This is a genomic window from Pseudomonas sp. KUIN-1 (assembly GCF_009176725.1).
Lineage (GTDB): Bacteria > Pseudomonadota > Gammaproteobacteria > Pseudomonadales > Pseudomonadaceae > Aquipseudomonas > Aquipseudomonas fragariae.
Genome location: NZ_AP020337.1, coordinates 3,377,800 through 3,435,470 on the forward strand (window position 1 = coordinate 3,377,800; position 57,671 = coordinate 3,435,470).

The following is a 57,671-nucleotide window of genomic DNA, read 5'->3' on the forward strand; positions in this document are numbered from 1 at the left end:
CGCTGATCGCCCAGGTCGTTGCCGCCACCCGGAAAGAGCCCGGCACCCTGGTTTACGAGTACAGCGTGAATGAAGATCAAAGCGTTGCGCATATCCTTGAGCGCTATAACGTCGAATCCGTTGTCAGCCACGTAGACATCACCTTCGCCCCATTCGGCAAGCGCTTCCTCGAACTGTGCACCATCACCAGTCTGGTTGTGTACGGCACACCAGATGCCGAGATCCGTAAACGCCTGGATCCGTTCGGTGCTGTGTACATGACGCCGTTCGACGGCTTCAGCCGCTAACCGATTTGATCTGCGCAGACTCGACTGCAAAAAACCGGGGCTGCACTTGTTTCCCCCTTACGGCACAGAGAGCACCATGTCTATTATCGCTGACCTCATCAAGTCCCGAATTTCCGCCAACAACTACGACACTGAGCGCAAACTCTCAGATCAAGCGATCACTGATCTGATTGATCTGGCCACCCATGCGCCGTCCGCCTTCAACCTTCAAAACTGGCGTTTCGTAGCCATACGCAGTGAAGAAGCAAAAGCACGTTTGCTGCCCTTGGCCTATGGACAAAAGAAGGTGGTGGATTCAGCCGTGACATTTATTGTGTGTGGCACCCTGAATCCGCATCAAACGATTGCAACGTCGCTGAAGCCTTCGATGGATGCCGGGGTCATCGACAAGGCCATTTATGACATGTGGGTGGGCGCCGTTCAGGGTATGTACGCTGAAAATCCACAACTGCAGCGCGATGAAGCCATCCGTTCAGGCTCGCTGGCCGCCATGACGCTGATGCTTGCAGCTAAAGGCCAAGGCCTTGATTCAACCCCCATGATCGGCTTTGACCCAGCGGCGGTTGCAGAAGCATTCAATCTTTCAGCTACTGAAATCCCCGTGATGCTGGTGACCGTCGGTTATCCAGGCGAGAGCAACTGGCCGCAAAAGCCGCGTAAAGCCGTTCGCGAAGTGCTTGAGTTTATCTAGCACACAAAGTGCGGACGACGCATCGCTTAAACAACCCTGTCAAACCCGACATCACGACGACCAGATCACTCTGAAGGAGCGTCCCATGGCCAACCCGACCGGCCCGCATGACAACATCAGTTCCAAAGTTGAAATCGAGTATCCCGATTTTACAAAACTGCCTGATCAGGTACGGGAAAAATTCGAGAAGCTTCCAACGAAGGTCAACTTCTTTCGAATGCTGGGTTACAGCCCCGGAGCATTTATTCCTGTCATCGACCTGACCAACGCAATATTCAGGGACCTCACCCTCTCCGACTATCATAAGGAGATGATGGTATTGCTGCTGGCTGCGCATGAGAACGTCGCCTATGAGTGGGAGCAGCATGTTTCCATCGCTCAAGTTGCGGGGGTTCGTCCTGATCAGTTCGTCGCCATCGCAGAAGGCTGCCTGGAGGATGCCACAGCGTTCAAAGAGGACGAGCGCGTCCTGCTTCGGTTTGGCCAGGCCATTATCGACAAAGGCAAGGCCCCGGGTGTGCTGTTCAAGCATACCTTGCAGCACTTCTCGCTCCAGGAGCTGAGCGATGCCATTCTCGTCATTGGTTTTTATCGGATGTTGTCAGGCTACATTCAGACCTTCGATATCGCCGTTGATGCCCAGTCGGATGGGAACTGGATCAAAGGCTGATACCGACGTATGCCTGCTTCCTGAAGCATGGATCGATGGCTGTACCGCCATCGACCCACCTCCTCCTTTCAACGGTCGCGGCACGCTGAATGATCGAGCCTGGTCTGCGTGGGCAACGATCAACCCGTACGGCCTGCCAAAGGCCTGGGGCGATGCCAGGACCTGTCCATCACCCTTTTTAATTGCAGGTGTTCCTTCTTGAAATACCCATTAAAAGCCATATCGCTCAACGCATTGCTTGATGAAGATTTCTACTTTCCTCATGAGATCATTGGTCAGCCCTTTCGTACCTCCGACTTTACTGATCTGAAGATAAGCAGCTTCACCACCAGCGACGGCGTTAATCTCGGCTATTGGGAAGCCGGCGCCGGGCAACCGTTGATCTTCATCCCCGGCTGGTCGGCCAACGGCGCAATGTACTTTCACCTGATGCACATCCTGAGCGAGCACTACCATGTGTATGTGCTGGACGTGAGAAATCAGGGCCTTTCCGAGCGGGTCGACTTCGGTAATCGCATTTCACGGTACGCCATGGACGTGAAGGAGTTCGCCGGCCATTTGGGCGTTTCGCAGGCCGACTACTGCGGCTGGTCCATGGGCGCATCGGTGATGTGGGCCTACATCGATCTGTTTGGCACGCAAGGCATTCGCACCCTGAGCATCATTGACCAGGCACCCTCGATTTATTGCCACGCCGACTGGACGGAGCAAGAACGGCTCGAGGCCGGGGCGTTCACCACGTCGCCCGAGCGAATGATCGCATCCTATGCGCAAGGCATCGCCACCAACAGGCTGGTTTCCGCAAGCCGGGTTGTCGAGCGAGCGATGGCGATGGACTCGCCCTACTTCCATAACGTCATCAGCCTCGTGCAAGAGGTGGTTAAAGATGACATGGCATTTACCAGGCAGGTGCTTTTCGATCACACAACCAACGACTGGCGAGACGTCATTCGGTCAAAGATCAATGTGCCGACCGCAATCTTCACCGGTGAGTACAGCGACTGGCTGGAGAGTCAGCACTGGATGAGCTCGGTTATCCGGGACTCGGTACTTCATGTGTACACCAAAGCCGAGCAAGGCGATCACTTCCTGGCGTTCAAGAATCCAGTGAAATTTGCGGCAGACCTGCGCAGCTTTTTGCAGTAACGGCGATTCGGTGGGTGGCCGCACTTCCGGGTTTCTGTGTGTACGGACGTTCCTGATACAGCGCTCCTTTTATCCGGCTGATACCTTCACTGCCCCTTATATCAGCCGGTTTTTTCCAAAGGTCTGTCACTGCTCCCATACTGGATGGGCGAATCGCTCAACCAGAAAGTTGATCAGCGATCTTACCTTCGCGGGTAAATGTTTACGGGTTGGATACACCACGTAGATCCCCAACTCGACCGATTGATACTCGGGAAGTATTTCGACCAGATCGCCTCGGCGTAGATCCTGCGCCACCATAAAACTCGGCTGCAACGAAATGCCACCACCGGCCAATGTGATGGCGCGGCAGGTATCCCCGTTATTACATCGAACCACCGAGCGCGTGTGCACGCTTTCACTGCCTTCGGGCCCCTCGAATTGCCATTCAGTACCGCTGGCAAAGTTGCTGTAGGCCACTACCCCGTGCTCTGCCACATCCGATAGTTTTTCAATGGGTGCGTGGCTGGCCAGATACGCAGGCGACGCACACAGGCACATCCGGGTACTGGCCAGGCGTCTGCCCACCAACGACGAATTATCCATGCGTGCGATACGCACCGCTGCATCAATACCTTCGTCAACCAGATCCACCAGACGATCGCTCAAGCTGATTTCCAGCTCGACCTTGGGGTAGGCGCTCATGAAATCGGCCCAGCTCGGAGCCAGGTGCAGCACGCCAAAACTGACCGGGGCGTTGACTCGAAGCACTCCGCTGGCCTCCGGCGAAGCAGACGATACAGCCTTCTCTGCCTCATCCATCATGGCCAGCACCTCACGGGCCTGGTGATAGAACTGACGCCCCTCATCCGTCAAGGAAAGCCGCCGAGTCGTGCGGTGCAACAACCGCGCGCCGAGACGCTCCTCCAGCGTGCTCACGTAACGCGAGATGGCTGCCTTGGACATGCCGAGTGGCTCGGCTGCCCCGACAAAACTGCCCTTATCAACAACGATGCAGAAGACCTGCATTTCCAGTGCACGATCCATGATTGTCTCACCTAGTGGAACTATTCATCACATTCAGCCCGATTTATCCCTGCCTGGCAATCTATAAACTGGGCCCATCGAAACGCAACTCAACTCAGAGAGAGGCAGTCATGAAAATCACAGTAATCGGTACCGGCAACATGGGCTCAGCCTTTGCGAAACAGCTTTCTGCCGCAGGGCACAGCGTCCGCATCACTGGCCGTGACATCAGCAAGGCGCAGGCCCTGGCCGACCAGCACGCGAATGTCAGCGCTTATGCAGCGTCCGAAGCGTTGGGTGACAGCGAAGTGATCGTGGTGGCCACCGCCTATGCCGATGCGACCGCTGCACTGCAAAGCCTGGGTGACCTGACCGGTAAAGTGGTGATCGATATCACCAACCCGCTGAGCGCCGACTACATGTCATTGACCGTCGGCCACGTCACCAGCGCCTCGGAAGAAATCGCCAGGGCTGTGCCGCAAGCCAACGTTGTGAAAGCGTTCAACACCCTGTTCGCTCAAGTGCTCGCCGATGGTCCGAAGTTCGCCAACGACCAGACCGGCAGCGTATTTGTCGCCAGCGACAGTGAGCGCGCCAAGCAAACCGCTATCGCGCTGGCTCGCAGCCTGGGCTGGAACACCGTGGACGCTGGCGGCCTGGTTAACGCTCGCTATCTGGAGCCACTGGCGGGTTTCAACATCTACCTCGGTTACGGCGCGGGTCTGGGCACTTCGGTCGCTCCGGTCTGGCTGAGCAAGTAAGCAATACATCATCAATCAGGAGCAGTCACCATGAACACTTCATTCCCCCTGCTGTTTGTGTCTCATGGTGCTCCCACGTTCGCCATCGAGCCCGGCCTGGCAGGCCCGAGACTGGCCAGGCTCGGTCGTGAGCTGCCAAAACCTGATGCCATCGTGGTTGTCTCGCCGCACTGGATGACCCGTGGCGAAGTCAGGGTTACGTCAAGCACAGCACCTGAAACCATTCATGACTTTGGCGGTTTTCCGGGCGCTTTGTATACGTTGTCCTACCCGGCTCCGGGCGCACCAGCGTTAGCGAGTCATATTGTTGAGCTGCTGCAGACGGCGGGCTGGCAATCGCGGCTCGATTCCGCCCGCGGCCTGGATCACGGTGCCTGGATACCACTTATGTATCTGGCACCCGACGCAGACATACCGGTCGTTCAGGTGTCCATGCCCGCCACGCTTGATACACGCAGCGCCTGGCAGCTCGGCGCAGCACTCAAGCCACTGCGTGAGATGAACGTATTGATCGTGGCGTCAGGCAGCCTCACCCACAACCTGTACGAGTTCCGCGGCGCAACAAGCCACGGCGCCGACTACGTCAAACAGTTCGCAGCATGGACCGCCCTGACCCTGCAGGCAGGAAACATTGATCAGTTGCTCGACTACAAGCAGTACGCGCCTTCAGCCGAACGTGCACATCCGACCGATGAGCATTTCCTGCCGCTGTTTATTGCGCTCGGGGCAGCTGGTCACGGTTATCAGACACAGGTAATGGACGGCGGTATTACCCACGGCGTTCTGGCGATGGACAGCTACCTGTTTACCTCAATTGATAGCGAACGATTCGAGTCAGCTCAAACCGTTCTAGGTGTGAAATAACCTCATGCAAAACATCAACTTCTCTGAACCCGCACGCGAGTCCGAGTCGGGTATTTTTTTCCGTAAGGCATGTAGCACTGTCAACCCAAAGGCACGGTTGCTACTGCTTCACGGAGTAGGATCGAACGAAGCCAATCTCGCCAGTCTGGCCGCGTCGCTGCCCGAAGAGATCGAAATCCTGTTGCTCCGCGGCCCGCTGCAACTGGGTCCTCAAGGCTTCGCCTGGTACCAGGTCAACTTCACCAGCGATGGGCCTTCTTTTAACCAGGAGCAGGCTGAGTCCAGCCGCCAGTTATTGATCCGGTTTATTCAGGCGCTTCCCCCGCTGCCCACTGTGATCGCCGGGTTCAGCCAGGGCGGCATCATGAGCTCAAGCGTCGGCGTCACACAACCTGAGCTGGTAGCAGGTTTTGCGCTGCTGAGCGGGCGGATGCTGCGAGAAATCGAGCCAAAGATTGCGCCACGTGATCAGTTGCAAGGCGTCTCAGCCTTCATCGCTCACGGCCAGCAGGACAACGTACTGCCGATTGACTGGGCACATGAAGCTGACGCCTGGCTCAGCCGGATCGGTGTGCAGCACCAGACTCATTTTTACGACATGGCCCACGAGATCATTCCGCAGGAACTGGCTGACTTCTCGCAATGGCTGGACCGGAAACTTTCGCTTTCCAACTGAACCCCACTGCTTATTTAACACAAGGAATTTTCCATGATCGATTCACGCACCGCGCCTTACGCTGCTTTTGTACTGCGCCTGGCATTGGGCCTCATGTTCATCGCCCACGGCCTGACCAAAGTATTGGTCTTTACTCCGGCAGGTACTGCTGGCTTTTTCGAATCCATTGGCTTTCCAGGCTTCCTTGCCTATCCGGTTATGGCCTTCGAAGTGATCGGCGGTTTGATGCTGGTACTGGGGGTCTACGCCCGCTGGGTTGCTGCAATCGCTGTTGTTCAACTGTTTGTCGCCGCCACCGTGCATTTCGGCAACGGCTGGAGCTTCACCAACGCTAACGGTGGCTGGGAATATCCGATCTATCTGTCCGTCACAGCGCTGGTCCTCGCTCTGCTGGGTGATGGCGCGTTTGCTGTGAAATCTTCCAGAACGCAGTGACAGGCACCTATCGATGCTCGGCCCAAAGACAACGATCAAAGGCTCGAGCATCATCAATTGGAGAAAATCACATGAAGTCTCGTGCCGCAGTTGCATTTGAACCTGGCAAGCCGCTCCAGATCGTCGAGATCGACGTCGAGCCGCCACGCAAGGGCGAAGTGCTGATCAAGATCACCGATACCGGTGTATGCCATACGGATGCTTTCACACTTTCGGGCGATGATCCGGAAGGCCTGTTCCCGGTAGTACTGGGCCATGAAGGCGCCGGCATCGTCATGGAAGTAGGCGAAGGCGTGACCAGCGTGAAAGTCGGTGACCACGTCATTCCGCTGTACACCGCCGAATGCGGCGAGTGCCTGTTCTGTAAATCGGGCAAAACCAACCTGTGCACCGCTGTGCGCGCCACTCAGGGCAAAGGCGTGATGCCGGACGGCACTTCACGCTTCTCCTACAACGGCCAACCCCTGTACCACTACATGGGTTGCTCGACCTTCAGCGAGTACACTGTTGTCGCTGAAGTTTCTGTCGCGAAGATCAATCCAGACGCCAACCCCGAGCACGTCTGCCTGCTCGGCTGCGGCGTGACTACCGGCATTGGCGCGGTGCACAACACGGCCAAAGTCCAGCCTGGCGACACAGTCGCGGTATTTGGCCTGGGCGGCATCGGTCTGGCGGCGATTCAGGGTGCGCGTCAGGCCAAGGCAGGACGCATCATCGCTATCGACACCAACCCTGCCAAGTTCGAACTGGCCCGTTCGTTTGGCGCTACCGACTGTGTGAATCCAAAAGATCACGAACAGCCGATCCAGCAGGTGATCATTGAGATGACTGGCTGGGGTGTCGACCACTCCTTCGAATGTATCGGTAACGTGCATGTGATGCGCGCTGCGCTCGAATGTGCCCACCGCGGCTGGGGCCAATCGATCGTCATTGGTGTTGCCGGTGCCGGTCAGGAAATCTCGACCCGTCCCTTCCAGCTGGTCACCGGCCGTACCTGGAAAGGCTCGGCGTTTGGCGGCGTAAAAGGCCGTAGCCAACTGCCGAAGATGGTTGAAGACGCGATGAAAGGCGAGATCGAGCTGGCACCTTTTGTCACTCACACCATGGGCCTGGATCGCATCAATGAAGCGTTTGACTTGATGCACGAAGGCAAGTCGATCCGCACCGTCATCAAATACTGATGTCGTCCACTGTTCCGGGGCAGTTGCCATGGAACCTGTTCCAAGTCACCCCTATAGCTGGAGGTACACTGTGAGCGATGTAAAACTTCACCCTGCGCTGGATAACGGCATCAAATCCGCTGCTACCGACTTTGCAGGCGGCACTCTGCAGTGCCTTTGCCCGACCGACAAGGTTGAGGTCAAAGTCGATGCTCAAACACTGCATAACCACGCCTGCGGTTGCAGTAAATGCTGGAAACCAGCGGGCGCCAGGTTTGCCGTCATCGCGGTAGTCAATCGCGACAAAGTCAGCGTTACCGTCAACGCAGCCAAACTGACCATCATTGATGCAAGCGCTACCATCCAGCGTCACGCCTGCAAAGAATGTGGTGCCCACATGTATGGTCGCATCGAAAACCAGAACCACGCGTTCCACGGTCTGGATTTCGTGCACACCGAACTGTCTCCTCAGACAGGCTGGGCTGCGCCCGGTTTTGCCGCGTTCGTCTCGTCGGTCATTGAAACGGGTACGCCGCCAGCTGAAATGGACGGCATTCGCGAACGTTTCAACACGATGGGTTTGCCAACCTACGACTGTCTTTCCCCGGCACTGATGGATGCCTTGGCAGCACACGTAGCGAAGCAAAATGGCGTTCTTCAGGCGAGCTGAGATAATCCCTGGCGGGCATCACCCACCTTACCAAGCGTGGTGATGGCTTATCCGGAACGCATGCACTGAACCATACAGCACTCACAAAGCCCTCCTGACTCGAGGGCTTTGTCGTTTCCGGGGCGCGCTGCAGACCCGTTACAGAAATTGGCCATGCACCATAAAATACCAATAGAGCATAATTACTAACTTTATAAATCATAAAAACCTATATTAGCTTAGAACAAAAAAGACTTTTACAGCGCATAATCATAAGAATACGGTCTTAAGAAATCAGTGCTGAAGCACTGTGCCCGACTTGAAGAGGACCTTCCATGCGCCGTACACCACCTTCGACTTTCTCAAATGGATTCGTGACTCGGAGCACAATGCGATGACCCGGCGCCCGCTCCTCTCGCGCCTGCTGTTTACCGCCGTCACAGCCATAACCCTGCTTGGCTGCTCACCTTCCGGCCAGGACAACCAGGCAGCCACAACCCTCAAGGTGGCGTTCTTCAGAGACAACACCACGCTGGTCAGCCTTGACCCCTTTCAGGTTTACTGGCTGGAGCATCGGGTGGTGCTGCGCAATATTGCCGAGTCCCTGACCGATCAGGACCCGCAGACCGGCAAGATCATTCCCTGGCTGGCGGAGCGCTGGGAAATCAGTGACAACGCGCTGGAGTACACCTTTCACTTGCGCAAGGACGTGACCTTCAGCAACGGCACACGTTTCGACGCTCAAGCGGTGAAGACGGCCTACGACGCGGACAAGTCGTTCGCCGCACAATTGCCAGCCACCTTCGGCGCCACTTACCTCAAAGGTTACGACCATGCCGAGGTGCTGGACGAGTTCACCATCAAACTGGTGCTGGCCCAACCCAATGCGGGCTTTCTGCAAGCCACCTCCACCACCAATCTCGCCATCCTGGCTCCAGAGTCCTACGCGCTCAGCGTCAAGCAGCGCTCGCTGGGTGCAATCATCGGCACCGGGCCATTCGTGCTGGAGCGCTATACCCCGGAAAGCGGTTTGCGCCTGATCAAACGCAAGGGCTATGCCTGGCCATCGGCCAATGCGCAGAACAAGGGCGAAGCGCATCTGGACGCAGTCGAGGTCAGCTACGTGCCGGAAGAAAGCGTACGTAACGGCCAGTTCGTTCAGGGGCAGGTCGATATTCTCTGGCCGCGCAACCCGTTCTCCGAGGTGGATCTCAACCTGTTCAAGTCCAGGGGCGCGACCATTCAAAGCCGGTCGCTGCCAGGACCGGCACTGAACCTGTACCCCAACACACGCGGCAATCGCATTCTTGCCGACCGTAACGTGCGCCAGGCTTTGCAAAAGGCAATCGACCGCAAGACCTATGCAGCGACGGTCTACAACCCGCAGTTCCCGGTGGTCTCCGGTGTCTTCGACATCACTACACCGTTTTACAAAAACCAGGCCGACAAGCTTGCCTATGATCCTCAGGGTGCCGAGCGCTTGCTCGACCAGGCTGGCTGGCAAAAAAATGCCGACGGCTATCGCTACAAGGAGGGCAAACGGCTGAAGCTGGCCTACAACCTGTCACCCGCCGAAACCGCTGGCGATGTACTGATCCAGGATCAACTGCGCAAGGTGGGCATCGAGCTCAAGCTCAACGTGGTGACCACCGCCGAATGGGCCGCTGCCAATGCGGCAGGCAATTATGACCTGACGTACAACTACATGACCCGCGCCGACCCGATCATCCTGCAGACCATCATCGACCCGCGCAGCGCCAACAGCTCGACTCTGGCGACCAACCTTTACGCGCCGGAAACACTGCCCAGAGCCCTTGCGCTGTTCGACGCCGGACTGACCGCCACGCAAAGCGAGCAGCGTGCCCGGGCCTATGGCGAGTTGCAGGACTTGCTGATCGACGAAGGCTCGGCGTTCCCGGTCTACGAGCGGGTCTGGCAAGCCGCCACGGCGAAAAACGTACGCAACTTCCACTGGACGGCGGAAGGCTTTGCGCTGTTCAACGACATCGAGTTGGCAACGCCATGAGCCGCTATATCCTCAGTCGCATCGCGCAAGCGCTGCTGGTACTTTGGGGTGCCTACAGCGTCACCTATTTCATTCTGTACCTGCTGCCCGGCGACACCCTGTCGATCATGCTCAGCGCCTCGGGTGTCGAAATCGACTCACTGTCCGCGCAGGACCTCGCCAAGGCCAAGCTCTATTACGGGCTGGACCGGGGCATCTTCGAGCAATACGTCGATTTGCTGTGGGGAGCCATACACGGTGACTTCGGCAACTCGCTGACGCTCAATCGCCCGGTATCGGAGTTGCTGATCGAACGTCTGCCGCAAACCCTGAGCCTCGCGGGGCTGGCCATTGTTCTGTCACTGATCGGCGGGACAGGTCTGGCGTATCTCACTGCCTACGTACGCTGGCAGCCCTTGAAAGTCGCCTTGTCACGCCTGCCGTCGCTGGGCTTCTCGGTGCCGGTCTTCTGGCTGGGCCTGCTGTTCATTCAACTGTTCGCGTTCACCCTTGGCTGGTTCCCGGCGACCGGCAATCAGGGTTTCTCAAGCCTGATACTGCCCGCCGTCACGCTGGCGATCCCCAGCGCTGCGGTGTATGCCCAGGTCCTGCAACGCGGCTTTCAGGGCGTCTGGAAAGAGCCCTACATCATCACCGCCTACGCCAAGGGCCTTACCCGCGCGCAGGTTCAGGCCCGCCATGCGTTCAAGAACGCTGCCCTGCCGCTGCTGACACTGATCGGCCTGCAGGTGGGTAACACGGTATCCGGCGCGGTGCTGGTGGAAACCATTTTCGCCCGCTCCGGGGTCGGTCGACTTGCCCAGGAAGCCGTGCTGCGCCAGGACATCCCGGTGGTACTTGCCATCGTTGCAGTTTCGGCAGCTGCGTTCGTCGTGGTCAATCTGATCGTTGACCTGCTGTATCCCGCGCTGGATCCGCGCATCGCCCATACGCCAAAGGTCTCCTGAAGCCATGACTATCTTCGACAACCGCCTTGCGCGCCTGGTCGCTTCAAGTGAAACCATTGCGGGTAAAACCGCACCTGCCCTGCAGTGGCGGCGGCGCAGCAGCCTGAGCCGGATCGTGGAAGCGACGCGCCCCCTGTTGCGGCGCCCTGGTTTTCTGCTGGCCGTGGCAATCGTCGCCTTTGCGCTGCTGGCCGCGTTGGCACCCAACCTGCTGAGCAGCTACGCACCTTATGCCACCTCGCCTGCCGACAAGCTCACCGCGCCCAATGCCGCGCACTGGTTCGGCACCGACGAGTTGGGCCGTGATCTTTATACCCGCGTGGTGCATGGCTCCAGCCTCTCGGTACAGGCGGCATTGCTGGCTGTCGGCATCGCCATGGCCGGCGGCCTGAGTCTGGGGGTGATTTCCGGTTTCGCAGGCGGGCGCATCGATGCGGTGATCATGCGCCTGATCGATGTATTGCTGGCTCTGCCCGGTCTGTTACTGGCGCTGGCGATTGTCACTGCTATCGGTTTCGGCACCCTGCCGGTGGCCATTGCGGTCGGTGTGGGAATCATCCCCGGCTTCGCGCGCACCACCCGCGCCGAAGTGCTGCGGGTCAAAACCCTGCCGTACGTCGAAGCCGCGCGTCTGGGCGGTGCAAGCTGGACGCGAACCCTGCTGCGCCACATCCTGCCGAACGCCTGGGGCCCGGTGGCGGTGTTGGCCACGCTGGACTTCGGCGCGGCGATTCTGGCCACTGCCGGGCTGAGTTTTCTGGGTTTCGGCGCCGAACCACCGGCCGCCGAATGGGGCACGCTGATTGCCAACGGTCGTCATTTTCTGATGACTGCACCCTGGGTGTCGCTGTTGCCGGGGCTGTTCGTGGTCGGCGTGGTGTTCAGCTTCAACCACATCGCCCGCACGCTGGAGGAGACTCAACGATGAATGACACCGCTCAACTGATCGACATTCGTCATCTGAGTGTCGCCTACCGCTTCGATGGCCAGATCAACCAGGCCGTGCGCAACGTATCCTTCCAGGTCGCCCGAGGTGAAACCGTGGCGATTGTCGGCGAATCCGGGTCCGGCAAGTCGACGATGGCCAACGCCATACTCGGCCTGCTACCGGACAACGCCGCCATCACCGGCGGTGAGCTACACGTCGATGGACACGATCTTGGCCATGCTGGCGAACGCGAGAAACGGCGAATTCGCGGCGGCACCATTGGTCTGGTGCCGCAGGACCCGATGGTCAGCCTCAACCCGACCCTGCGCATCGGTCGGCAAATCGCCGAAGCACTGCTTCTGGCTCACGGTCGACGTTATCCGGCAGTGGATGCCGATGTGCTGGAATTGCTGCAGCAGGTCGGTCTGGACAAACCGGTATTGCGCGCTCGTCAGTACCCGCACGAGCTGTCCGGCGGCATGCGCCAGCGCGTGTTGATCGCCATCGCCCTGGCCGGCAATCCTCGCCTGATCATCGCCGACGAACCCACCAGCGCTCTGGACGTGACGGTACAGCGCAGGATCCTCGATCATCTGCAACGTCTGGTGGCCGAGCGTGGTATTTCCCTGCTGATCATCACCCACGATCTGGGCGTGGCGGCCGACCGGGCCGATCGAGTGCTGGTGATGAACAAGGGCGAGCTGGTCGAACAAGGCCCTCCGCAACAGATACTCATCGCGCCTCGCCATGCCTACACACGTGCGCTGATCGCAGCAGCACCCGCGTTCGGGCAACGCAAGAGCCCGGCAACACCGCGCCCGGTAGCGAGCAGCGCCAGGCCACTGCTGACCTTGAACAACATCGGCAAGACCTATCGCCTGCCCTACGTAAAAGGCGAAGACACAGACTTCCAGGCGCTGCAGGACGTCAACTTCAAGGTGTATGCCGGCCAGACCCTGGCCATCGTCGGCGAGTCCGGCTCGGGTAAAAGTACTGCGCTGCGCATTGCGCTGGGCCTGGAAAAGCCCACTCACGGACGAGTTTTACTGGACGACCAGGATGTCACCGACCTGGGCTGGCGCGAATTCAGGCCGCTGCGACGGCGTATTCAGCTGGTGCAGCAAAACCCGTTCGCAGCCCTTGACCCACGCTTCACGTTATTCGAAAGCATCGTCGAGCCACTGGTTTCGTTCGGTCTGCTCAAAGGCCGCGAACTGGAGCAGGCGGCACGCCGATTGATAGAGCGAGTGCAGTTGCCCGTGGCCTATCTGGACCGCCTGCCGCGCGAGCTTTCCGGTGGACAGCGTCAGCGGGTTGCCATTGCCAGAGCACTGGCCCTGCAGCCCGATCTGCTGCTGCTCGATGAGCCGGTCTCGGCACTGGACGTGTCAGTGCAGGCGCAGATTCTCGACCTGCTGGTCGAACTGCAAGCCGAATCGGGCATTGCCTACGTGCTGGTGTCCCACGACCTTGCAGTGGTCGCCAGCGTTGCCCACCAGGTACTGGTGCTCAAGCATGGCAAGACTGTCGAGCAGGGTCTGGCCGAGGATGTTTTTGCCAGACCTGAAGCGTCCTACACCCAGGAGTTGATTGCCGCGATACCTGGTCGGCGTCTGGAGTTACAAACAGGGACGTACTGACAAATACCGGGTCTTGTAGAAATTGGCCGCCCGACGTTTGGAGTCCATAACGTCGGCGACTGTATATATGCATATTCTTTATTGATATTTAAATTATTTTTTTAATAGCTATAGAGTTGCACCTTATGCACCAAACGTTGCCGAAGCAGGATGCAGGCAAGACCAGGCTACCTTGCGCACCTGACCCGCATGCTCAGGCCGTATCAGCAAGAAGCCCTATCCCTCCCTACGTCGAGCACCTGCAATGAAAGGCATAAAAACCCTGTCGTTCCCAGCCCTGATTGGTTCAGCGCTGCTGTTGAATGCCGTCATCTCATTCCCTGCCCTGGCCGGACTGCTGGAAAAAGGTCGCACTGACGGCCTGACCGCTGGCATCGCCAATGAACAGCCCTATGCCTACATCGGCACCGATGGCAAAGCCACCGGGGCCAACGTCGAGATACTGCGGGCGATTCTCGAACCGCTGGGCATCAAGCAGATCGAGACGCCTATCACTGACTTCGGTTCGCTGGTGCCGGGTCTGGCGGCAGGTCGTTTCGACTTGATTGGTGCGGGGCTGTTCATCAATCCGAATCGTTGCAAGGTCATCGCGTTCTCCAACCCGGTTACACGATCCGGTGGTGCGTTCATTGTCAAAACCGGCAACCCGCTGAACCTGCACAGCCTCAAGGACGTCGCCAGCAACGCCAAGGTGCGCCTGGCCACTCAACCTGGCAGCAATCAGGTCCAGGAGGCCAAAGACAGCGGTATCGCCAACGGCAACGTGGTGTTGTTCGACAAGGACACCGAGGCACTGGCCGCCTTGCAGGCGGGTCGCGTGGACGTGGTGTATTTTCCCGACGCCGAAGTCATCAGTCTGATCAAGAAAGCCAACAGTCCGGACATCGAGCGCGCCTTGCCTTTCGAGCAGATTCCGGACGCCAGTGGCAAACCGGGCTGGAATTACCACGCCTACGGCCTGCCGAAAAACGACCCGGCTTTTGAACAGGCTTTCAACGAACAACTGGCGAAACTTCGGGCGTCGGGCGAGCTGCTGAACATCCTGCAGAAGTACGGCTACACCGAAAACGAACTGGCTGACCCGGCCATCACCGCAGCCCAACGCTGCAACCCATGACCTGCCTCGCCCCGCGAGGGCGCGCAGTAAACGGCCCTGACCCACACGAGTACGGCCATGCCTGTTGATGCCGCAACACTGGAAACCGCAGGCTTCATTGCCAGACAACTGGCCCACGGCGCCTGGATCACCCTGCAGATCACCGTGCTTGCCGAACTGCTGGTGCTGGTGCTCTCGTTTGTAATCGCCCTGATGCGCCTGTCGCCGTTCAGGGCGCTACGCTGGTTCGCTACTGTGTATGTCGAGGTGCTGCGCGGCATCTCGGCATTGGTGCTGCTGTTTTACCTGTTCTTCATCCTGCCGCTGTTCGGCATTCGCCTGTCCCCCATGACCACCGGCGTGCTGGGGCTGGGCCTGACGTTTTCGGCGTATGGCGCGGAGATCATTCGCTCGGCGCTGATCAACGTCAGCCAGGGCCAACGCGATGCGTTGCGTGCGCTGGACTTCGGGCCGATAAGCGCGTTTCGGCGAATCATTCTGCCGCAGGCCCTGCCGTTCATGATCCCGCCGATGGGCAATCAATTGGTCGAGCTGCTGAAAACCACATCACTGGTTTCGCTCATCACCCTCACCGACCTGACCTTCACCGGCAGTCAATTGATAACCACGCTGGGCCAGCAGACGCTGATCTGGAGCATCGTGCTGGTGTGCTACTTCGTGATGGCCTGGCCACTGAGCTGGCTGGTCCGACGCTATGAGCAGCACGCCACCGCGTGGCGCAAGGCCAGGGGATGAACGATGGAATTTGATATCGCATTCGCCTGGTCGATTCTGCCGGAGCTGTTTCAGGGTTTGCTGGTAACTGTGCAGGTCGTGGTGCTGGGGTTCCTGCTCGCGGTGTTGCTCGGTCTGGTCCTGGCCCTGACACTACGCTCGCAGATAACCATCGTGCATCGCCTGAGCAAAGGCTACCTGAGCTTTTTCCGCAATACGCCGCTGATGGTCCAGTTGTATGTACTGTTCTTCGCCCTGCCGCTGGCGGGCATTACCTTTCCGGCGGTCACCACCGGTGTGATCGGCCTTGGCTGCTATTACGCGGCTTACATTGCCGAAGCGTATCGCGGAGCCATTGACGACATCCCGGCCGGACAATGGGAAGCCGCACGCGCCCTGGACTTCAATCGTAGCGACACCTGGCGGCGCATCATCCTGCCGCAGGCGTTGAAACCCATGCTGCCGGTGCTCGGCAATTACCTGATCGGCATGTTCAAGGAAACCCCGCTTCTGGCGGTGATTACCATCCCTGAACTGTTTCAGGCCGCCAAGCAGATCGCCGGCATGACCTATCGTTACAACGAACCGTACACGGTGATGGCGCTGATGTTTCTGGCAATCAGCGTACCGACTTCGTTGCTGTTCAAATACCTGGAAAGGCGCAGCCATGTCTGATCTCGCACACACCGCAATCCCGCCCGTCACCACCGCGCAGATACAGCTGAAACACGTGGTCAAGGACTTCGGCCACAACCGGATTATCGACCACTTGGACCTGAGCATTCCTCAAGGTCAGAAAGTGGCCTTGATCGGCCCCAGTGGCTCGGGCAAATCAACGGTATTGCGCCTTATCAAGGGGCTGGAAAACTACCAGCAAGGCAGCATAGAAGTCGCAGGCCGAGCAGTGCCCGCGCGCACATCCGGATGGCGCTGGCCTGGCGCGCGCAAGGCTCCGGTAGAACATCGGGTAGGCATGGTGTTCCAGCAATTCAACCTGTTCCCGCACCTCACCGTGCAGGAAAATGTCACCGAAGCGCCGTTACGGGTACTCAGACTGCCTCGCGAAGAGGCCCTTGAGCGCGCGCACCAATACCTCGGGCTGGTCGGGCTTGCGCACAAGGCCGATGCCTATCCGAGCCAGCTTTCCGGTGGTCAGCAACAACGTGTAGCGATTGCCAGAGCGCTGGCCATGCGTCCGCAGGTCATGTTGTTCGATGAGGTCACGTCAGCGCTCGACCCCGAGCTGGTCGGCGAGGTCCTGGCGGTGATTCGCTCGATTGCCCACGAGTTTCAGATGACCATGCTACTGGTGACCCACGAGATGAAATTCGCTCAGGACATCGCTGACCGGGTGCTGTTCATGGAGGGCGGCCGCATCGTGGCGGACGGCACCCCGAGCGAAATTCTGCTGAATCCGCAAAACGAGCGGACCCGAAGGTTTCTGCAGCGGGTGGAGCAGCGCTGATTGCCAGCGCCGCTCTTTTTGCAGGGTGAGACGTTTGAACTTCGCAACGATTTGAAAGTGGCGACCATCAGATCCGGAAGCGCGCAACCATGTCCTGCAGGTTGCTGCCCAGGCGCGCCAGTTCCACGGTAGACGCCGCGCTCTGCTCAGTGGCCGTGGCCGACTGATCGGCAATATCGCGTACGCTGATGACACTGCGATTGATTTCGTCGGTCACGGCGCTCTGCTCTTCAGCGGCGGCAGAAATCTGTTGACTCATCTGTTCGATGGTCACGATCGAATGAGTGATTTCAAGCAGCGAGTCTTCGGCCTGTCGCGCCAGCGCCACGGTGCCTTCAGTGCGTTGACGGCTGGCGTTCATCAGCTCCGACGCTGCGCCGGTGCCATCCTGCAAGGACTTTATCAGCGCCTCGATTTCAGTCGTGGATGACTGTGTACGCTGAGCCAGCGAGCGCACCTCATCGGCCACCACGGCAAAGCCACGGCCCTGCTCACCTGCACGTGCAGCTTCGATCGCCGCATTGAGGGCCAGCAGGTTGGTTTGTTCTGCCACCGCCTTGATCACATCGATGACGCCGCCGATCTTGTCACTGTCCTGAATCAGGCGCTGCATGGCCTCGCCCAGTTGTCCCACTTCACCGGCGAGCTGGCTGATTTCACGCGTGGCGTGTTGCACCACGCTGCTGCCATGGGCGGCACGATCACTGGCCTGTCTGGCGGCCTGCGATGCATCTTCAGTGTTCTGCGCCACTTCCTGGACGGTGGACGCCATCTGGTTCATGGCGGTCGCCACCTGATCGACTTCCAGTTTCTGCTGAGTGACACCCGCGCTGGTCTGCTCACTGACGGCTGAAAGCTCCTCGGCTGCCGTGGCAATCTGTGTCACACCATTGCTGATACCGCCAATCAGGGTCCGCAGCGATACGGTCATGTGTTGCATGGTGTTTTGCAGCAGGCCCAGCTCATCCTGGCGAGTGGTGCTGAGGTCGTTGGTCAGATCGCCGTCGGCAATCCGACGCGCCGCGATCACAGTCGAATCGAGCGGACGGGTGATCTGACGGGTAATCAGGATCGCCGCGAAGATACCCAGCAGCAATACGATCACCGCCACCGTGAGCAACTGGGTTACCGCGCTGTCTTTTTCTTTATTGGCACTGACCACCTGACCCGCCATCAGTTTTTCCGCACTGGTGACGATGTCCATTGACTGCTGGCGAAGGCTGTCGCGAATCTGATCGTTCTGTTGCATCAGTTGCGAGATGGAGACCATCAACGACTTGTACTGTTGCAGCGCCGCGAGCGCCTCATCCACCGCCGGGCCGGCCTTGTTCGGCAATTGATTGCGCGCGCTGCCCACCTGAGCGATCAGCGAGTCGGCAGCGTCGAAAGTAATCTGCCTGTTTTCAGCAGTCGGGATACTGATATAACGGCGAAACACCAGGCGAAAGTTGGTCATGCCATTGCGCAGGTCGCCGGCAATCTTCACCTGATCGATGCCGCTCTGGTCCAGCGAGCGGGAAACGTCGTCAAAGGTCTTTTGCAGCAGTGTTTCGAAACTTCCGCTGACCTGTTCGGAAATGGTGATGAGCGGCTGCATGGCCTGATCAATTTGCCGATTGTTATCGACCAACTGGCTGAACGTTTGCTTCAAGACACCCGCCTGGTCGCGAATCCCTCTGAGCATATCGGCGTTGACCGGAACGGTCAGAATCTTCAGGCCGTCCTCGATGGTCTTGCCCAGGTTGTCCAGAGCCGACGTGTAGCCCTGCGAATTGCTCGCGTCAGGCTTGGCGGTGTAGGTCTGCGCAGCGATCCTGAGGCTCAGCGCATCGGCCTTCACCTCAGAAACCTTGGCTGCCTTGCCCAGCCGTTCGATCAGCAGGTTGGTACTGAGGTAACCGATCGCGGTGACCGTCAGTACGCCCAGCAGTATCAGACCGAAGCCTACACTCAGCTTTTTGCTGACCTTCAAATTGTCCAGCCATGTCGACTTCATAAATTTTTCCTGGGGATTTATCGTGATACCCAAGGATCGACTGTCCGCGGAACAACTTAATAGTCGCGGCGATTGCAAAGATTGATCGACGTGATAGCAATATGACATGAGCTTTTTTGGCGCTCTGTCAGGGAAGCACTTTCAGCTCCAAATACCTGGCCGAAGTCCACTTTCAGGTTCGCTCGGCCAGGGAGTTTCACAGACCTATAGGTACTCATCATTGTCGGTGATAGTAACCTTCGGTTTATTCGATTCGTTAATAACACCCCGTGCGCAACAGAATCCGCCCCATTCTTCACTATTGGCGGAACTTCCCATGCACCAGACAATCAGCCATCTGCGCTATCCTCTCACCGCCCTCGCCTTGATCGTCATCAGTGCCTGCGGCCGTGCGCCGGAAGCCACCAGTGCGCCTGGCGCGGCCAAGGTCAGTGTGGCCAAGGTACTGGAGCAGCCAGTCAACGAGTGGGATGAATTCACCGGTCGTCTCGAAGCACCTGAAACGGTCGAAGTGCGTCCAAGGGTCTCCGGCCAGATCGATCAGGTAGCCTTCATCGACGGCGCGCTGGTCAAGAAAGGCGATCTGCTGTTCCAGATCGACCCTCGCCCTTTCCAGTCGGAAGTCCGCCGTCTCGAAGCCCAGTTGCAACAGGCCCGCGCAGTCGCTTCGCGCAGTGACAGCGAAGCGCAGCGCGGTGAGCGCCTGCGCAGCAACAATGCGATTTCCGCCGAGCTGGCCGAATCGCGTACCACCTCGGCGCAGGAAGCCAAGGCCGGTGTCGCGGCCATCCAGGCGCAACTGGACCTGGCTCGACTGAACCTCAGTTTCACCCGTGTTACCGCGCCGATTTCAGGCCGCGTGAGCCGTGCCGAAATCACCGCCGGCAACATTGTTACCGCCGATGTCACCGCCCTGACCAGCGTGGTTTCCACCGACAAGGTCTACGCCTACTTCGACGCAGACGAGCGCGTGTTCCTCAAATACACCGAACTGGCCCGCAAAGGCCAGCGCGGTCAGACCACGCCGGTGTACCTGGGGCTGTCCAACGAACCCGGCAACCCGCACCTGGGCCAGATGAACTTTGTCGACAACCAGGTCAACCCGAGGACCGGCACCATTCGTGGCCGCGCCGTGTTCGATAACGCCGACGGTGCGTTTACCCCCGGCCTGTATGCACGCCTGAAACTGGTGGGCAGCGGCACTTACTCGGCCGTGCTGATCAATGACGAAGCAGTGGGCACCGACCTGGGCAAGAAGTTTGTGCTGGTCATGGACAAGGACAACAAGCCCGCTTACCGGGCTGTCGAGCTGGGGCCGAAAATCGAAGGCCTGCGCATTGTGCGCAATGGTCTGGCCAAGGATGACACCATCGTCGTCAAAGGCTTGCAGCGCGTTCGTCCCGGCCAGCCTGTGGACCCTGAAGTCACTCCGATGGCCAGCGCCGACACCCTCGCCGCACTGCTCAAACAACGCCAGGCCCTCGAAGCCAGCAACCTGCCACAAGTGGCGCCCAAAGCGGCCGTCAAAATCGCCAGCGCTGCCGCGCCGCGCGGCTAAGGGACTCGTCCGATGAACTTCTCCAAATTCTTTATTTCACGGCCGATCTTCGCCGCAGTGCTGTCGCTGCTGATCCTGATCGCCGGTGCCATCTCGCTGTTCCAGCTACCGATCAGCGAATACCCGGAAGTCGTGCCGCCAACCGTGGTGGTGCGCGCCAACTTCCCCGGCGCCAACCCCAAGGTGATCGGCGAAACCGTGGCCTCGCCACTGGAACAGGCGATTACCGGTGTCGAAGGCATGCTCTACATGTCCTCGCAGGCCACCGCTGATGGCAAGCTGACCCTCACCATCACCTTCGCACTGGGTACTGACCTGGACAACGCGCAGGTGCAGGTGCAGAACCGCGTGACCCGCAGCGAGCCGAAGCTGCCTGAAGAAGTGACACGCATCGGCATCACGGTGGACAAGGCCTCCCCCGACCTGACCATGGTTGTGCACTTGACCTCGCCGGACAAACGCTACGACATGCTGTACCTGTCCAACTACGCCGTGCTCAACATCAAGGATGAGCTGGCGCGACTGGGCGGCGTCGGTGACGTGCAACTGTTCGGCATGGGCGACTATTCACTGCGGGTCTGGCTTGATCCGAACAAGACCGCCTCACGCAACCTGACCGCCACTGATGTGGTCAATGCGATTCGCGAGCAGAACCGTCAGGTAGCCGCAGGCCAGCTGGGCTCCCCGCCCTCCCCGAATGCCACCAGCTTTCAGATGTCGATCAACACTCAGGGCCGTCTGGTCAGTGAGGAAGAGTTCGAAAACGTGGTCGTGCGCGCCGGTGCCGATGGCGAAATCACTCGCCTCAAGGACATTGCCCGCATCGAGCTGGGTTCCAGCCAGTACGCGTTGCGCTCGCTGCTCAACAACCAGCCTGCGGTCGCGATCCCGATCTTCCAGCGTCCCGGCTCCAACGCCATCGACATCTCCAACGATGTACGGGCACGGATGGCCGAGCTCAAGCAAAGCTTCCCGGAAGGCATGGACTACAGCATCGTCTATGACCCGACGATCTTCGTCCGTGGCTCCATCGAGGCGGTGATTCACACGCTGTTCGAAGCCCTGATTCTGGTAGTGCTGGTAGTCATCCTGTTCCTGCAGACCTGGCGCGCGTCGATCATCCCGCTGGTGGCCGTACCGGTCTCGTTGATCGGCACCTTTGCGGTCATGCATATGTTCGGTTTCTCGCTGAACGCGCTGTCCTTGTTCGGCCTGGTACTGGCGATCGGTATCGTGGTCGACGATGCCATCGTGGTGGTGGAGAACGTCGAACGGAACATCGAGCTGGGCCTGGAACCGGTCGCCGCCACGCACAAGGCCATGGCCGAAGTGACGGGGCCGATCATCGCGACGGCGCTGGTGCTGTGCGCCGTGTTCGTGCCTGCGGCGTTTATCTCCGGACTCAGCGGACAGTTCTATAAACAGTTCGCGCTGACCATCGCCATCTCGACGGTCATTTCCGCCTTCAACTCGCTGACCCTGTCGCCTGCACTGGCGGCGGTATTGCTCAAAGGTCATGACGCGCCCAAGGATCGCTTCTCGCGGTTCCTCGACAAAATGCTCGGCAGCTGGCTGTTCCGCCCGTTCAACCGCTTTTTCGAGAAAGCCAGCCACGGCTATGTCGGGACGGTCGCTAGGGTCATTCGCAGCAGCGGTATTGCCTTGCTGGTCTACGCGGGCCTGATGGTTTTGACCTGGATGGGCTTTGCCAGCACACCAACCGGTTTCGTACCGAGCCAGGACAAGCAATACCTGGTCGCATTTGCCCAGTTGCCGGACGCCGCAAGCCTGGACCGCACCGAGGATGTTATCAAGCGCATGTCGGAGCTGGCCCTCAAGCAGCCTGGCGTGCAGGATGCGATTGCCTTCCCGGGGCTGTCGATCAACGGCTTCACCAACAGCCCGAATAACGGCGTGGTGTTCGTGACCCTCAAACCGTTCGACGAACGCAAGGACCCGAGCCTCTCGGCCAACGCGATTGCCGGTGCACTGAACGGTCAGTTCGCCTCGATTCAGGAAGCCTACATGGCGATCTTCCCGCCACCACCGGTACAAGGTCTGGGCACCATCGGCGGCTTCCGTCTGCAAATCGAAGACCGTGGCAACCTCGGCTATGACGAGCTGTACAAGGAAACCCAGAACATCATCGCCAAAAGCCGCAGCGTGCCGGAACTGGCCGGACTGTTTACCAGCTACACGGTGAACGTACCGCAAGTCGATGCCGCGATTGACCGCGAGAAAGCCAAGACCCATGGCGTGGCAGTCAGCGATATTTTCGACACCCTGCAGGTGTATCTGGGTTCGCTGTACGCCAACGACTTCAACCGCTTCGGCCGCACCTATCAGGTCAATGTCCAGGCTGAACAGCAGTTCCGTCAGGATGCCGATCAGATCGGTCAGCTCAAGGTGCGCAATAACCTGGGCGAGATGATCCCGCTGGCGACCTTCGTCAAGGTCAGCGATACCGCAGGCCCTGACCGCGTCATGCACTACAACGGCTTCATCACTGCTGAAATCAACGGTGCGGCAGCGCCGGGCTACAGCTCTGGTCAGGCTCAGGCGGCAGTCGAGAAACTGCTTCGCGAGGAACTGCCCACCGGCATGATCTACGAATGGACCGACCTGACCTATCAGCAGATCCTTTCGGGCAATACCGCGCTGTTCGTGTTCCCGCTCTGTGTGCTGCTGGCGTTTCTGGTGCTGGCAGCCCAATACGAAAGCTGGAGCCTGCCGCTGGCGGTGATCCTGATCGTACCGATGACCCTGCTCTCGGCGATTGCCGGGGTGATGATCGCTGGCAGCGACAACAACATCTTCACTCAGATCGGCCTGATCGTGCTGGTAGGCCTGGCGTGCAAGAACGCGATTCTGATCGTCGAGTTCGCCAAGGATAAACAGGCCGAAGGGATGAGCCCGCTGGATGCGGTACTGGAAGCCTGCCGCCTGCGTCTGCGTCCGATCCTGATGACCTCGTTCGCCTTCATCATGGGTGTCGTGCCGCTGGTGCTGTCCAGCGGTGCAGGTGCCGAGATGCGCCATGCCATGGGTGTCGCGGTGTTCTCCGGGATGCTGGGGGTCACCTTCTTCGGCCTGCTGCTGACGCCGGTGTTCTACGTGCTTATCCGTAATTACGTCGAACGCCAGGAGGCCCGCAAGGCCGCCAGGGTAAACAGCCAGCAAAACCTGCCTGCGGAGATGCATTGATGAGTGCGTACAAAGTCTTCATCCCGAGCCTGCTGGTCATGGCACTGGCGGCCTGCGCCGTAGGCCCGGACTACCAGGCGCCGGCCACGGCGCCAGCGAAACTGGCCGCCGCCGCCCAGGGCAACTATGACCGCAGCAAAGTGGACAGGGTCTGGTGGCAGCAGTTCGAGGACCCGACCCTCAACAAACTGGTAGCCCGGTCACTGGACGGCAACCGCGATCTGCGCGTCGCCTTCGCCCGGCTCAAGTCGGCGCGCGCCATTCGCGATGACGTCGCCAACGATGTGATGCCAGTGGTGACCAGCCGCGCCAGCAGTGACATCGGCAAGGGTCAGCAACCCGGCATCACCGAGCGCCGGGTCAACAGCGAGCGCTATGACCTGGGCCTGGACATGGCCTGGGAAGTGGACCTGTTCGGGCGTATACAGCGTCAGCTGGAAGCCAGCGATGCCGATCAGGACGCTGCAGAGGCCAACCTCTATCAGTTGCAGGTCACGCTGATTGCCGAGGTGGTCGACGCCTACGGTCAACTGCGCGGCGCACAACTGCGTGAAGCCATTGCCCGCGACAACCTGAAAAATCAGCAAAGTTCTCAGGACGTGACCACGCAATTGCGCGATGCGGGCGTGGGCAACGAGCTGGATGTGGTGCGTGCCGAGGCACGACTGGCCGCCGTCGAGGCGACCGTTCCGCAGTTGCAGGCCGAGCAGGCTCGCCAACGCAATCGCATCGCCACGTTACTGGGCGAGCGTCCGGAAAACCTCAGCGTCGACTTGAGCCCGAGCAAGCTGCCGGCCATCGCCAAGGCCTTGCCGATTGGCGACCCGACGCAAGTGTTGCGCAATCGGCCCGACATCCGCGCAGCCGAGCGACAACTCGCTGCCTCGACCGCCCGTATCGGCGTCGCGACTGCCGATCTGTTCCCAAGGGTCAGCCTGAGCGGGTTTCTGGGCTTTACCGCCGGACGCGGCTCGCAGATCGGTTCGTCAGCGGCCAGAGCCTGGTCGCTGGGGCCCAGCATCACCTGGGCGGCCTTCGATCTGGGCAGTGTCCGGGCGCAGATTCGCAGTGCCGACGCCGATGCCGAGGGTGCACTCGCCAACTATGAGCAGCAGGTGCTGCTCGCGCTGGAAGAGTCGGAGAACGCGTTCAGCGACTACGACAAACGCCAGCAGCGGCTGGTCTCACTGATGCGCCAGAGCGATGCGAGTCGCTCGGCGGCCAGACTGGCCTCGGTGCAGTATCGCGAAGGCACGGCGGACTTTCTGGTCCTGCTGGATGCCGAGCGCGAGCGTCTGGCGGCCGAGGACGCTCAGGCGCAGGCAGAAATCGAGCTGTACCGTGGCATCGTCGCCATCTACAAGGCACTGGGTGGCGGCTGGCAACCTCAGGCCTGAACCTGAAAAGCCGGTAAACCCGCCCCGCGCCCGATCAGGCCGCGGGGCTTTTTTTGCCTGAAATCCGGCTGCATCATGATTGCCGTTTGACAGCTGCCAGCCACTCCCCGAAGCTGCAACCCGTCAAGCATTGGAAATCGATATGCCCAGACTTTCTACCACGGGGTTATCGCCTCAACCCACTTCTCGACGTCGCTGGCTGATCGGCGCAGCGGCTGCAGCGCTGCTGGTGCTTTCGCTGGTTTTCTGGTGGTGGCGCATGCCCGTCCAGACGGCCCCGGCCAAGCTCAGTCATACCTATGCCCAGGCGCTGGAGCAGGCACATGACGGCAAACCCGGTGCCGCGCGCGTGCTGTACCAACAACTGGCGCGGACTGACCTGTCTGACGCACAACGCATCAGCCTGCTCGCCGAACTGAGCGACTACCCCAGCCCCCAGGCCCTCAAGTTGCTCGATACGGCCTTGAGTAACCCGTCCGCGCAAGTGCGCGAAGCGGCCATCGATGTCAGCGTCAGGCTGGTCTCCAACAGCCAGCGCAGTCTGTTGCTCGGCCCGCTGCTGGATGACGCCGAACAATCCGTCAGGTTTCGCGCCACCGGCGCCCTGCTTGGCCTCTCCCCCGATGAGCTGGGCCTGTACTTTGCCGTTCTGCAGCAAAGTGCCGAGGCGTTTCAGGAATCACTCAAGAGCCAGCCGCAAAACGCCCAAAACCAGTTGCAACTGGCCAGGCTGTATCTGCAGACCGGCGACCTGGAACCCGCGCTCGCGGCACTACAGCGGGCCACCGCGCTGGACCCGGGCAATATCGAAGCAGCGCTGGCGCACATCGAATTACTGGACCGCAAGGGCCAGGCCGAGCAGGCGCGCGGCCTTTTCGCACAGTTGCTGGAGCACAATCCTGGCTCGTCCCTGCTCCAGCATGCGCTGGGCATGTGGCTGCTGAACCACGGCCAGGCCGAATTCGCCGTGCTCAGCCTGGCCAAGGCCACGGAACTGGCACCCGATAACAACGACTATCGCTATGATCTGGCGGTGGCCCTGCACTCGTTGAACGAGCTCGAAGCCGCACAGCGCCAGTTGACCCAGATCGTTCAGAACCAGCCCGCCAATCGCAAGGCCAGGGTGCTGCTGATCCAGTACTGGAAAGAGAACGGCCAGTTGCAAAACGTGCAGATTCTGCTGGCCGAGCTCGAGCAGCAGAACCCGGATGACCCTGTGCTGCAACAGGGACTGTAGGGTCACAAACGCAACGCTGAGACGGGCGAAAGGCCATCTTTGAAGGGTCTACGCGCCTTTCAGCACGTGGCCTTCAGACATTCCGGCCATTTCCTCACTCAACACTCCTTTTGCCTGTGGGATATTTCTTTTTCTAAGCCCTCCACTCTCTCATGGCACGTTTTCCATCCATGGCTAATATCGGAAATAACTTACAACACCCCTCAGCCTACAACACGGACATCACCCCCTATATCCAACATCGTTCCCCCATGCCATTTAACGAATTTGAGAAAGGCTATTTTCTAACTGAAAAAAAAAGTGCATCATTTGCGGGCGACTGAGTTATAAATACCCTCTATCTGCACAACGACAAGCCGCAAAGGCCAAGTTTCAGCATAGAAACCGCAGGTATCGGGCACCCTCGAGTGAGCGAATCGACCCATCAGTTTTGTCTCATCGCTTTATAGGGCTGACAACAGCCATTACATTGTTGGAGTATATTAATTGTCCAGACTTGCCGAGTTTCGAGCAGCAGAGAAAGCCCTTCAGGAACAGCTTGCACAGCTGGAATCGTTGAAGAATGACGCCGGATTGAAGAAGGAGATCGAATTCGAGCAAAAGCTCCAGGACCTGATGGGCACTTACGGCAAAAGCCTGCGTGACATCATCGCCATCCTTGACCCTTCGAGTGCCACCTCGCTGGTTGCACCCGCAGGGCCCAAGCGTCGCCGTGCACGCGTGGTCAAGGTGTACCAGAACCCGCACACCGGCGAGCTGATTGAAACCAAGGGCGGCAACCATCGCGGCCTCAAGGCGTGGAAAGAGCAATACGGTGTAGACACTGTTGATTCATGGCTGCGTGCCTGATTGCAAGTTGTCACTTGAAGCCCTGCACGTGCAGGGCTTTTTTATCTCCGGCACTGCAGATGAACACCTGCGCATTGCAGCGCTGCGCTCAGGCGTCATCACACAGTGCCTGCCGGTCCGCGCCGGGAATTCATATACATGATTAGGTGAACTGTCTGGTTCGTATACTTCAATGCACCGGGTAAATGCCGCGGGAATAATGACGCCAATAAATCCGGATTATGCGATTCAGCACACAGTTACAAACCTGAACAGTTGCTGAAGTGTGTAGAGTAATTATTCAGGTCGACAGCATGATGAGATACAGCACTATTTGTTTCTCAATGATTCGGTGCGCTGAACAGCATCGAATGCGCAGCCCAGCGCAGCTTCACACTTTTTTCACATGGACTCTCGGATGATGAAGACCGCTAAAGGAATAGCGCCCCATGCCCGCCTCGGCGGGCTTCTTTTTGCCTGCGAAAAGGCAGATGTCACTGCGTAACGTCCAGACGCAGACTCTCGCGAATACGCAGTGCCTCATCCTTGTTGCTCGCATAGCCGTCTGCCGATCCCGCATAAGACAACGACCAGGCCAGATCCTTGCTGGCGGCCGCGACCAGTGTCTGGGTCAGCACGTGCACACCGTTCTGGGTAATGGTGCAGGTGGTTTCGAGCGCGGGCACCACGCTGAGCCGGCTTTCGCGGACATGCGTACAAGCGCTCTGCAATCCGCTGCGGGCAAAATTGACCTGAACCGACTTGCGCATTTCCAGCAGAACGCCCTGGACGTTGACCTCATGCCCCGGCGTCAGGCGCGTCTGGGTGAGCTCCATGACCATCAGCGGATTTCCACTTTGATCGTTTTTAACCGCGCGCTGTCTGACCTGCACGGAAGGTTGAACGGGCTCGCCCGACTCGGTCGGTAACGACTCGACCTCCCAGCCTGCGGGCCAGACGATCATTGCATCGGCGGCATGGACCTGGGCAGTGCCCAGCAGCAGGAACAGGCACAGGCTTGGCACGGAGCGTCGGTAGTGCGAAAGGATCATGATCGGGTCGCCAGAACGGTTGACCGGAAATTCTGAGCCTGTTGTCGGCATCGAGCAAGGCCGACGCGACGTTATCCAAGCCGGGTTTGGCACTGCTCGCCCTGCCCCGTATCATTTGGCATTATTTGTACATTCTGTTGGAGACACATTGATGAGCTTGCACGAACTCAACACCCTACCGGGCGTCACAGCCAATCCTGAAGCGGCCACCCGGCAGTTTGTGTTCAACCACACCATGCTGCGCGTCAAGGACATCACCAAATCGCTGGACTTCTACACCCGTGTACTGGGCTTCAGCCTGGTCGAAAAACGTGACTTCCCGGAAGCCGAATTCAGCCTGTACTTCCTGGCGCTGGTCGACAAGGCGCAGATCCCGGAAGACGACGCTGCGCGCAACGAATGGATGAAGTCGATCGCCGGCATTCTGGAGCTGACCCATAACCACGGCACCGAAAGCGATGACACAGCGTCGTACCACAACGGCAACAGCGACCCGCGCGGCTTTGGCCATATCTGCGTGTCAGTGCCTGACGTGAAAGTCGCCTGCGAGCGATTCGAAAGCCTCGGCGTCGACTTCCAGAAGCACTTGTCCGACGGCCGCATGAACAGCCTGGCCTTTATCAAGGACCCGGATGGCTACTGGGTAGAGATCATCCAGCCTACACCGCTCTGAGACTGGCGGTGATCGCTCCGGCAAGGAGCGATCAGCCTGAAAAACAAAAAGCCCCGTGATCGCTCACGGGGCTTTTTGTTTACCGCTGTCCGATCAAGCCGGTGCGGAGGTACGGATCAGGTGGTCAAAAGCGCTCAGGGAGGCCTTGGCACCTTCGCCCAGGGCGATGATGATCTGCTTGTACGGGGCGACTGTCACGTCACCGGCAGCGAAGATACCCGGCACCGAAGTTTCTCCACGGGAATCGACCACGATCTCGCCACGCGGCGACAGCTCGATGGCACCTTTGAGCCATTCGCTGTTGGGCAGCAGACCGATCTGCACGAAGATACCTTCGAGCGGCACGGTGATCTCTTCGCCTGTGGTGCGGTTCTTGTAGCGCAGGCCGTTGACCTTCTGCTCATCACCCGTCACTTCAGTGGTTTGCGCACTGGTGATCACGGTCACGTTCGGCAGGCTGTGCAGCTTGCGCTGCAGCACCGCGTCGGCACGCAACTGCACGTCGAACTCCAGCAGTGTCACATGGGACACGATACCGGCCAGGTCGATTGCAGCCTCGACACCCGAGTTACCACCACCGATGACAGCGACGCGCTTGCCTTTGAACAACGGACCGTCGCAGTGCGGGCAATAAGCCACGCCCTTGTTACGGTACTGCTGCTCACCCGGCACATTCATCTCCCTCCAGCGTGCGCCGGTGGCAAGGATCAACGTCTTGGCCTTGAGGCTGGCACCGCTGGCAAACTTCACTTCATGCAACTCGCCGGCTGCGCCAGGAATCAGCTTGTCGGCGCGTTGCAGGTTCATGATGTCGACTTCGTACTGCTTGACGTGCTCTTCAAGCGCCACGGCCAGTTTCGGCCCCTCGGTATGCTGTACCGAGATGAAGTTCTCGATGGCCATGGTGTCCAGTACCTGACCACCGAAACGCTCGGCGGCAACACCGGTGCGGATGCCTTTGCGGGCAGCGTAGACCGCCGCCGCAGAGCCCGCGGGGCCACCGCCCACGACCAGCACATCGAAAGCCTGCTTGGCGTTGAGTTTTTCCGCCTGACGCGCACCGGCACCGGTGTCGATTTTGGCCAGAATCTCTTCCAGGCCCATGCGGCCCTGGCCGAACAATTCACCGTTCAGATAGATGCTCGGTACCGACATGATCTTGCGATCGGTGACTTCGTCCTGGAACAGCGCACCGTCGATAGCGACGTGCTTGATACCAGGGTTCAGTACTGCCATCAGATTCAGTGCCTGGACAACGTCCGGGCAGTTCTGGCAGGACTGCGAGAAATAGGTTTCGAAATGGAATTCGCCCTCAAGCGCGCGAACCTGTTCGATGGTTTCCGCACTGACCTTGGGTGGATAGCCGCCGACTTGCAGCAGCGCCAGGACCAGCGAGGTGAATTCGTGACCCATGGGGATACCGGCAAAACGCAGGCTGATATCGTGGCCAGGGCTGCTCAGCGAGAACGACGGAGTACGTGCGTCGGTGCCGCTGTCATTCAGGGTGACGTCCTTGGAAACGCTGATCACATCATTGAGCAGTGCAAGCATTTCCTGGGACTTCGCGCCGTCATCAAGGGACGCGACGATCTCGATGGGGCGAGTAACCCGCTCCAGATAGGATTTCAACTGGGCTTTAAGATTGGCGTCCAACATGTGGCGGCTTCCTGTTTACAAAGGGTAGAAATAACAACGCCCAGGCGATGACCGCCCGGGCGTTTTTTGGGGCGATGCGGTTTACTTGCTCAAGAGCTCAACGCCCCTAGCCGATTCACGCGACTCAGATCTTGCCAACCAGGTCCAGGGACGGAGCCAGAGTAGCTTCGCCTTCTTTCCACTTGGCTGGGCAGACTTCGCCCGGGTGAGCGGCAACGTACTGAGCAGCCTTGATCTTGCGCAGCAGCTCGGAAGCGTCACGGCCAACACCGCCGTCGTTCAGCTCGACGATTTTGATCTGACCTTCAGGGTTGATCACGAAAGTACCGCGATCCGCCAGACCGGCTTCTTCGATCAGTACGTCGAAGTTGCGGGAGATGGTCAGGGTCGGGTCACCGATCATGGTGTACTGGATCTTGCCGATGGCTGGCGAAGTGTTGTGCCATGCAGCGTGAGCGAAGTGGGTGTCAGTCGAGACACTGTAGATCTCAACGCCCAGCTTCTTGAACTCTTCGTAGTTGTCAGCCAGGTCTTCCAGCTCGGTCGGGCATACGAAGGTGAAGTCGGCCGGGTAGAAGAATACGACAGACCACTTGCCTTTGAAGTCAGCGTCCGAGACGTCAACGAAAGCGCCGTTCTTGAATGCGGTAGCCTTGAACGGTTTTACTTGGCTGTTGATGATAGGCATCGGTATATCTCCTGATGGGTTGGATGGGTTGTGAATTCGATGAAGTGAAGCTTACGCATGATCGATGACAATCGCTCATTGGCAAACCTGATGTCACTGATTGCTTTTCACTATGAAGGCAGCTTATTGATAGAAGAAACCTTCGGACCGCTCCCCGCCTCCGATGGGCTCAGGAACGGAGCGGCATCAATGTAGCGCATCGCCGACTTGATGTCCCTCCAGCCTACATAGGACATCAGTGACCTGAGGTCCCAGCCGTTGCTGTGCGCCCAACTGGCGAAGCCACGGCGTAGCGAGTGGCTGGTGTAGTGCTCGGCGGCGATGCCTGCACGCTGGAGGGCCTGACGCAGCAACGGGATGACGCTGTTGGCGTGCAACCCCTCCTCGCTTAGATTACCCCAGCGGTCCACGGCCCGAAACACCGGCCCGCGTACCAGTGCCGCACAGTTGATCCACTCTATATAGGCCTGCACCGGGCACAGCCGCTGCAACGCGGGGGTCTGATAGGTCCGGCCCAGGTTGTCGCGATCACCCTTGCTGCGCGGCAGATAAAGGCTGATTCCCGAGTCGGCGATGGTCTTGACATCCTGCACTTGCAGGCGGCAAAGCTCGTCGCTGCGAAACCCGCGCCAGAACCCCAGCAGGATCAACGCCGAATCACGTCGACCGCGTAACAGACGCGGCTGGTCGTGTTGCGCCTTCGCCTCGTGTATCTCGATCTCCAGCCAGGCGATGACTTTTTCCAGATCCTGTAGCTGCAATGGCTCGGCCTGCTTTTCCTGCGCCGGATGCAGCGCACGAATGCCCTTGATGACCTTGCGCACCATCGGTGCCTTGGTGGGATCGACAAAACCCTGACTGACGTGCCACTGGGCCAGCGCTGACAAGCGCAGCTTCAGGGTATTGACCGACAGCGTTCCCGCGTGGCTGGCCAGGTAACGCGCCACGCTTTCGCTGGTCGCCGGCAGAAAGCCGCCCCATGTCACCTCGAAATGCTCGATGGCAGCCCGATAGCTGCGGCGCGTGTTGTCGCGGGTCGCCGCCTCGATATAGCGATCAACGTCATTCATGGCTCAAACCTGCTCGGGTGTACCGGTAGCGACGCGTCAAAAGGAGCTGACAGCGCCTGACACGGGATAATACGCCAATATCCCGTGTTAATTAATTCAAAAAATAGCTAATTATTTCAAAACATATAGTATGTAATTACAGAGTACATACCACAGTACGAAATCGTAGGAGAGAGCATGGCCCGCGGCGGTGTAAACAAGGTATTAGTGCAGAAAGCGAGAGCATCGCTGCTGTCCCGAGGCGAAAACCCCAGCATCGATGCGGTACGTATCGAAATGGGTAATACGGGCTCGAAAACCACCATTCACCGCTATCTGAAGGAGCTCGAATCCACACACGCCCCGGCGCCGGATATCAATGACGAATTGAGCGATCTGGTGGCTCATCTTGCCCAGAGGCTTCAGCAGCAGGCGCAAGAGCGTATTGATCAGGCGCACGATCAGCACCAGGCCGAACGCGACACCCTCCAGCGACAACTTGCGGCCACTCAGGAGCAGATCAGCCAGTTGGAAAAACACGTACAGCAACGCGACGAGGCACTGGAACAGCAGGCTGCCGCCCTGCTCCACACGCAACGCACACTGCAGGATGTACAGACAGAACACGCCAGACTGCTTCAGGCCAATCAGGACTTGGAGACTCGCCTGCACGACAAGGACGGGCAGATCCACTCCCTCGAAGAAAAACACCAGCACGCACGCGAGGCGCTGGAGCACTATCGCAACTCGATCAGAGAACAACGCGAGCAGGAGCAGCGACGCCACGAAGGTCAGGTTCAGCAGTTGCAAATGGAACTGCGACAGGCACAACAAGGCCTTGCCATGCACCAGGAAAACATCACACAGCTCAATCGAGACAACGAAAGACTGCTGGCTGAAAATCGCAACACCCTGCGCGAACTGCACAGCCAGACCGACCAGCTGAAGCAGGCCAACACACAGAATGCTGCCTTCGCAGAACAACAGCAGCACGCCCGCACCCAATGCGCCCTGCTGGAAGAACGGTTACGCGGCGCGCAGGACGAAAACGCCGCGCTCAAACAAGGCATGACCGATGCGCAGCAACAGAGCCGCATGCTGGAACTGTTGCTGACCAAGAAGGAAGCAGCACTGGAGAACCTGCAGATCAGGCTCGATCAGCCGGACAAGCCTAAAGCCACCGGAAAGAAGCCATCGAACAAGCCATGACCAGAAGCTTCAGGCAACCGCAGCCTTGCCGCATGGCAGCTGCAAATGAACCCGGGTGCCCTGACCTTCAGTGCTTTCTATATGCACGTGCCCGCCACTCTGCCGGGTAAAGCCGTAGACCATCGACAAACCCAGCCCGGTTCCCTGACCTACCGGTTTGGTGGTGAAAAACGGATCGAACACCTGGTCGATAACGTCCTGAGCAATGCCACAGCCGTTATCTTCAACACTGAGCTGTATGTAGTCGCCAGGCAGCAAACCCTCTTTTTGCGCCGCCAGTGTTAACGAGCGACTGCGCACGCACAGCCTCCCTCCGACAGGCACAGCATCGCGAGCGTTGATGACCAGATTCAACAAGGCATTTTCCAGCTGGTGCTCATCGGTGCGCACCGCGCTCAACCCCTCCTCCAGCTCGATCTCCAGATGCGCATGAGCGCCGACCGTGCCTCGCAACAGCTCCTCCATGGAGCGGACCATGCAATTGACGTCCACTACAGTGACGTTGAGCGACTGCCGGCGGGCAAATGTCAGCAGCCTGCGGGTCAGCGCGGCAGCACGGTTCGCCGAGCTCGCTGCCGCATCCAGGTAGCGCGCGACCTCACCGATCCGCCCGGCCGCTACACGCAGCCTGATCATGTCCAGTGCGCCAATCACGCCGGAAAGTACATTGTTGAAGTCATGGGCGATGCCCCCGGTCAACTGACCGATCGCATCCATCTTCTGCGCATGACGCAAGGCCTCCTCAGCCATCGCCCGCTCGGCAATTTCGGCCTGCAGCAACTTATTGGCGGTTTCCAGCTCACGCGTACGCTCGGCGACGCGTAACTCAAGACTCTCGTTGAGTTCGCGCAACGCCTCTTCTGCATTGACCTGAGCGGTGATATCGGTGTGAGTACCCAGCCAGTGGGTGATGTGGCCCCGCGCATCGCGCAGGGGTAACGCGCGCGACAGGAACCAGTTGAACGCACCGTCCTTGCCACGGATCGGGAAGGTATCTTCCCAGATCGAACCGGTGGAAAAGCAGTATTGCAAACGCGCCATCACCCGCTCGCGATGCTCAGGATGCAGAACCGAGCGCCAGCCCAAGGCCGTCATGGCCTCAAGCGAGGCACCGGTGTAGGCATACCAACGCTCGTTGTACCAGTGGACCTGCCCTCGGGGGCTGGCAGTCCAGGCCAATTGGCTCATGTTGTCAGCCAATGTCCTGAACTGACGCTCGCTTTCACGCAAGGCGTCGATGTACTGCGCGACTTCGCGATCCTGCTCAGCCGAATGCAATGGCATTCTGGCCGGTGGTTGTTCTCTATTCACGTCGGGATCCATCCTCTTCAAGCCTTTACCCCGGAGCTCTTCCTGAACTCCGGGCGCTGCGTGACTTAACGTTTGACAGGCGTGCGCATGGTGACGAACTCTTCTGCTGCGGTCGGGTGCACCCCGATAGTATCGTCGAATACCTGCTTGGTCGCGCCAGCCTTGATGGCAATGGCCAGGCTCTGGACGATTTCGCCAGCATCCGGCCCCACCATATGGCAGCCCAGCACGCGGTCGGTTTTCGCATCGACGACCAGCTTCATCAATGTGCGCTCCTGATCATCGGTCAGGGTCAGCTTCATTGGCCTGAAACGGCTCTCGAAAATCTGCACATCGTGACCGGCCTTGATTGCATCTTCTTCGGTCAGACCGACCGTACCAATGTTCGGCAGACTGAAAACCGCCGTCGGGATGTGATTGTAGTCTACCGGGCGATACTGCTCGGGCTTGAACAGTCGACGCGCGACCGCCATGCCTTCAGCCAGCGCGACCGGGGTCAGCTGCACACCTCCGATGACGTCGCCGATGGCCAGAATGGAAGGCTCGCTGCTCTGGTAATGCTCATCGACCTTGATGTAACCGTGCTCGTCCAGCTTGACGTCAACACTGTCCAGACCGAGGTTGTCGAGCATCGGCCGACGCCCTGTTGCGTAGAACACGCAATCAGTTTCGAGAGTGCCGCCGCCTTTCATGGACAACAGCAGACTGCCGTCGGCCTGCTTGTCGATGCGCTCGATATCGCTGTTGAAGCGAATCGTCATGTCACGCTTGAGCAGCTCTTCGTGGAGATGGGTACGAACACCGCCATCAAAACCACGCAGAAACAGTTCGCGGCGGTAGACCAGCGTGGTATCGGCGCCCAGGCCATTGAAGATCGAAGCGAACTCCACGGCAATGTAGCCACCACCCACGACCACCACGCGCTTTGGCAGCGTCTTGAGGTAAAACGCCTCGTTGGACGTAATGGCATGCTCGCGTCCCGGCACATCAGGCACCTGCGGCCAGCCACCGGTGGCGATCAGAATGCGCTCGACGCTGTAGGTCTGACCGTTGATTTCGACCTGCTGCGGCCCGACGATCTTTGCGTGGCCTTCAAGCAGAGTAACGCCGCTGTCGACCAGCAATTTACGATAGATGCCGTTGAGGCGGGTGATCTCACTGTCCTTGTTGGCAATCAGCGTGGACCAGTCAAAACTGGCCTCGCCCAATGACCAGCCAAAGCCCTTGGCATGATCAAAATCCTCGGAAAAATGCGCTCCGTACACCAGCAACTTCTTGGGAACGCACCCCACGTTGACGCAGGTTCCACCTAGATAACGGCTTTCGGCCACGGCTACCCGCGCACCAAAACCGGCAGCAAAACGTGCTGCCCTGACACCGCCCGAACCGGCGCCAATTACAAACAGATCAAAATCGAAGGCCATTGCTATCTCCTGGGCAGAGTTACAGCATAACCGCACGGCGGCTATTCAGAAATGAAAAAGCCACCCGGAGGTGGCGTTTTCACAGCATCGTCATTCAGGTATCAATGAGCTTTGCCGGTCTTGTAGAAGTGCTCGAAGCAGAAGTTGGTAGCCTGAATGTAACCCTCAGCACCACCGCAGTCGAAACGCTCACCCTTGAACTTGTACGCAAGCACATTGCCTTCAGCAGCCTGCTTCATCAAGGCGTCGGTGATCTGAATTTCACCGCCCTTGCCCGGCTCGGTCTGCTCGATTTTCTCGAAGATGTCCGGAGTCAGGATGTAGCGGCCGATGATCGCCAGGTTGGACGGCGCATCTTCAGGCTTCGGCTTTTCAACCATGTTGGTCACGCGGAACAGGCCTGGCTTGATCTCTTCGCCAGCGATCACGCCATACTTGTTGGTTTCCTGCGGATCGACTTCCTGGATGGCGATGATCGAGCAGCCATAATGCTTGTGCAGCTTGACCATCTGCGCCAGCACGCCATCACCCTCAGGGTTGACGCACAGGTCATCGGCCAGAACCACGGCGAACGCTTCGTTGCCGATCAGCGGGCGACCGCTGAGGATGGCGTGGCCCAGACCCTTCATTTCAGTCTGACGAGTGTACGAGAAGCTGCATTCGTCGATCAGCTTGCGAATACCGACCAGGTACTTTTCCTTGTCAGTACCCTTGATCTGGTGCTCGAGCTCGTAGCTGATGTCGAAGTGGTCTTCAAGAGCGCGCTTGCCACGACCGGTCACGATGGAAATTTCGGTCAGGCCTGCAGCGAGGGCTTCCTCAACACCGTATTGGATCAGTGGCTTGTTGACCACCGGCAGCATTTCCTTGGGCATGGCCTTGGTCGCTGGCAGGAAGCGAGTGCCGTAACCGGCTGCTGGGAACAAGCATTTCTTGATCATAAAAGTCCTTGGTAAGGGCTGTTGGTGTTAACGGCGCAGTCTAATGATGAGGCAGTCACCTTACAATGCTGCCTTTGGCCGTCCGATGCCATGATAGAGGAATACTCGTACAGATAGTTCCGCACTTTCTGGATATTGCCTGTACATAAATGCAGCGCAGAACACCATTAAACGACCCTAAGGGCCAGCACAGCAGGCTCGGAATGCCTTTCCGGACGGCTGCAGCATTTACATCAGGCTTCGTGAATGGCAAGGCGGCGACAAGCGGGAAGCAGGCAGTTTATGATGCAAAACATGGCGGAACGATGGCACCTATTACCAGTCCAACGCTCGCATTTGTTAATTCCCTGGCCTTATCTCGAAGCGAAAAACATGATCAGAATTTTGTCCATTATTGCTGTGCTGGGCCTTACCGGCTGCGCAACCGCCTCCAACACCTACCTGAAAAACGGCAAACAGGGCTTGAGCATCGACTGCTCCGGCGAGGCGATGTCCTGGGCAAGCTGCTACGAAAAAGCGGATGCTTCCTGTGCAGGCACAGGTTATGAAATTGTTGGCACAGATGGCACCCCACAACCTGCCGAAAGCGACAAGACGCTGGGCGTGGACGTTGGCAACTACAAAAGTCGCAGCGTGCTGGTGGTCTGCAAGTAATCAGGTCTGCCGCCCTGCCCACCGCGGACAGGGCCAGCTGACCAAGCCTGACCGATTAGCCTGAAATGCACGCTTCGGCAGCGTTCTGCACATCCCTGAAACGGATGGGCACATTGGCAAGTCGTTCGTAGACCTTGATCGTACTTCCGCCCGAGCGGCTCTCGATATCCACTACTGCTGCGGGTGACTTGCTGAGTTTCTGCGCGACGATGACCCGCAGGCCGTCATGGCGAGGCTCGATCAGAGGCGGCTTGCGACTGCTGCTGATCTTGCCAGCGAAGCAATCGGCGTATTCATGAGGATTCTTGCCCGACATCACGTTCATGGTGGGGGGTGTATGCTCAATGTCGTTCACTGTGGCACAGCCAGTGATTGCCAGAGCCAGGACTACTACAGCAGCCAGTTTCATACAAAGCCTCCAAATAAAGGTCCTACGACAAGCCTCAACGCAATTAAATCCCGACTGAGGCATTTTTTCCCGGAAACACGGCAAATTAATACTCACCGACGTCAAATTGCGGGCGTCGCATGCTATCGTTTTGATTTTTCAGAAAAACCCCCATTTCGGAGCCCGTCATGAAATTCGTACACCAGCGTGAGCATCTCAACGAGGACGATCTTGTCGTCATCGAGTGCTCTCAGACCTGCAATATTCGCCTGATGAACGATGCGAATTTTCGCAGTTTCAAAAATGGTGGTCGGCACACCTATCATGGCGGTGCGTTTGACAGATTTCCGGCCAAGATCGCCGCGCCAAGCACCGGTTTCTGGAACATCACCATCGATACCGCAGGGCGCAAGGCAGATACCAATGCCGGACGCAAACTGCCCTTCACTCACAAGATCAAGATCGTCCGGCGCTCGACCTCTCGCCTGGGATGATGCAAGGAGTCACCGTGAACAATCCAGCCCCGCGCACGACCAAATTTGCTGTCAGCTACAAGCTCAATGGCGAACGCCGCTTCGAATTCGCCCAACTGCAATCGGCATCCACCGAAGAAGCCGAGGCCGCCTTGAAGAAAATGCACGGCGAGAGCGACGACCTTATTACCGAGGTCAAGGTCAGCAAGGCTCTCTGATACTCACCGGAGCTCGATCCGATCATGCAACGCAAAGGTGACACTCCCGCCACTCTGGACCTGTTCGCGGACCAGACGGCCCAGCCTCGCAGCGATGAGCGGATCGGGCCCGGGTCATGGCTGTTCAGAGGCTTTGCGCTGACCGCCATGCCGCAGCTGCTGTCCGCCCTTGAACAAACACTGGGCCTCTCCCCGTTCCGGCACATGCAGACCCCCAACGGTCTGAGCATGTCTGCAGCACTGAGCAGTTGCGGACAACTGGGCTGGATAACCGACCGCCACGGTTACCGGTACAGCGCGACCGACCCACAAACAGGACAGGCCTGGCCGACGATGCCGGACGTATTCATGCAGCTGGCGCAGGATGCCGCACTGGCAGCCGGCTATGCCGGGTTCGTGCCTGATGCCTGCCTGATCAATCGCTATATTCCGGGCGCCAAGATGTCCCTGCATCAGGACCGAGACGAATACGACCATCGCTGGCCAGTGGTCTCCGTATCACTGGGCATACCGGCCATCTTTCAGTTCGGCGGCCTGCTGCGCGGCGACAAGACTCAACGCATCTCCCTGTTTCATGGCGACGTGGTGGTCTGGGGTGGCGAGGACAGATTGCGTTTCCACGGCATTTTGCCCATCAAGCAGGCCGAGCATCCGCAGCTGGGTGAGCAACGGATCAACCTGACCTTCCGCAAGGCTGGCCGCGACAGCTGATCAGGCCTCTTCAAGCACACCGGAAGTACGGGCCAGCGCCGGGCATACTGCCCGGTGCAGGTTCAGTGCAGTATTGATGATGCCGATGTGGCTGAACGCCTGAGGGAAATTGCCCAGCATGCGCCCACCCTTCGGATCGTACTGCTCGGCCAGCAGGCCAACGTCATTGCACAAACCGCACAACCGTTCGAACAGCTGCGCGGCATCATCAGCCCGGCCGAGCAAGACATAGGCATCGGCCAGCCAGAACGAACAGACCAGAAACGTCCCTTCACGACCGGCAACACCATCGACACTGCGCTCGTTGTCGTAACGCAACAGCAGACCATCCTGCATCAGCGTGCGCTCGATCTGTGCGACGGTGCCGATAACGCGTGGGTCTTCCGGCGCGAGAAAACCGGTCAGCACAATCTGCAGCAGGCTCGCGTCCACCTCTGTCGAGCCATAGGTCTGCACGAAACTGCCAAGCTCGGCATCGAAACCGTGGCGACAGACATCGGCATGAATTTCGTCCGCCACCTTCCGGTAATGCGTCGCCAGCGCACGATCCTCATCGCTCTCGGCAGCCTGGGCGATCTGCGTAGCGTTACGGTCAAAGGCCACCCAGGCCATGACTTTCGAATGGGTAAAGTGGCGCGGCTCGGAGCGTATCTCCCAGATGCCCGCATCCGGCAGGTGCCAGATCTTCTCCAGATAAGGCATGACCACCTTGGAAATCGCCACGCTGCGCGGATGCTGCGCCATACCGCCGCGCAGCGCCTGGATCATCGCATCGGCCACTTCGCCATAGACATCCAGTTGAACCTGCGTCGCCGCACCATTACCGACACGCACCGGCAGCGAGTGTTCGTAGCCACTCAGCCAGGGCAACTCGTATTCCTGCAGACGCCGCTCGCCGCCTACGCCGTACATGATCTGGATCTGTTCCGGGTTACCGGCAACCGAGCGCAGCAACCAGTCCCGCCAGGCCTGAGCTTCCTCGAAATAGCCCAGATTCATGAATGCCAGAAGGGTCATGGTGGCGTCGCGCAACCAGCAATAGCGGTAATCCCAATTGCGCTCGCCACCCAACTGTTCGGGCAATGAGGTGGTCACGGCCGCAACGATGCCGCCAGTAGGCGCGTAGGTCATGGCTTTCAGCGTAATCAGCGAGCGCTTTACCTGCGCCGTCCACGGCCCGACGTCAGGGCAGCGATCAGAAAACTCGCGCCAATAGGCTGCGGTGGTTTCCAAGGCCTGGTCGGCATCGATCTGATCGAGCAAGGGCGCAAAGGATGCCTGATAGGCCAGCGTGAAGACCTTGCGCTCGCCTTCATCGACGTGAAAACGGCTGGCCGTGTGATGATCCTGTGGGTGCAGGGCCACGGGGCTGCGCAAAACCAGCATTTCCGGCCCGGCGACTGCCGTCAGCGTATGAGCATCCTTGCGCTCGACCCAGGGCACGCTGCTGCCGTAATCGAAACGGATGGCAAGATCCACAGCGAATTCGACCCGACCGGACAGCCCGACCACCATGCGCACCACGTGGCCGGAGGTCTTCATGGGCATGAAATCGATCAGCATGGCGCGACCGTCACGGGTTTCGAAAACCGTTTCGAGAATCAGCGTGCCGTCGCGATAACGACGCTCGACAGCGATAACCTCGGCGGTTGGCGCGATCTTCCAGCGGCCGTGCTCATCACCGCCCAGCAGCGCGGCGAAACAGGCCGTCGAGTCGAAGCGGGGGAAACACAACCAGTCCAGCGAACCATCACGGGCGACCAGCGCCGCCGTCTCGCAGTTGCCCAGCAATGCGTAGTCTTCGATCAGTGCAGCCATTCAGAAATGCCCGTCGTGATGATGATTCGTTAACGTGGGAACACCGTTCGGTCAGGCGCTCAGAATGTAACGCTCGATGGCGTTGGCCACTCCGTCCTGCTCATTGCTATCAGTAACATGATCAGCCTGTCCCTTGACTGTCTGCTCGCCCTGCCCCATGGCAATCGACAAGCCTGCCTTGTGGAACATCGCCACGTCGTTACCGCCGTCGCCTATGGCCGCCGTACGCGACAGGTCGACGCCCAGATAGTCCGCCAGCGCGACCAGAGCGGAACCCTTGTTGGCCTCCAGCGCAGTCACATCCAGGTAGTATTTTTGCGAACGGGCCGCCAGCGCGAGCCCTTCGATCTGCGGATTGAGCTGCGCCTCAAGGGTCTTGAGCAACTCGAAATCGGCGCTGGCCGCGACGATCTTGTCGACGCGATCCAGATACGGCTCGAAACTCTCAACCTGAACATAGCCATAGCCCAGTGCACGGAGCTCATGATCGACGTAATCGGCGTGAGGATCGAGCAGCAGCCACTGATCATCGGCAAACACCCAGATGGCAACGTTCTGCCCGGCAAACAACTCCAGACAAATGCGAACGGCGCGCGGGTCAATGCGATGAGCAACCAGCAGGCTGCCATCAGGATGGGTGATGGTGCCGCCATTGAACGCCACGGTGGGCAGATCCACACTCAACGCTTCGATTACCTGGCGCATGGCCCTGGGCGGCCGACTGCTGGCCAGCGTGAAGTGAACGCCGGCATTACGCAGGCGCTTGACGGCGTCGATATTGGCTTGGCTAAGGCTGTGATCACGGCGCAGTAACGTGCCGTCGATGTCGGACAACAGGAACTGTACAGGCAGTTCAGACATTCAATTCTCTCCATTCCCGACCGTCACGACTCAGCAGCTCTTCACCCGCTTGCGGGCCATCCTTGCCAGCCTCGTAAAGCTGCACTTGCGGCTGCGCGGCCCAGGCATCGAGGAACGGCTGCACGGCACGCCAGCCGTTCTCGATGTTGTCGGCACGCTGGAAGAGCGTCTGATCACCGGTCAGGCAGTCATAAATGAGGGTTTCGTACCCGGTAGAGGGCTGCATCTCGAAGAAATCCTTGTAGGCGAAGCCCAACGCGATATCTTCCATCTCCAGTTTCGGGCCTGGACGCTTGGCAAACAGGTCGAACCACATGCCTTCGTTAGGCTGGATCTGGATCCGCAGGTAGTTGGGCTTGAGCCGGTCGACCTCGGTATCGCGGAACTGCGCGTACGGAGCAGGCTTGAAGCAAATGGCGATTTCGGTGCTGCGTGCGCTCATACGCTTGCCGGTGCGCAGGTAGAACGGCACACCCACCCAGCGCCAGTTGTCGACCATGACCTTCAGTGCAACGTAGGTCTCGGTGCTGCTGTCCGGCTCCACGCGATCTTCCTGACGATAACCGACGACCTGCCTGTCGCCCATCACGCCCTTCGCGTACTGGCCACGCACCGAATTGGCCAGGGCTTCCTCCTGGCTCCAGGGCCGGATCGCGCCGACCACCTTGGCTTTCTCACCGCGAACGGCATCGGCACCGAAAGCGGCAGGCGGCTCCATCGCCACCATCGCCAGCAGCTGGAACAGGTGATTGGGCACCATGTCACGCAAGGCACCGGTGTGCTCGTAAAAGCTGCCACGGGTTTCAACGCCTACGGTTTCCGCCGCCGTGATCTGTACGTGATCGATGTAGTGATTGTTCCAGAACGACTCGAACAGGCCATTGGAGAAACGGCTGACCAGAATGTTCTGCACCGTCTCCTTGCCCAGGTAATGGTCGATCCGGTAAATCTGCTTCTCGCTCATGACCTTGAGCAGGCAGCCATTGAGCTCGACCGCACTGGCCAGATCGGAGCCGAACGGCTTTTCGATCACGACACGACGAAACGCGTCTTCGGTTTCCTGCAGCAAACCTGACGAGCCCAGGCGCTGGGCGACCTCACTGAAAAACCGCGGCGCGGTGGCCAGATAGAACACCGCGTTCGCGGTGCCGGTGCTCTCGATCTTGCTGGCGATGTCCTGATAGGTGGAATCGTCGAGGAAGTCGCCCTGCACGTAACTGATGCGCTCGGCCAGCTTGCTCCACAACGCAGGATCGAGCGGATCCTTGCCGCCGCCGGCAACCTTGCCGGCGGCTTCATCACGAATGAAGTTCTCGAGCTTTTTCGCAAAATCGGCATCGCTGATCGCATTGTGATCGACGCCGACAATATGCAGCCCTTCATCCACCAGACCGTCGCGTGACAGGTTGTAAAGCGCCGGCATCAACAGGCGCTTGACCAGGTCGCCATGGGCACCGAACAGAAACAGCGTCGTGGGTGGGGCTACCTCGGTTTTTTGCTCGGCACTGCCACGCGACAGGCCCATTACTTGGGTTCCTTGTGGCCACCAAATCCAAAGCGCATGGCGGACAGCATCTTGTCTGCGTAGGAGCTTGTCTGGCGGGAACGGAAACGCGCAAACAGGGCGCTGGACAGCACAGGAACCGGAACCGCCTGCTCGATGGCCGCTTCGATGGTCCAGCGACCCTCACCGCTGTCGGCAACCGAACCGGAGAATGCATCCAGGTGCGGGTCGGTGGCCAGGGCGTCGGCGGTCAGGTCCAGCAGCCAGGACGACACCACACTGCCACGACGCCAGACTTCGGCAATATCCGCCGTGTTCAGGTCGAAACGCTGCTCAGGCGGCAGGAGTTCGGAGTTTTTCTGCTTGAGAAGATCGAAGCCTTCGGCGAACGCCTGCATCATTCCGTATTCGATGCCGTTGTGGATCATCTTCACGAAATGCCCGGAACCCGCAGGGCCGGAGTGGATATAGCCACGTTCGGCACGATCATCGGTCGAGGTGCGGTCACGGGTGCGCTCGATCGAGCCGAGGCCTGGAGCCAGTGTCGCGAACAGCGGATCGAGACGCTCGACGACGGCGGCCTCGCCTCCGATCATCATGCAGTAGCCACGTTCGAGACCCCAGACGCCGCCTGATGTGCCGACATCGACGTAATGCAGGCCCTTTTCAGTCAATTCCTGAGCGCGCCGGATGTCGTCCTTGTAGAAGGTATTCCCGCCATCGATGATCACGTCATCGGCGTCGAGCAACTGGCTGAGGGTCTGAATGGTGTCTTCGGTCGGCGCACCGGCCGGGAGCATTACCCAGACAGCACGGGGCCTGGCGAGCGCACCGACCAGTTCCTTCAGGTCTGCGACCGCAGTCGAACCGTCATTGGCCAGGGCGTTGCGCGATGCTTCATCACGGTCGTACACCACAGTCGTATGACCATTCAGCATCAGACGGCGTGCGATGTTGCCGCCCATACGGCCCAGTCCAATAATCCCAAGTTGCATGAAGGTGCTCCTTAAATCGTAAAAAGGTGCCTCGTTTGCCGTCCAGCGCATCGACGGTTGCGAGCATGCTGATTAGTCAAGCGAGGCGGAACGTCGGTTCCCTTGGAGAAGATGAAGACGCGAGCGCCCCCCTGTGGTGCATTTTGTCGCGATTAATAAACATTCGCGACAATTAAAAATAAAAAAGTTCCAAAATCATGCAAAAGAAATCAAAATCGATGCCGATAGAGAGGGTAAGCAGCGGCGGTCAGGGATTGAAAGTCATTGCCACGGACCTCTCTGAGGTTGAATCCGCCATTTGCGAGGTGAGCAATGGGCACTGTACTACCAGCACTTGCACCACAAACCCTGTACGTCACTATCCGTCGTGATGAACTGCGCACATTAAAAGAAGAGCGCGAGCAGTTGCAGAAAAAAGTGGCTCATTTGAGCTCGATGCTGCAGCAATCGCAGTTATCCGCCCCCGGCAAGATGCTTCAAGCCTGACCGCAACTGTATCATTCTTCAAAACGCCTCAGGGCAAGTCCGATAATCCGGCTTGCCCACCTGACCTGCCCTTCTGCTGGTCCCCGCCATCTGTTCCGTCTTCCGACCCGTTCGGCCTGCACCTGAACGATCAAAAAAGCCACCCTGGCGACTCGGCTCTCTACAGTGCCTTCTGCCAGAACATGGCACGCCCCGTTTCAGGGCTCAACTGATAGTTGTCGAAACCGAGCTTTCTGTACGCACCCTGTGCGACCTCATTGCCTTCCAGAACCTCAAGCGTCAGCTTGCAGCAGCCACGCTGGCGTGCAATCTCCTCGACCTTGAGCAACATTTTCTGGCTGATACCGAGGCCACGGTATTGCGAGAGCACCGCGACGTCATGAATGTTGACCAGTGGACGACACGCAAAGGTTGAAAACCCCTCGAAGCAGTTGACCAGCCCCACCGGCTCTCCCGAAATGAATGCCAGAACGCTGAACGCATACGGACGCTTCGCGAGTTCGATTGCCAACTGCTGACGGGTGTCGTTCGACAGAGGCCGTCCTGCACCCATGGCATCCATCGAATACTCGTTCAAAACGAACCCGATCGCATCCGCGTGCACAGGATTGGTGTAACTCGCTTGCAGTACCAGTACCTCGGGGGCTTCCATTTCCATCCTCGTCAATTCGATCAGAGTGATTCAGTGAAATCAGTCAAAGGGTAATGCCTCAGGCCAGCGTCAAGGCCGGGACTTGTGGCCTGATTCTATCCTGCCCTGCGCCAAAATGTTCCAGCGAAGATGTAGGGATTTTCTCGTCGCGCCCGAAGATTGACCGCTACACGCCCCGGGAAAAGGCATTCTGCACCGTTGCTGCCCATCACAGCCCGACACCAGCGCTATTTAGTGATGAAAACCAAGCGCCTGGGCGCGATTGTCCAACGATCCGACGGCCGGTAACGCCCCCTCGGGACGTAGAAAAAAGCGGTAAAAAAGCGCAGCGACAGCCGGGCTGCCACCTGCAGCCTGCCACCACACGGGGCGTCGAAGCCTGTGCCAGACATTCGCAAATAAAAAAGTCGAAACTTCTCCAAAACCGCCGGGTCAGCTGATTAGAGCATCTATGCTATTGGCTGACATCCGGTAATGGCGACATCACACCGCTTTGTCACTATGCATGGTCCAAACGGGTATCGATCTTGCGTAGTGCACGTATGTGTACCCGGCCATAGGAAATGGCCAATAAAAATCAAGTGATGCACCAAGACTGTTTTAAGGGGAAAAATTGATGATTAGCGCCGCTGTGAAAACCCAGAAGGGAGAGAGTTTTAACCAGCCTGTCGGCGAGCTGACTCATCTGCCGGTGTTCTCTACCAAGAGCGTTCCTGTGCTGCAAATGCCAACGTCGACTGTCCAGCCTCAGCCGACCATGTCCCAGGTCAACAGACGCAAAGTGTTGTTCGTGACCTCCGAACTGGCCGATCTGGTGAAAACCGGTGGGCTGGGCGATGTGTCTGCCGCACTGCCGCGAGCCATGCGTCACCTGCACGACGTTCGAGTACTGATTCCAGGTTATCCGCAGGTCATTAACAGCGGTAATCCGATCCATATCATCAGCCAGCTGGGCGGGCATGCAGCACTGCCACCTTGCAAGGTCGGTCGCATGGACATGAAAGATGGCCTGGTGATCTACGTGCTGATCTGCCCGGAGCTTTACGAGCGCGAAGGCACCCCTTACGCCGACAGCAACGGTCGCGACTGGTCTGATAACCATATTCGTTTTGCCCGCCTGGGCCTGGCAGCCGCCGAGTTCGCCGCCGGCGAAGTAAAGAGCCAGTGGTGCCCCGAGCTGGTTCACGCCCATGACTGGCCAGCCGGCCTGGCGCCTGCGTACATGCGCTGGCGCGGGCAGTCCACGCCCAGCATCTTCACTGTTCACAACCTAGCCTATCAAGGCACGGTAAGCACAGCCTCGAGCCGTGAGCTGGGTATCCCGGACTCCGCCATTACCCCTGAGGGCATGGAGTTCTACGGCCAGCTGTCGTTCATCAAGGCGGGTATGGCGTTCGCCAGCCACATCACCACCGTCAGCGCCACCTACGCTCGGGAAATCACCACCCCGGAGTTCGGCTGCGGCCTGGAAGGCTTCCTGCAAAGCAAGGCCAACAAGGGCCAGCTCAGCGGCATCCCCAACGGCATTGACGAAAGCTGGGATGCGGCCACCGACGAACACCTGATCTGCCACTTTGCGCCCAACGAATGGACGCGCAAGGAAATCAACGCTGACTATGTGCGTGAGCTGTTCGAACTGGACGCCTCGACCGGGCCGCTATTCGCGGTGGTATCGCGCCTTGTGTATCAGAAAGGTCTTGACCTGACGATCGGCGTCGCCGAGCACATCGTCAACAATGGCGGGCAGATCGCAATCATCGGCCGCGGTGAACCGGAGGAAGAAGAGGCCATGCGCGAGTTGGCTGCCCGCTTCCCCGGACGTGTCGGCGTGCGCATCGGCTTCAACGAAACCGACGCACGACGCATGTTCGCCGGCAGCGATTTCCTGCTGATGCCGTCCCGCTATGAGCCGTGCGGGCTTAGCCAGATGTACGCGCAACGCTTCGGCTCGTTGCCTGTCGCACGCAATACCGGCGGCCTGGCCGATACGATCGAAGACGGTGTCACTGGCTTCCTGTTCAATGAATCGACAGTCGAAAGCTACACCCAGGCACTGGATCGCGCCTTCCAGGTCTTCGCCCATCCGGAGCTGCTCAACGCCATGCGCTGCCGTGCCATGGCGGCTCCCTTCAACTGGCATCAGGCAGTAGAGCCCTACGCAGATCTCTATCGCGACCTGTTGAAGAAAAACGTGAGCGTTTCCAGCAACTACTAGGTTAAGGATTTAATGGATGCCACTGCGTACAGACGATAACTGGCGCCACGGCGCCGTTTTGTTGGACCCTGAACACACCCGGTTTGCCCTCTGGGCACCGGATGCCTCATTCGTGAATGTCGAACTGCAGGATGGCCAGTCGCTGGCCATGCTGCCGCAGTCCGACGGCTGGTTCGTACTTGAGGCCCGCTGCAAGGCGGGTACCCGCTACCGCTTCAGGATCGACCACGAGCTGGACGTTCCTGATCCCGCCTCCCGGGCACAGGTTGATGATGTTCACTCTGAAAGCCTCGTAGTCGACCCTCACGCTTATTCATGGCAGAACACTGCATGGAACGGTCGTCCGTGGCATGAAGCAGTGATCTATGAGCTGCACGTGGGCGCCATGGGTGGCTACGCCGGGGTGGAAAAGCACCTGCCGCGACTTGCCCGACTGGGCGTTACCGCGATCGAGCTGATGCCGCTTGCGCAGTTCCCCGGTGATCGCAACTGGGGCTACGATGGCGTTCTGCATTATGCTCCGCAATCGTCCTACGGCACGCCTGAACAGCTCAAGCACCTGATCGACACCGCTCACGGTCTTGGCCTGATGGTTATCCTGGACGTGGTGTACAACCACTTCGGCCCGGACGGCAACTATCTGGGCAGTTATGCCAAGGAGTTTTTCCGCAGCGACCTGCACACCCCGTGGGGCGATGCGATCGACTTCAGACGTCCGCAGGTGCGCGACTTTTTTGTCGACAATGCCCTGATGTGGCTCCTTGAGTACCGCTTCGACGGCCTGCGCATGGACGCTGTTCACGCCATTCGCGACAAGACCTTCCTGCCGGAGTTCGCGGAGCGGGTTCGTAGCCGCATTGAACCCGGCAGACACGTGTGGCTGAACCTGGAGAACGAGTTCAACCAGGCCAGCCTTCTGGAAAAAGGTTTCGATGCACAGTGGGACGACGACGGGCACAACACCCTCCACGTGCTGCTGACCGGTGAAACCGACGCCTACTATTCCGACTTCGCCAAAGAGCCGACGCAAAAACTTGCGCGCCTGCTCAGCGAGGGGTTTGTCTATCAAGGCGAACCGACGCGCCACGGGCATACGCGAGGCGAGCCAAGTGCGCACCTGCCGCCGTCGGCTTTTGTGTTGTTTCTGCAGAACCATGATCAGATCGGCAACCGCGCACTCGGTGAACGCTTGCCGCAACTCTGTGCGCCTGCGGCATTGAAAGCCGCCACCGCCCTGCTGCTGCTTTCACCGATGATTCCGCTGATGTTCATGGGCGATGAATGGGCGGCCAGCGAGCCGTTTCTGTTCTTCACCAGCCACCACGGCGAACTGGCCGATGCGGTACGCGAAGGACGTCGCAAGGAGTTCGCTGATTTCGCCGCGTTCGCCGACCCGGAAAAGCGCGAGCACATTCCTGATCCGAACGACATCAAGACGTTCGAAGCCTCACGCCCGGCATTTTCCGCAGTCGATCTCGACACCGACATAGGTCAGGATCATCGCAGCTGGCTGGAGTTCTACACGCAGTTGCTGGCTTTACGGCATCAGGAAATCATGCCACGCCTGCAGGGCGCACGCTTCCTGAGTACCGATACTCTCGGCGACAAGGCGGTCAGCGCGCGCTGGACGCTGGGCGATGGCAGCGAACTGCGTATCGACCTCAATCTCAGCGAGCATGCGGTCGATGCGCCGCCACAAACGGGTGCCCGCGAGATATTCTCCAGCGCCGAAAAATCGTCCGAACTTTCCCCACCCGGCACCCTCAATGCTTACACGGCCATTGTCAGCCTGAAAGCGAGTGATGTTCTGGAGGAACAGGATGAACAATGAGCAACTGGAGAGGCTTGCGACCGAGGCAGGATTGTCGGTGCACTGGGTCGATGCCAACGCTCGGCCGCAGACCGTCAGCCCTGATGTGCTGCGCAAGGTACTGGAGGCGCTGGGCTATCCTGCTGAAAACGGCGAGGCTATCGATGCCAGCCTGCTGCGCCTGCAAAAAGCCAGTCACGGTGCCAGTGCCCCGCCACTGCTGACGGTTGATGTGGAAAGCAACCTGGACCTGTCTCAGTGGTTTGCTCCACAGACGCCATTCACGCTACACCTCGAAGACGGTTCTTCGCTGGATGCCAGACTCACCTCGAATGCAGAGCTCCCGGCACTGGCCCCGCCCGGCTATCAACAGCTGGAAATTGCCGGCCAGCACCTGACCATCGCGGTCGCGCCGAAAACCTGCTTCAGCATGGCAATGGCTACCGATACCTCGAAGCCGCACGGCTGGGGGTTGACCGCTCAGCTTTACAGCTTGCGCCGCGAAGGTGATGGCGGCTTTGGTGACACAGAAGCACTGGAGAAGGTCTTGCGCTCTGCTGGCGAGCGAGGTGCCGACGCGTTGGGCATCAGCCCGATCCACGCCATGTTCGCCAACGACCCTCACCGTTACAGTCCTTATTCCCCTTCCAGCAGGCTGTTCCTCAACAGTCTGTATGCGTCGCCGGGTGCGATTCTCGGTGAAAGTGCGTGGCGTCAAGCAATCGAAGACGCGCGTGTCGGCGACGAGATGAAGCGCCTTGAAACACAGACGCTGATCGACTGGCCAGCTGCGGCCAACGCCAAATGGAAAGCGCTTCACGCGCTTTACGAAGGCTTCAGTGCGGGTGATCACCCGCTGCACGAAGACTTCAACAGCTTCCGCCACAGCGGTGGCGAAGCGCTGGAAAATCACTGCCGCTTCGAGGCGCTGTGTGCCGAGTCCGAAACGCTGAACATCGGCAACAACTGGCATGAATGGCCGGAGCAGTTCAAAGACCCTCGCAGTGACGCAGTCGCAGCATTTGCCAAAAGCCATCGCGAGCAAATCAGCTTTCACGCCTTCGCCCAATGGCTCATAGCCCGTGGTCTCGAACGCGCACAGGTTGCAGCACGCAGCAGCGGCATGCGCGTCGGCCTGATTGCCGATCTGGCAGTGGGTGCCGACGGTGCCGGAAGCCAGGCCTGGAGCCGCCAGGACGAGTTGCTGTCGGCCCTGACCGTCGGCGCCCCCCCTGACATTCTCAACCGTGCCGGCCAGAGCTGGGGGATTTCCGCGTTTTCGCCGGACGGCCTCAAGCGTAATGGTTTTCGTGCGTTCATCGAGATGCTGCGGGCCAACTTTGCCCATGCCGGCGGGTTGCGTATCGACCATGTCATGGGCTTGCAGCGCCTCTGGGTCATCCCGCAAGGGGCACCTCCGAGCGAAGGCGCTTACTTGAATTTCCCGCTGGATGACATGCTTCGCCTGCTGAGTCTGGAATCCTGGCGACACAAGGCGATCGTGCTGGGTGAAGACCTCGGTACGGTGCCAGAAGGCTTGAGCGAAAAACTCAGCGCCAGAGCGATTCTCGGGATGCGCGTACTGCTGTTCGAACAGAACAATGGTCAGTTCAAGCCGATTCTCGACTGGTCGGATCAAGCGCTGGCGACCACCAGTACCCACGACCTGCCTACCCTCGCAGGCTGGCTCAGCGAACTGGATATCGAATGGAATGCGCGCCTCGGCCACATTGACGAACAGCATGAATCGCAGTGGCGCGAAGAGCGCACCCGGGAATATGAAAGCCTGCGACGTGCCTTGAGCCAGAATATCGACAGTCTGCCCTCCGAGACTGAAGACCCGGCCCAGATCATCGACGCGAGCATCAGCTACCTGGGTCATACACGTGCGCCACTGGTACTGCTGCCGATAGAAGACGCGCTGGGTGTCGAGGAGCAGGCCAACCTGCCCGGCACCATTGACAGTCACCCCAACTGGCGCAGACGTCTTCCCGGCGATGCGGCCTCTCTGCTTGATAACCCGAATGCTGCTCGACGACTGGAATTACTCTCCCGATCCCGGCTGCAGGCTACGGAGCGTGATCAATGACCCGTCCATTACAACCGTTGCGCGCCACCCAGCGCCTGCAATTCCACAAGGATTTCACCCTCGACGACGCCGTACCGCTGGTGCCCTACTTCGCCAGTCTGGGTATCAGCCACCTCTACGCGTCGCCACTGCTCAAAGCGCGTGCCGGTTCGATGCACGGCTATGACGTGGTCGACCCGACGGTCATCAACCCGGAACTGGGCGGCGAACCTGCCCTGCTGCGCCTGGTCGAGACCTTGCGCGAGCACGGCATGGGCCTGATTCTCGATATCGTGTCCAACCACATGGCGGTCGGTGGTGCCGACAACCCATGGTGGCTGGACCTGCTGGAATGGGGCCGTCGCAGTCCGTATGCAGAGTTCTTCGACATTCAGTGGAATTCGCCCGACCCGCTGCTGGAGGGGCAATTGTTGCTGCCATTCCTGAGCAGCGACTACGGCACGGTATTGCAGGCTGGCGAAATCCCGCTGCGTTTCGATGCCGAGCGCGGTTCGTTCTACATCGAACACTACCAGCATCATTTTCCGATCTGCCCACTGACCTACGACTCGCTGTTGCAGACCGTGGACCAGCCGCAATTGAAGGACATGGCCCAGCGTTTCAACGCACTGGCGCAGTTCCCGCAAGCCTATGAGCGCGCACGCCAGGCCAGGGCCGAGTTGGCCGGGCTGGCCAAGGACCCGCAGGTGCTCAAGGGTATCGAGCAGATCCTCGCGCATTTCGATTCCAGCATGCCGGAAGGCTTCCAGCGCCTGCACCAGTTGCTGGAGCGCCAGCACTATCGTCTGGCCAGCTGGCGCACCGCCGGCGATGACATCAACTGGCGGCGTTTCTTCGACATTAACGAGCTGGGCGGCCTGCGTGTCGAGCGGCCACAGGTATTCGAGGCCACTCACGGGAAAATATTTCAGCTGATTGCCGACGGCCTGGTCGACGGGCTGCGTATCGATCACATCGATGGACTGGCCGACCCGCGCGGCTACGGTCGCAAGCTGCATCGTCGGGTCAAAGGCCTGCTCAAGCTGCGCCCCGAGCATGCGCAGATCGATCATCTGCCGATCTTCGTCGAGAAAATCCTCGGCCCCGACGAGCCGCTGCGTAAAGACTGGAGCGTTGACGGCACGACAGGTTACGAGTTCATGAACCAGGTGTCATTGCTGCAGCATGACCCTAAGGGCGAAGAGCCTCTGGGTGAGCTGTGGAGCCGCCTGACAGAACGTACCGCTGACTTCGATCAGGAAGTGCTGGTGGCCCGTGATCTGGTCTTGCACGGCACGCTGGCGGGCGATTTCGAGAACGTTGCCCAATCGTTGCTGCAGGTTGCTCGCAGTGATTTGATGAGCCGCGACCTCACTCTGGGTGCGATTCGCCGTGCCCTGCTCGCCTTGATCGTCAACTTCCCGATTTATCGCACCTATATCTCGGTGTGCGGCCGCTCGGCGCAGGACGACAAATATTTCCAGCAGGCAATGGAAGGCGCGCGCGCGACCCTGAACGAAGGCGACTGGCAGGTGCTGGATTATCTGGCACGCTGGCTGGGTGGCGAACCGTGGCGAAAACTGCCACGCGGCCCCCTGCGCAAGCTCTACAAGAATGCCTGCGTACGCTTCCAGCAACTGACCTCCCCGGTTGCCGCCAAGTCCGTCGAGGACACCTCGTTCTACCGCTCTGCCGTGCTGCTGTCGCGCAATGATGTGGGTTTCCATCCTCAGCACTTCAGTGCGCCGGTGGAAGACTTCCATCAGGTCTGCCTGCAGCGTCTGGAGAAGTTTCCAGACAACCTGCTGACCACCGCAACGCACGATCACAAGCGTGGCGAAGATACGCGTACGCGCCTCGCGGTCCTGAGTGAATGCGCCCCGTGGTACGCCGAACAGGTGGAGCGCTGGAGACAGTTGGCAATGCCACTCAAGGGTGACGAGCCGACGATCAGCGCGGGCGACGAACTGATGCTTTATCAGGCCCTGCTGGGCAGCTGGCCGCTGAGCCTGGAAGGCGAACAAGCCCACCAGGAATACGCCAAGCGCATGGTGCAGTGGCAAGAGAAGGCCCTGCGCGAAGCCAAGCTGCAAAGTAGCTGGAGTGCACCGAATCAGCCCTACGAAACCGCTTGCCGCGAATTTCTGGAGCGTTTGCTGCTGGCACCGGAAGCCCTGGCGTTGCGCCAATCCCTTAGTGCGACAGCCAACCGTATTGGCACCGCCGGCGCGCTCAACAGTCTGGCGCAAACCTTGCTACGCTTGAGCGTACCCGGTGTTCCCGACTTGTATCAGGGCACCGAGTTCTGGGACTTCAGCCTCGTGGATCCGGACAACCGCCGCCCGGTTGACTACGCTGCCCGGAAACAGGCCCTGGCGGAAGATGCAAGCGTTACCGACCTGCTGACCGACTGGAAAGACGGGCGCATCAAGCAGGCACTGATCGCGAAGGTCTTGAACCTGCGTGCCGAACATCCGGGACTGTTCAGCGAGGGCAGTTATCAACCTCTGGAAATAAAGGGCAGCCACGCCGAACAGGTGATGGCCTTTGCCCGGGAGACACACGGAGTGCGCGCTATCATCGTAGTACCACGCACATGCAGTGAACTATTGGGTACTGCGCAAACTCCATTGATTAATGCTGCCAATTGGGGCGACACGCGGATCATGCTGCCGTTTGCCGACTCCGGTTCTGACTGGAAGGGACTCTTTTCTGACGTTGTCGTGACGAGTGATCGGGAAGTACCGCTCAGTGCAGCGCTTGAAAGATTTTCCGTCAATTTGCTTATTCAAACTATGTAATAGCTGGGAGTCTCAAGATGAGTGCCGACGAAAAAAGAATTCGCGAATTTGCTTACCAAATCTGGGAATCGGAGGGCAAACCTTCCGGTCACGACGAGCGTCACTGGGAAATGGCGCGCAAGCTGGCCGAGGCCGAAGCGCTGGCGCCGAACAAGTCCGGTGTGCGCAAATCGACCAAGCCCAAGCTGCCTGAGGTAGACAGCGCCAAGGCGCCTGCCAAGGGCGCAGCCAAGCCCGCTGCAAAATCGGCGCCTGCGCCAAAGCCTGCTGGTGAAGCCAAGCCCAAGCCTGCACCCAAGGCGGCTGCCAAACCTGCTCCCAAGGCCAAGCCCGCTGCAGCCGCTGCAACCGACGCTCCTGCCAAAGAGGCGCCCGCCAAACCTGCTCCCAAGAAGCCGCGTAAGCCGTCGAATTCTTGAAACTCTTCTGGCCGCGCACCGGTCAATTATTGCAGGTCTCGCTCTGACCAGAGATGAGGCCTGCTACACCCCCTTAGATTATCGTCAGTATCGGAGCCCGCGGCTTCGATAGCGGCCTTGGCCGCTCAGAAAATCATTCGACGTCAGGAAGTCACCATGAATACGAAGTCCACTACACCGGCAGAAGATAATTCAGCCCCGCTAGACAACCCTGGCAGTACCCCGTCTCGCATTCGTGAAGGACTTCCCTTTCCTCTCGGTGCAAGCTGGGATGGCCTGGGCGTCAACTTCGCCCTGTTCTCGGCAAACGCCACCAAGGTAGAGCTGTGCCTGTTCGACTCCACTGGCGAAATCGAACTGGAACGCATCGAACTTCCGGAATACACCGACGAGATTTACCACGGCTATCTGCCGGATGCGCACCCGGGCCAGATCTACGGCTATCGCGTGTACGGCCCGTACGATCCGAAGAATGGTCATCGTTTCAACCACAACAAGCTGCTGATCGACCCGTACGCCAAGCAACTGGTCGGCGAACTGAAGTGGTCGGAAGCGCTGTTCGGTTACACCATCGGCCATCCTGACGGCGACCTGAGCTTCGACGAGCGCGACAGCGCCCCTTTCGTACCGAAAAGCAAGGTGATCGACGAGGCCTACACCTGGGGCCGTGATCAGCGCGTTGGCACGCCTTGGGACAAAACGATTTTCTACGAAACCCACGTACGCGGCATCACCATGCGTCACCCTGAGGTGGCCGAAGAGCTGCGCGGCACGTTTGCCGGTCTCGGATCAGCGCCGGTCGTCGAGCACATTCGCAAGCTGGGGGTGACCTCCGTCGAGCTGCTGCCGATTCATGCCTTCGTCAACGACCAGCATTTGCTGCAGAAGGGTATGACCAACTACTGGGGCTACAACAGCATCGCGTTCTTCGCCCCTGACCCGCGTTATCTGGCGAGCGGCAAGATTGCCGAGTTCAAGGAGATGGTTGCGCACCTGCACCACGCCGGGCTCGAGGTCATCCTCGATGTGGTCTACAACCACACCGCTGAAGGCAACGAGTTGGGCCCTACCCTGTCGATGCGTGGTATCGACAACGCCTCGTACTACCGCCTGATGCCGGACGACAAGCGCTACTACATCAACGACTCGGGCACTGGCAACACCCTCGACCTGAGCCACCCTTGCGTATTGCAAATGGTCACCGACTCGCTGCGCTACTGGGCTTCGGAAATGCACGTCGACGGCTTCCGCTTCGACCTGGCGACCATTCTGGGCCGCTACCACGATGGTTTCGACGAGCGCCACAGCTTCCTGGTCGCCTGCCGTCAGGATCCGGTGCTGCGTCAGGTCAAACTGGTCGCCGAGCCGTGGGACTGCGGTCCGGGCGGCTACCAGGTGGGCGGTTTCCCACCAGGCTGGATGGAATGGAACGACAAGTTCCGCGATACGGTTCGTGCCTTCTGGAAAGGCGACGAAGCTCAACTGGCCGACTTCGCTGCACGCATGACCGCGTCCGGCAACATGTTCAACCAGCGCGGCCGTCGTCCGCAGGCATCCGTGAACTTCATCACTGCGCACGATGGTTTTACGCTGCATGACCTGGTGTCGTACAACGACAAGCACAACGAAGCTAACGACGAAAACAACCAGGATGGCAGCAACAACAACCTGTCCTGGAACCATGGCGTCGAAGGTCCGACCGAAGATCCGGAAATCAACAGCCTGCGTCTGCGCCAGATGCGTAACTTCTTCGCCACCCTGCTGCTGGCACAAGGCACGCCGATGATTGTTGCGGGCGACGAGTTCGCGCGCACTCAGCACGGCAACAACAATGCCTACTGCCAGGACAGCGAGATTGGCTGGATCAACTGGGATCTGGACGAAGATGGCGAAGCGCTGCTCAAGTTCGTCACCCGCGTGATCAAGCTGCGTCAGACCTACCCGATCCTGCGTCGCAGCCGCTTCCTGGTAGGCGACTACAACGAAGAGATCGGCGTCAAGGACGTCACCTGGCTTGCTCCGGATGGCAACGAGATGAGTGTTGAGCAGTGGCACGATGCCAATGGCCGTTGCCTGGGCATGCTGATGGATGGTCGCGCACAGGAAACCGGCATCCGTCGCGCGGGTGCCGACGCCACGCTGTTACTGGTGGTCAACGCGCATCACGACGGCGTCAACTTCACCCTGCCGGAAG

The 57,671-nt window shown here is 59.1% G+C and carries 51 protein-coding genes and 1 pseudogene (2 of these 52 only partly in view); 36 read left to right on the plus strand and 16 right to left on the minus strand.

Annotated elements, in window-relative coordinates; genetic code table 11:
• From KUIN1_RS14920 to KUIN1_RS14935, 4 genes are all read left to right on the plus strand, one after another.
• Positions 1–287, plus strand: partial view of a putative quinol monooxygenase gene (locus KUIN1_RS14920; protein WP_152092093.1) — the 3' portion only. Its footprint begins 67 nt before the window's first position; the window shows 287 of its 354 coding nt (coding positions 68–354); its start codon lies beyond the left edge, outside the window; the stop codon is at positions 285–287.
• 76 nt (positions 288–363) lie between these two features.
• Positions 364–978, plus strand: coding sequence for a nitroreductase family protein (locus KUIN1_RS14925; RefSeq protein WP_024641488.1), 615 nt, complete (start codon positions 364–366; stop codon positions 976–978).
• An 85-nt stretch (positions 979–1,063) separates the two neighbouring features.
• Entirely contained in the window at positions 1,064–1,648 is a 585-nt protein-coding gene (locus KUIN1_RS14930) for a carboxymuconolactone decarboxylase family protein (RefSeq protein WP_011268111.1), read from the plus strand.
• 198 nt (positions 1,649–1,846) lie between these two features.
• Entirely contained in the window at positions 1,847–2,794 is a 948-nt protein-coding gene (locus KUIN1_RS14935) for an alpha/beta fold hydrolase (protein ID WP_024641489.1), read from the plus strand.
• Positions 2,795–2,920: 126 nt separating this feature from the next.
• Here KUIN1_RS14935 and KUIN1_RS14940 read toward each other — a convergent pair whose 3' ends face one another.
• Positions 2,921–3,820, minus strand: coding sequence for a LysR family transcriptional regulator (locus tag KUIN1_RS14940; protein ID WP_152092094.1), 900 nt, complete (start codon positions 3,818–3,820; stop codon positions 2,921–2,923).
• 110 nt (positions 3,821–3,930) lie between these two features.
• On the opposite strand from KUIN1_RS14940, the gene KUIN1_RS14945 reads away from it, so the two are divergent.
• The 14 genes from KUIN1_RS14945 (at position 3,931) to KUIN1_RS15010 (ending at position 17,181) form a co-directional block, all read left to right on the plus strand.
• Positions 3,931–4,560, plus strand: a complete 630-nt coding sequence (locus KUIN1_RS14945) for an NADPH-dependent F420 reductase (protein ID WP_024641491.1) — start codon at positions 3,931–3,933, stop codon at positions 4,558–4,560.
• A 30-nt stretch (positions 4,561–4,590) separates the two neighbouring features.
• A complete protein-coding gene (locus tag KUIN1_RS14950; RefSeq protein WP_104652734.1) occupies positions 4,591–5,424 on the plus strand; it encodes a DODA-type extradiol aromatic ring-opening family dioxygenase in 834 nt (277 codons plus the stop codon).
• Positions 5,425–5,428: 4 nt separating this feature from the next.
• Positions 5,429–6,100 carry an alpha/beta hydrolase gene (locus KUIN1_RS14955; protein WP_104652733.1) on the plus strand — a complete coding sequence of 224 codons (672 nt, stop codon included), beginning with the start codon at positions 5,429–5,431 and terminating at the stop codon, positions 6,098–6,100.
• A 33-nt stretch (positions 6,101–6,133) separates the two neighbouring features.
• On the plus strand, positions 6,134–6,535 hold the full coding sequence (locus tag KUIN1_RS14960; RefSeq protein WP_003400759.1) for a DoxX family protein: 402 nt from the start codon (positions 6,134–6,136) through the stop codon (positions 6,533–6,535).
• 71 nt (positions 6,536–6,606) lie between these two features.
• The gene (locus KUIN1_RS14965; protein ID WP_003400756.1) at positions 6,607–7,716 is read left to right on the plus strand and encodes an S-(hydroxymethyl)glutathione dehydrogenase/class III alcohol dehydrogenase; all 1,110 of its coding nucleotides are present in this window, start codon (positions 6,607–6,609) and stop codon (positions 7,714–7,716) included.
• A gap of 70 nt (positions 7,717–7,786) precedes the next feature.
• Complete coding sequence (gene gfa / locus KUIN1_RS14970; protein ID WP_003400750.1) at positions 7,787–8,365, plus strand: S-(hydroxymethyl)glutathione synthase; 579 nt, start codon at positions 7,787–7,789, stop codon at positions 8,363–8,365.
• A 373-nt stretch (positions 8,366–8,738) separates the two neighbouring features.
• Entirely contained in the window at positions 8,739–10,370 is a 1,632-nt protein-coding gene (locus KUIN1_RS14975) for an ABC transporter substrate-binding protein (RefSeq protein WP_011268117.1), read from the plus strand.
• On the plus strand, positions 10,367–11,317 hold the full coding sequence (locus KUIN1_RS14980; RefSeq protein ID WP_003400748.1) for an ABC transporter permease: 951 nt from the start codon (positions 10,367–10,369) through the stop codon (positions 11,315–11,317). Before KUIN1_RS14975 ends, KUIN1_RS14980 begins: the two co-directional genes overlap by 4 nt.
• Positions 11,318–11,321: 4 nt before the next feature.
• Entirely contained in the window at positions 11,322–12,245 is a 924-nt protein-coding gene (locus KUIN1_RS14985; RefSeq protein WP_024641498.1) for an ABC transporter permease, read from the plus strand.
• A complete protein-coding gene (locus KUIN1_RS14990; protein WP_011268118.1) occupies positions 12,242–13,885 on the plus strand; it encodes a dipeptide ABC transporter ATP-binding protein in 1,644 nt (547 codons plus the stop codon). Before KUIN1_RS14985 ends, KUIN1_RS14990 begins: the two co-directional genes overlap by 4 nt.
• Before the next feature lie 244 nt (positions 13,886–14,129).
• The gene (gene ehuB, locus KUIN1_RS14995; protein ID WP_152092095.1) at positions 14,130–15,002 is read left to right on the plus strand and encodes an ectoine/hydroxyectoine ABC transporter substrate-binding protein EhuB; all 873 of its coding nucleotides are present in this window, start codon (positions 14,130–14,132) and stop codon (positions 15,000–15,002) included.
• Between the two features lie 57 nt (positions 15,003–15,059).
• Complete coding sequence (gene ehuC, locus KUIN1_RS15000) at positions 15,060–15,737, plus strand: ectoine/hydroxyectoine ABC transporter permease subunit EhuC (RefSeq protein ID WP_011268120.1); 678 nt, start codon at positions 15,060–15,062, stop codon at positions 15,735–15,737.
• 3 nt (positions 15,738–15,740) lie between these two features.
• A complete protein-coding gene (gene ehuD, locus KUIN1_RS15005; protein ID WP_003400737.1) occupies positions 15,741–16,391 on the plus strand; it encodes an ectoine/hydroxyectoine ABC transporter permease subunit EhuD in 651 nt (216 codons plus the stop codon).
• Complete coding sequence (locus KUIN1_RS15010) at positions 16,384–17,181, plus strand: amino acid ABC transporter ATP-binding protein (RefSeq protein WP_003400736.1); 798 nt, start codon at positions 16,384–16,386, stop codon at positions 17,179–17,181. The genes ehuD and KUIN1_RS15010 overlap by 8 nt, the downstream gene beginning before the upstream one ends.
• A 67-nt stretch (positions 17,182–17,248) precedes the next feature.
• On the opposite strand, the gene KUIN1_RS28745 is transcribed toward KUIN1_RS15010, so the two are convergent.
• Together KUIN1_RS28745 and KUIN1_RS28750 are read right to left on the minus strand one after the other, a co-directional pair.
• Positions 17,249–18,121, minus strand: coding sequence for a methyl-accepting chemotaxis protein (locus tag KUIN1_RS28745; RefSeq protein ID WP_404944347.1), 873 nt, complete (start codon positions 18,119–18,121; stop codon positions 17,249–17,251).
• A gap of 33 nt (positions 18,122–18,154) precedes the next feature.
• Positions 18,155–19,285: pseudogene (locus tag KUIN1_RS28750) on the minus strand (methyl-accepting chemotaxis protein); the annotation flags it as partial.
• 208 nt (positions 19,286–19,493) lie between these two features.
• Here KUIN1_RS28750 and mexE point away from each other — a divergent pair.
• The 5 genes from mexE (at position 19,494) to KUIN1_RS15045 (ending at position 27,422) form a co-directional block, all read left to right on the plus strand.
• A complete protein-coding gene (mexE, locus tag KUIN1_RS15025) occupies positions 19,494–20,735 on the plus strand; it encodes a multidrug efflux RND transporter periplasmic adaptor subunit MexE (RefSeq protein ID WP_111522300.1) in 1,242 nt (413 codons plus the stop codon).
• 12 nt (positions 20,736–20,747) lie between these two features.
• A complete protein-coding gene (locus KUIN1_RS15030; RefSeq protein WP_011268123.1) occupies positions 20,748–23,939 on the plus strand; it encodes an efflux RND transporter permease subunit in 3,192 nt (1,063 codons plus the stop codon).
• Positions 23,939–25,336: an efflux transporter outer membrane subunit gene (locus KUIN1_RS15035; protein ID WP_054091942.1), complete on the plus strand. Its 1,398-nt coding sequence runs from the start codon at positions 23,939–23,941 to the stop codon at positions 25,334–25,336. Before KUIN1_RS15030 ends, KUIN1_RS15035 begins: the two co-directional genes overlap by 1 nt.
• A 142-nt stretch (positions 25,337–25,478) precedes the next feature.
• Positions 25,479–26,573: a tetratricopeptide repeat protein gene (locus tag KUIN1_RS15040; RefSeq protein ID WP_152092096.1), complete on the plus strand. Its 1,095-nt coding sequence runs from the start codon at positions 25,479–25,481 to the stop codon at positions 26,571–26,573.
• A gap of 486 nt (positions 26,574–27,059) precedes the next feature.
• Positions 27,060–27,422: a histone-like nucleoid-structuring protein, MvaT/MvaU family gene (locus KUIN1_RS15045; RefSeq protein WP_002553302.1), complete on the plus strand. Its 363-nt coding sequence runs from the start codon at positions 27,060–27,062 to the stop codon at positions 27,420–27,422.
• 473 nt (positions 27,423–27,895) lie between these two features.
• Here KUIN1_RS15045 and KUIN1_RS15050 read toward each other — a convergent pair whose 3' ends face one another.
• Positions 27,896–28,504, minus strand: a complete 609-nt coding sequence (locus KUIN1_RS15050; RefSeq protein WP_024639549.1) for a DUF4946 domain-containing protein — start codon at positions 28,502–28,504, stop codon at positions 27,896–27,898.
• 100 nt (positions 28,505–28,604) lie between these two features.
• On the opposite strand from KUIN1_RS15050, the gene gloA reads away from it, so the two are divergent.
• On the plus strand, positions 28,605–29,126 hold the full coding sequence (gene gloA / locus KUIN1_RS15055; protein ID WP_024651135.1) for a lactoylglutathione lyase: 522 nt from the start codon (positions 28,605–28,607) through the stop codon (positions 29,124–29,126).
• Positions 29,127–29,219: 93 nt separating this feature from the next.
• Here gloA and ahpF read toward each other — a convergent pair whose 3' ends face one another.
• From ahpF to KUIN1_RS15070, 3 genes are all read right to left on the minus strand, one after another.
• Positions 29,220–30,782: an alkyl hydroperoxide reductase subunit F gene (ahpF, locus tag KUIN1_RS15060; protein WP_003315309.1), complete on the minus strand. Its 1,563-nt coding sequence runs from the start codon at positions 30,780–30,782 to the stop codon at positions 29,220–29,222.
• Between the two features lie 124 nt (positions 30,783–30,906).
• Positions 30,907–31,470 (minus strand): alkyl hydroperoxide reductase subunit C, encoded by a 564-nt coding sequence (gene ahpC, locus KUIN1_RS15065; protein ID WP_002553298.1) that lies wholly within the window; start codon positions 31,468–31,470, stop codon positions 30,907–30,909.
• A 110-nt stretch (positions 31,471–31,580) separates the two neighbouring features.
• Positions 31,581–32,540, minus strand: coding sequence for a site-specific integrase (locus KUIN1_RS15070; protein WP_152092097.1), 960 nt, complete (start codon positions 32,538–32,540; stop codon positions 31,581–31,583).
• A gap of 177 nt (positions 32,541–32,717) precedes the next feature.
• Here KUIN1_RS15070 and KUIN1_RS15075 point away from each other — a divergent pair, with 177 nt between their 5' ends.
• Positions 32,718–33,728, plus strand: coding sequence for a DNA-binding protein (locus KUIN1_RS15075; protein ID WP_096134912.1), 1,011 nt, complete (start codon positions 32,718–32,720; stop codon positions 33,726–33,728).
• A gap of 9 nt (positions 33,729–33,737) precedes the next feature.
• Here the strand turns inward: KUIN1_RS15075 and KUIN1_RS15080 are convergent, their stop codons facing one another.
• From KUIN1_RS15080 to galU, 3 genes are all read right to left on the minus strand, one after another.
• Positions 33,738–35,012 carry a hybrid sensor histidine kinase/response regulator gene (locus KUIN1_RS15080; protein WP_011268130.1) on the minus strand — a complete coding sequence of 425 codons (1,275 nt, stop codon included), beginning with the start codon at positions 35,010–35,012 and terminating at the stop codon, positions 33,738–33,740.
• Between the two features lie 92 nt (positions 35,013–35,104).
• Positions 35,105–36,463, minus strand: a complete 1,359-nt coding sequence (gorA, locus tag KUIN1_RS15085) for a glutathione-disulfide reductase (RefSeq protein ID WP_054091940.1) — start codon at positions 36,461–36,463, stop codon at positions 35,105–35,107.
• Positions 36,464–36,564: 101 nt separating this feature from the next.
• Complete coding sequence (gene galU, locus KUIN1_RS15090; RefSeq protein WP_003364457.1) at positions 36,565–37,404, minus strand: UTP--glucose-1-phosphate uridylyltransferase GalU; 840 nt, start codon at positions 37,402–37,404, stop codon at positions 36,565–36,567.
• Positions 37,405–37,776: 372 nt separating this feature from the next.
• Between galU and KUIN1_RS15095 the strand changes: the two genes are divergently transcribed.
• Positions 37,777–38,058 carry a hypothetical protein gene (locus KUIN1_RS15095; RefSeq protein ID WP_003400694.1) on the plus strand — a complete coding sequence of 94 codons (282 nt, stop codon included), beginning with the start codon at positions 37,777–37,779 and terminating at the stop codon, positions 38,056–38,058.
• A 55-nt stretch (positions 38,059–38,113) separates the two neighbouring features.
• Here KUIN1_RS15095 and KUIN1_RS15100 read toward each other — a convergent pair whose 3' ends face one another.
• Entirely contained in the window at positions 38,114–38,467 is a 354-nt protein-coding gene (locus KUIN1_RS15100) for a hypothetical protein (protein ID WP_152092098.1), read from the minus strand.
• A gap of 167 nt (positions 38,468–38,634) precedes the next feature.
• Between KUIN1_RS15100 and KUIN1_RS15105 the strand changes: the two genes are divergently transcribed.
• Genes KUIN1_RS15105 through alkB form a run of 3 tightly spaced genes read left to right on the plus strand, consistent with a single transcriptional unit; the run spans position 38,635 to position 39,848 of the window.
• Positions 38,635–38,940 (plus strand): DUF1883 domain-containing protein, encoded by a 306-nt coding sequence (locus KUIN1_RS15105; RefSeq protein ID WP_003364463.1) that lies wholly within the window; start codon positions 38,635–38,637, stop codon positions 38,938–38,940.
• Between the two features lie 14 nt (positions 38,941–38,954).
• Positions 38,955–39,137, plus strand: coding sequence for a hypothetical protein (locus tag KUIN1_RS15110; RefSeq protein WP_011268132.1), 183 nt, complete (start codon positions 38,955–38,957; stop codon positions 39,135–39,137).
• A gap of 24 nt (positions 39,138–39,161) precedes the next feature.
• On the plus strand, positions 39,162–39,848 hold the full coding sequence (gene alkB, locus KUIN1_RS15115) for a DNA oxidative demethylase AlkB (protein WP_024660017.1): 687 nt from the start codon (positions 39,162–39,164) through the stop codon (positions 39,846–39,848).
• Here the strand turns inward: alkB and KUIN1_RS15120 are convergent, their stop codons facing one another.
• Genes KUIN1_RS15120 through gnd form a run of 4 tightly spaced genes read right to left on the minus strand, consistent with a single transcriptional unit; the run spans position 39,849 to position 45,077 of the window.
• Positions 39,849–41,666, minus strand: coding sequence for a glycoside hydrolase family 15 protein (locus KUIN1_RS15120; RefSeq protein WP_011268134.1), 1,818 nt, complete (start codon positions 41,664–41,666; stop codon positions 39,849–39,851). It lies immediately after the preceding gene.
• A gap of 51 nt (positions 41,667–41,717) precedes the next feature.
• Positions 41,718–42,527: a Cof-type HAD-IIB family hydrolase gene (locus KUIN1_RS15125; protein ID WP_011268135.1), complete on the minus strand. Its 810-nt coding sequence runs from the start codon at positions 42,525–42,527 to the stop codon at positions 41,718–41,720.
• Positions 42,520–44,052, minus strand: a complete 1,533-nt coding sequence (zwf, locus tag KUIN1_RS15130; protein WP_024641511.1) for a glucose-6-phosphate dehydrogenase — start codon at positions 44,050–44,052, stop codon at positions 42,520–42,522. The genes KUIN1_RS15125 and zwf overlap by 8 nt, the downstream gene beginning before the upstream one ends.
• A complete protein-coding gene (gene gnd / locus KUIN1_RS15135; protein ID WP_332107645.1) occupies positions 44,052–45,077 on the minus strand; it encodes a phosphogluconate dehydrogenase (NAD(+)-dependent, decarboxylating) in 1,026 nt (341 codons plus the stop codon). Before gnd ends, zwf begins: the two co-directional genes overlap by 1 nt.
• Positions 45,078–45,338: 261 nt before the next feature.
• On the opposite strand from gnd, the gene KUIN1_RS15140 reads away from it, so the two are divergent.
• On the plus strand, positions 45,339–45,512 hold the full coding sequence (locus tag KUIN1_RS15140) for a DUF6026 family protein (RefSeq protein WP_003400675.1): 174 nt from the start codon (positions 45,339–45,341) through the stop codon (positions 45,510–45,512).
• Positions 45,513–45,672: 160 nt separating this feature from the next.
• Here KUIN1_RS15140 and KUIN1_RS15145 read toward each other — a convergent pair whose 3' ends face one another.
• On the minus strand, positions 45,673–46,164 hold the full coding sequence (locus tag KUIN1_RS15145) for a GNAT family N-acetyltransferase (protein ID WP_003400653.1): 492 nt from the start codon (positions 46,162–46,164) through the stop codon (positions 45,673–45,675).
• Positions 46,165–46,780: 616 nt separating this feature from the next.
• On the opposite strand from KUIN1_RS15145, the gene glgA reads away from it, so the two are divergent.
• From glgA to glgX, 6 genes are all read left to right on the plus strand, one after another.
• Positions 46,781–48,379 (plus strand): glycogen synthase GlgA, encoded by a 1,599-nt coding sequence (gene glgA, locus KUIN1_RS15150; RefSeq protein WP_011268137.1) that lies wholly within the window; start codon positions 46,781–46,783, stop codon positions 48,377–48,379.
• 16 nt (positions 48,380–48,395) lie between these two features.
• Positions 48,396–50,210 (plus strand): malto-oligosyltrehalose trehalohydrolase, encoded by a 1,815-nt coding sequence (gene treZ, locus KUIN1_RS15155; RefSeq protein ID WP_024641514.1) that lies wholly within the window; start codon positions 48,396–48,398, stop codon positions 50,208–50,210.
• Positions 50,200–52,278, plus strand: a complete 2,079-nt coding sequence (malQ, locus tag KUIN1_RS15160; RefSeq protein ID WP_024641515.1) for a 4-alpha-glucanotransferase — start codon at positions 50,200–50,202, stop codon at positions 52,276–52,278. The genes treZ and malQ overlap by 11 nt, the downstream gene beginning before the upstream one ends.
• The gene (locus KUIN1_RS15165; protein ID WP_152092099.1) at positions 52,275–55,058 is read left to right on the plus strand and encodes a malto-oligosyltrehalose synthase; all 2,784 of its coding nucleotides are present in this window, start codon (positions 52,275–52,277) and stop codon (positions 55,056–55,058) included. The genes malQ and KUIN1_RS15165 overlap by 4 nt, the downstream gene beginning before the upstream one ends.
• Positions 55,059–55,075: 17 nt before the next feature.
• Positions 55,076–55,477 carry a DUF2934 domain-containing protein gene (locus KUIN1_RS15170; RefSeq protein ID WP_011268141.1) on the plus strand — a complete coding sequence of 134 codons (402 nt, stop codon included), beginning with the start codon at positions 55,076–55,078 and terminating at the stop codon, positions 55,475–55,477.
• A gap of 156 nt (positions 55,478–55,633) precedes the next feature.
• Positions 55,634–57,671, plus strand: partial view of a glycogen debranching protein GlgX gene (glgX, locus tag KUIN1_RS15175; protein ID WP_011268142.1) — the 5' portion only. The gene runs 146 nt beyond the window's last position; 2,038 of the gene's 2,184 nt are visible here — the first part of the coding sequence; it begins with the start codon at positions 55,634–55,636; the stop codon falls past the right edge of the window.

What these genes read in the sequence shown, in the direction of transcription:
- zwf (WP_024641511.1), bottom strand. Translation starts at nt 44,052, where the DNA reads ATGGGCCTGTCGCGTGGCAGTGCCGAGCAAAAAACCGAGGTAGCCCCA.
- KUIN1_RS15105 (WP_003364463.1), top strand. Translation starts at nt 38,635, where the DNA reads ATGAAATTCGTACACCAGCGTGAGCATCTCAACGAGGACGATCTTGTC.
- KUIN1_RS14990 (WP_011268118.1), top strand. Translation starts at nt 12,242, where the DNA reads ATGAATGACACCGCTCAACTGATCGACATTCGTCATCTGAGTGTCGCC.
- KUIN1_RS14955 (WP_104652733.1), top strand. Translation starts at nt 5,429, where the DNA reads ATGCAAAACATCAACTTCTCTGAACCCGCACGCGAGTCCGAGTCGGGT.
- KUIN1_RS15120 (WP_011268134.1), bottom strand. Translation starts at nt 41,666, where the DNA reads ATGGCTGCACTGATCGAAGACTACGCATTGCTGGGCAACTGCGAGACG.
- alkB (WP_024660017.1), top strand. Translation starts at nt 39,162, where the DNA reads ATGCAACGCAAAGGTGACACTCCCGCCACTCTGGACCTGTTCGCGGAC.
- galU (WP_003364457.1), bottom strand. Translation starts at nt 37,404, where the DNA reads ATGATCAAGAAATGCTTGTTCCCAGCAGCCGGTTACGGCACTCGCTTC.
- gorA (WP_054091940.1), bottom strand. Translation starts at nt 36,463, where the DNA reads ATGGCCTTCGATTTTGATCTGTTTGTAATTGGCGCCGGTTCGGGCGGT.
- KUIN1_RS15040 (WP_152092096.1), top strand. Translation starts at nt 25,479, where the DNA reads ATGCCCAGACTTTCTACCACGGGGTTATCGCCTCAACCCACTTCTCGA.
- treZ (WP_024641514.1), top strand. Translation starts at nt 48,396, where the DNA reads ATGCCACTGCGTACAGACGATAACTGGCGCCACGGCGCCGTTTTGTTG.
- gnd (WP_332107645.1), bottom strand. Translation starts at nt 45,077, where the DNA reads ATGCGCTGGACGGCAAACGAGGCACCTTTTTACGATTTAAGGAGCACC.
- ehuD (WP_003400737.1), top strand. Translation starts at nt 15,741, where the DNA reads ATGGAATTTGATATCGCATTCGCCTGGTCGATTCTGCCGGAGCTGTTT.
- ehuC (WP_011268120.1), top strand. Translation starts at nt 15,060, where the DNA reads ATGCCTGTTGATGCCGCAACACTGGAAACCGCAGGCTTCATTGCCAGA.
- glgA (WP_011268137.1), top strand. Translation starts at nt 46,781, where the DNA reads ATGATTAGCGCCGCTGTGAAAACCCAGAAGGGAGAGAGTTTTAACCAG.
- mexE (WP_111522300.1), top strand. Translation starts at nt 19,494, where the DNA reads ATGCACCAGACAATCAGCCATCTGCGCTATCCTCTCACCGCCCTCGCC.
- KUIN1_RS14930 (WP_011268111.1), top strand. Translation starts at nt 1,064, where the DNA reads ATGGCCAACCCGACCGGCCCGCATGACAACATCAGTTCCAAAGTTGAA.
- KUIN1_RS14925 (WP_024641488.1), top strand. Translation starts at nt 364, where the DNA reads ATGTCTATTATCGCTGACCTCATCAAGTCCCGAATTTCCGCCAACAAC.
- KUIN1_RS15095 (WP_003400694.1), top strand. Translation starts at nt 37,777, where the DNA reads ATGATCAGAATTTTGTCCATTATTGCTGTGCTGGGCCTTACCGGCTGC.
- KUIN1_RS15125 (WP_011268135.1), bottom strand. Translation starts at nt 42,527, where the DNA reads ATGTCTGAACTGCCTGTACAGTTCCTGTTGTCCGACATCGACGGCACG.
- KUIN1_RS15165 (WP_152092099.1), top strand. Translation starts at nt 52,275, where the DNA reads ATGACCCGTCCATTACAACCGTTGCGCGCCACCCAGCGCCTGCAATTC.
- KUIN1_RS14940 (WP_152092094.1), bottom strand. Translation starts at nt 3,820, where the DNA reads ATGGATCGTGCACTGGAAATGCAGGTCTTCTGCATCGTTGTTGATAAG.
- ehuB (WP_152092095.1), top strand. Translation starts at nt 14,130, where the DNA reads ATGAAAGGCATAAAAACCCTGTCGTTCCCAGCCCTGATTGGTTCAGCG.
- KUIN1_RS15050 (WP_024639549.1), bottom strand. Translation starts at nt 28,504, where the DNA reads ATGCCGACAACAGGCTCAGAATTTCCGGTCAACCGTTCTGGCGACCCG.
- KUIN1_RS14980 (WP_003400748.1), top strand. Translation starts at nt 10,367, where the DNA reads ATGAGCCGCTATATCCTCAGTCGCATCGCGCAAGCGCTGCTGGTACTT.
- ahpC (WP_002553298.1), bottom strand. Translation starts at nt 31,470, where the DNA reads ATGCCTATCATCAACAGCCAAGTAAAACCGTTCAAGGCTACCGCATTC.
- malQ (WP_024641515.1), top strand. Translation starts at nt 50,200, where the DNA reads ATGAACAATGAGCAACTGGAGAGGCTTGCGACCGAGGCAGGATTGTCG.
- KUIN1_RS15030 (WP_011268123.1), top strand. Translation starts at nt 20,748, where the DNA reads ATGAACTTCTCCAAATTCTTTATTTCACGGCCGATCTTCGCCGCAGTG.
- KUIN1_RS15170 (WP_011268141.1), top strand. Translation starts at nt 55,076, where the DNA reads ATGAGTGCCGACGAAAAAAGAATTCGCGAATTTGCTTACCAAATCTGG.
- KUIN1_RS15140 (WP_003400675.1), top strand. Translation starts at nt 45,339, where the DNA reads ATGGGCACTGTACTACCAGCACTTGCACCACAAACCCTGTACGTCACT.
- KUIN1_RS14960 (WP_003400759.1), top strand. Translation starts at nt 6,134, where the DNA reads ATGATCGATTCACGCACCGCGCCTTACGCTGCTTTTGTACTGCGCCTG.
- KUIN1_RS15075 (WP_096134912.1), top strand. Translation starts at nt 32,718, where the DNA reads ATGGCCCGCGGCGGTGTAAACAAGGTATTAGTGCAGAAAGCGAGAGCA.
- KUIN1_RS15070 (WP_152092097.1), bottom strand. Translation starts at nt 32,540, where the DNA reads ATGAATGACGTTGATCGCTATATCGAGGCGGCGACCCGCGACAACACG.
- KUIN1_RS14965 (WP_003400756.1), top strand. Translation starts at nt 6,607, where the DNA reads ATGAAGTCTCGTGCCGCAGTTGCATTTGAACCTGGCAAGCCGCTCCAG.
- KUIN1_RS28745 (WP_404944347.1), bottom strand. Translation starts at nt 18,121, where the DNA reads ATGCAACACATGACCGTATCGCTGCGGACCCTGATTGGCGGTATCAGC.
- KUIN1_RS14945 (WP_024641491.1), top strand. Translation starts at nt 3,931, where the DNA reads ATGAAAATCACAGTAATCGGTACCGGCAACATGGGCTCAGCCTTTGCG.
- KUIN1_RS15100 (WP_152092098.1), bottom strand. Translation starts at nt 38,467, where the DNA reads ATGAAACTGGCTGCTGTAGTAGTCCTGGCTCTGGCAATCACTGGCTGT.
- KUIN1_RS15010 (WP_003400736.1), top strand. Translation starts at nt 16,384, where the DNA reads ATGTCTGATCTCGCACACACCGCAATCCCGCCCGTCACCACCGCGCAG.
- KUIN1_RS14950 (WP_104652734.1), top strand. Translation starts at nt 4,591, where the DNA reads ATGAACACTTCATTCCCCCTGCTGTTTGTGTCTCATGGTGCTCCCACG.
- gloA (WP_024651135.1), top strand. Translation starts at nt 28,605, where the DNA reads ATGAGCTTGCACGAACTCAACACCCTACCGGGCGTCACAGCCAATCCT.
- KUIN1_RS15080 (WP_011268130.1), bottom strand. Translation starts at nt 35,012, where the DNA reads ATGCCATTGCATTCGGCTGAGCAGGATCGCGAAGTCGCGCAGTACATC.
- KUIN1_RS14975 (WP_011268117.1), top strand. Translation starts at nt 8,739, where the DNA reads ATGACCCGGCGCCCGCTCCTCTCGCGCCTGCTGTTTACCGCCGTCACA.
- KUIN1_RS15035 (WP_054091942.1), top strand. Translation starts at nt 23,939, where the DNA reads ATGAGTGCGTACAAAGTCTTCATCCCGAGCCTGCTGGTCATGGCACTG.
- ahpF (WP_003315309.1), bottom strand. Translation starts at nt 30,782, where the DNA reads ATGTTGGACGCCAATCTTAAAGCCCAGTTGAAATCCTATCTGGAGCGG.
- KUIN1_RS15145 (WP_003400653.1), bottom strand. Translation starts at nt 46,164, where the DNA reads ATGGAAGCCCCCGAGGTACTGGTACTGCAAGCGAGTTACACCAATCCT.
- KUIN1_RS14985 (WP_024641498.1), top strand. Translation starts at nt 11,322, where the DNA reads ATGACTATCTTCGACAACCGCCTTGCGCGCCTGGTCGCTTCAAGTGAA.